This window comes from uncultured Shewanella sp. (assembly GCF_947495455.1).
GTDB lineage: Bacteria > Pseudomonadota > Gammaproteobacteria > Enterobacterales > Shewanellaceae > Shewanella.
Genome location: NZ_CANLZC010000025.1, coordinates 1 through 57,671, shown reverse-complemented (window position 1 = coordinate 57,671; position 57,671 = coordinate 1). Strand labels below are relative to the sequence as shown.

Sequence of the window (57,671 nt, the reverse complement as noted above, 5' to 3'; positions counted from 1 at the left end):
CCTTTGATGATGATAGCTTTGTCAGTGGTTTTATCTTCAATACCAGTGAAGGCAATAGCTATGATTTAGGCAAAACCAGTGGTGACGTCGCAGGCAGTGGCTTTACCATGTATGAATCCTACAGTGGTGAAGTTTACGGTTATGTTATCATGGGCTTTAAAGGCACCAGTGATGGTTCAGCGCTTAACAGTATTAGCTTAGTCTACGGCTATCCTTTGGAGCTGGAATACTCAGGCATTGAATTTGATGATAACGTTACCCTTGGCTCTGCAACCAATGCTTTTTTAGCAGACAGTGTCGGTATCAATGCCACTAGCGCTGAGCAATCAACCCAAGTTAGCGTGACCTATAGCAAAACAGACAGCTCAACTGATAGCTATTCATCAACAGCTGGGATCAGCGAAACCATGGGGATCTCTGTTAGTACAGAAGCAAAAACAGACGCTATTGTTTCTGTATCGGAAAAATGGGAATACTCCTATTCTATTGCTCTCGCCTACTCTGAAACTGTAGGTAGCAGTGAAACCGAATCCTCTTCAACATCTTATACTGACTCCGCAACCATGAATATTCCCGCAAAGAGTATTTATGCCATGAGAAGAGTCGTGTATTCCAGTACCGCTTCTTTTCCCTATACAATCACATACACTAACCCTTGGGATAATGCTGAATTTACCGTCAAAGGCAGTATAGAAAATGCCACTGCTGTGAGTAGCTACAATGAATGGTTAGAAATTGGCTATGTTAAAGACGATGGTACCTACTATTTAGACCCTAACTATACCGATGATTATGGCGACATAGTACCAAGCACAAGCTCCACCAGCGCATTACTCAGTAGTGATTCAAGCAGCACAAGTATTGATGATAGCGGAGCGACCACAGCAACCCTCAGTGAATTAAACATTAATATCACTAGCCTAGATGAAGAAAACTCAAATTGGATAATGTCAGATGATGAAATCCAGTTTCGTCAAGAAAATGGGATCACGGATTAATCTTATATCAATAAACAATACACAGTCAGCCAATCTTGGCTTTTAGCGGACTGTCTTTGCTTAATTTCAAACAAAAAAAAGTGTGAGCAAACTGCTCACACTTTTTTGTATTAATAAAAGCGGACTCACTCAATCAACCAATCAAGTTTTTAAAATCTGTTTCATCTCTAATAGCGCGTCTGACATAAAGCTTAGGCTACCGTAATGCAGCTCTCTTTCATCCGTCGCCAGCAATAACATGTTAGTTACTGAGCTCACTTGATTAAGCTTAGTGCGCACTTTCTCGTTTTCTTCTTGGTCTAATTCAGGCATTGACTCAGGCATAGCCGCATTGTCTTCACTATCGGGATTAAAGGCAGGCTGATCATCCCGCCCCAACATAAAGTTATCCTCTGTCCAGTCATGGTTTAAATAGCGCTTACGCATAAAGTCCATTAACTTAAACATGCTACTCACACGCGGCTCGCTCACACCCGCTTGCCACTGCTGCACCTCAGCTTCACTCACTTGCATCACCTCGGCCAATTGAGTCTCAGTCAAGTCAAAACTTGTGCGTATATCATCCAATTCTGTCACAGCCTTACTCCCTTAATTCTTTGTTTTTGGCTCATCCCCGCCTTTACTGCAAAATAACTGATCACGACTAATACCGCCATCTCAGCAATGTTCAATGGAATATAAATAAAGCCATATAAATCATAAAAAAACGCAGGCTTCAAATCAGCAAAAGCACTACCTAATGCCCCTTGGTAGATCAACTCTTCAATCCCAGTCATGAGGTTCGTCAATACAAACAAACCATATACACCTAACAATAAATACTCTTGAGCGAAACGCTGATAATGCACCTTTAGCCTTAATGCTTGAGCAATAGGGCCGCGATACCAAATCAAGGCCATCACTAATAGGTCATAACCAATATAGCTAAAATAATATGCCCATATAGGTACTTGAGTTAATAAGACATCATATAACCATAATACATCTATCAATTTCATCACAGTAGGTATTGCTAATAAGTAAGCCATATTTGGAAAACGCCGACACATCAATAAGCTCATCACCAATGCCACGCCTAAACCAATATTTCCCATCCACGCCCACTCTTTAAACAAACCCGCAATAAGGAACAACACACACAAACTACCTGCTGTCACAAAGGCCCCTAACCATAACAGCGGCTTGTGCTTAGCAAAGTAAATCACTCCCGAACTGATCAAGCCAAGGCCAATGAGTACCACAAACAACACATCCATGCTTAACCCCTAACTCAAAGTAACAGAAGACTGAATGTTCTCTTTTGGTCTTGTAGGGTTCCCACCACCACCACCACCCAAAGGTAACGGCGACAACCATCCTTCTTCACCATTCAATAAAGCAAGATTCACATTCTCATTAGGCCTAGTGGGTTGAGTCCCTCCCCCCATAGGCACTGGTAAACCCAGCTCAACGCCATCACCACTGCCTAATAAAGCAAAGTGACTATTTTCCTTACTCGGCTCTGTACCACTACCACTACCTAAAGGCTTAATTTCAAAGCCATTCCCGCCACCCAGTAAAGCAAGATTCACTTCACTACTTGGTGGCTCATTACCACTACCATTGCCTAATATCACTGGCGCTGGAATACTCACACTTAGGGGGCCGAGGGCGATGGCCTTTGACAAGGCTTGGCTGATACTTGATGTTGCTTGGGCACTGGCTTGAGCATTGGCTTGAGTATGGGCTTGCGCATTGTGCAGACTCACCAGTAAATCGGCGGGGCTGAGCGCTTGGGTTGAAAGGGTAATGCTGACCACTTCGCTGGGCTGAGGTAGAGCTTGAGTCAAATCAAGGTTTTCAATATGTTGAGGCATGTCCATTATCATTATTCTTATCCTTATGGCTTGTTTACCGCTAATATCATAGGGTTCATTATTAGCGTAATCATAGGTTTCATCATGGGCTTGCTAAGCATAGAGTCATCAGTCAGTATCATTTAGCACTTATCCCTGATAGCTAACCACTGATAAGCTAACAATTGATAAAGTAATAATTAACCGACGTTAGTGACAAATGATTAACAAATAAGTCTGATTTATTGGGTAAATAGTAGATAGTTAAATAGGCAAAATGTCAAATAATGAGCATCCCTACAAATACAAGCGAGTAATCGCAAGCCTTGCTGTGCCTGTAAGTCACAAAAAAAACACGCAAAAAATACTCAAAAGTTTGACTTTGTTTTGATAATTTTCAAAATAACCAACACAAAAATAACCAATACAAATAGAGACAAAATAATCCTTATTCCTATGATTATTTAAAAATCAAAACCAGCATGCATTTCAATCATTCATTTTCGTTAATCCCCCCTAGCATTAACCTAGAGCATCCACATGAATATTTTTAAACCAATTATGGCTTTCTCGCATACATGATCCGTATGTTTACCGAGTAAATAACTTATAACCTGCGCCTGACATAAACTCGCAATAAACACTCTATAAAAAAATACACTTAGGTATCGTCATAGTGAGAATTAACCTTTGTTAAATAAAGTGGCAAATAAGGATGATGAACTATTTAGTAAATGAATGTCAGTATACAATTAATTAAAAACTCCCTCTGCAAACACAAACGATATAGACAAAAGTCTAACCCTCGACACCCTTAATCAATTAATCAAACTGAATTCAAAATAAACAGATAAATAAAAAAATATTATTAAACATAAAGTTAAACTGAAACAGTATATTTTCAATTTAGAACAAAACCTTCTCTATAAAGATTTACTTAAACATACAAACCCAAAACTCAGCATTAAAAACCAGCACAAAACCAATAACACAAAATAAATAACCAAAACACTAGCAGATTATAGCATTAACCACCATTAACCGCATGGGAAATATTTCAGCAAATGTTAATAAAGCAGTCTTGATATATAAACATTCATATTTACTTCATCATTTTAATTGCGGCTTTGAATATTCATTGATAATTTCAATTCAAATTTACCAAACGTTAATGAGTATAAAGATTATTATAGAACCAAGTTAATTAATTAAGCCAAAATATTATTAATGGAAATAAACTAGGTAATTATTCCACCTTAACTCTTATTTATATTTTTTTATAAGAATAAAAAAGTCGAAATTCTATTCACTAAAAAAATATCATGAATGTTACACCTTGGAGAACGATGATATGAGAAAAATGACCACAATCGCACTGCTAACCAGTGCGCTTTTTATGCCTCACTATGCTAGCGCCGATAACGATTCAACTGTAGAAGATTATCTAGAGTCTGAAACCTCCAGTTGGAGTGTAGGCAATACCACAGGCACAGATTTTAATACTTATACCGAAGCCGCGAATGAAGTTGCAGGTGATCAAATTACCTCTATTACAGTTTATGATTCTCGTTTATTCTCTTCTTCGTCTACAGGTGAAATCATCGGCATGAAAGTCGATTATTTATATGGCGGCTCCAGCCAGATAGGCGGAGAGCTGACTAACTCCACCACTATCACATTAGATACCAATGAATATATCACTAGTGGTTCATTCACTTACTCAGGCAGTGACGACGATGACAGAATTGTCGCGATGACCTTTAATACCAGTGAAGGCAATACCTATACCTTTGGCGATACTTCCTCTGTATTATCCTCATCCACTACCACCAGCTGGTCATTATCAGAAGACACCAGTGATAACTGGGCACTGTTTGGCTTTTACGGTACCTATGACAATTATATCAATAGCTTAGGTATTATTTCAGGTAAAGGATTGAAATTAGAGTACCAAGGTATTGAATTTGACGATGATGTCACAGTAGGCTCGGCAGAACAAGCCTTTATCGCCACAAGTGTGGCTGCAAATGGAACGGAAATCGAGCAAAGTAAGACGCTAAGTACAAATTATACTAAAACCGAAAGCTCGACTGATAGTTATACTTATACAGCAGGTATGAGTTTAACCATGGGTGTGTCTGTCTCCTATGAAGTCAAATATGCGGGTATCGCATCTGTTTCAGCGAAATGGGATTACTCAGTTACTGATTCGTTTTCTGAAACCGTAGGCGAAACATCCACATCATCAACTTCCACCTCTTATACTGATACTGATACATTAGCAGTACCTGCTGGCTCCATTTATGCCATGAAAACCACGGTATATTCGAGCACTGCGTCTTTCCCATATACTATCACCTACATGAACGAATATGATGGCGCAACTTTTGAAGTGGAAGGTCAGGTAGATGATGCGACGGCAATCGATACCTTTACAGCATGGCTAAATATTGGTGTTGTCAACGATGATGGTACTTATACCATTTTTGATGACTACCAAGCTGATTGGGGAGATTACGATACCTCAAGTAGCAGTAGCATTTCCTCACTGTCTTCAAGTTTAACCAGTGTATCTGATGCCAGTGATGATACAGAAGTCAACATGAGTGACATAGGAGTGAACATCAATGCAATCGATGTCAACGATCCTAACTGGGTCATGTCTGATGAAGAAATCCAATTCCGTCAAGAGAATGGCATCACAGACTAATCCATTCTCACGAATGTAAGCCTAAATGAACAAGGATGTTCATTTTTACCTTCCCGATTCGGAATAAAAATGAATTAGTTGGGAAAACAAATATTGAATATGAAAGCAGAAAAAAGCACTGCTCCAGATGGATGACCGAAAGTGAGGTTATGACTATTATTATCACTTTCCATCAGTCACACCACCGCAATTCCAAACAAATTTTTATTCATTCCATTTTTGCATTGATGAATCTCCCTCTGCGTAGCCCCAATTATTCAAGTATTAGCCAACAAACCAAAACGGAAAATTGAAACACTGGACAGTCAATACGGCAACCACGATAAATCACTATCAGAAACGGTGAATATATCGGCATGAAGCGCTCACAAACGGAACATTATCACTGTGCAGTTAAATGTACAGCTGGATAAAGCTTATGCAAATGTCAAAGCGATCAACAACGCCCATTTCTTAAGCCAAACACAGATTAAATCAACTAAAGCCCATTAATACTCAAAAACGTTACAGACATGATATCAATGAAATTTGAGATAACTAATCCAATAACTGTATTGCTTTCTGGCATAAAAAATAGAGCAAATTATAATTAATTGATAGGTAGCAAAGAAAACCGAGGCTATAATGCCAAAAAAACTAAATGTGAATGACTGTGCTTCATATGCATTTTATGACATTCCAAGTACCAACTACAGTACAAACAAGCATGGCATCGTTGATCACAGAGATAACAACCGAGTACACGTTACCTATTATGGTAATGAAGCGTATTTAACCAGAGTAAACCGGAATTATGATAGAGCATTGAAGACGACACAGGCCAATTTTCCTCACGTGTTAGACTTTGGCAAATATAATTTTATATTATTAAAGCGTACAATTCGCGCCTTGAATAAGCAGCAATCTGCAACCGATGAATATTATGAATTAAGATTTTGGCAGATACAGCCAAATCAAAAATCGGTACCGAATCCCCACTGGCCAGATCAACACCAGACAATAAGGGTTGAAGCAAGCGCCTGTAGTTGCAGCATTAGCACATATTCAGATAAAGAGCCACTTGAAGTATGCGCGATTGGTCAATGTTGGTTTAAAAATTATCAAGATTATTATTATGGCACTCAAGAGGAACTCACCGATATTCTCTTTGCTAAGTATGTAAGGAAACGACTTGATGATGATTATAAGGATTATAAGAAGTATAACAATGCAAGACCGACACAGACCAGAGAAGCGTTTGTAAAAACACACCCGCTGTCCGATAACGACCTGAATTATTATCATCAATATGCCGAAGACAAAGCCACTCATAGGTTAAATCACCAAGACGAGGTTTTTGTATATCATTGTAAAAAGCCTAATGTACCTTATCCCTCATCTAAGGAGGCTACTATTGACCCTATTCATGTTCATCAATTTCAAGCTTATGTGCAAGTCACTGATTTATTTGAGGCTAATTTAGATACTAATGTGAACAACCTACTCATGCCTGATAAAGATGAAATCAAAGAAAATGACAATAATAACTATATTCGTAGCAGCAAGAGTAATGATGATGAAGTGGCGAATAAAAAATCATCAATGGAACAGCGGCGCTTTTATATGTATTTGATTCAAAATATATTGGGAAATAACAACTATTATGTGGATTTCAGCTGTATAAGCATGAACTGTTATTCAGTTAATCAATTCTCAAAAGCAGGAGCCTTAAAAGAAAGAGAGCCGAAAGTGGAAGCCTCACAAGGAAGAGTCACTATATTGTCAATCATAAACCCCTCAGGGGAAAATATTATCATCACACAAGATAGCGCTCTTGAGGCCAGTTTACCATTAAACCAACAAAATGACTCAGAACTCATGGTCACGACAAGCAATAACGCCAATAACCGAAGGGACAATGTTGATCATTCGATTCAAGATTCACCCAATGATTATGCATTGGATGACCGTAAGGAATTACAGCCATCGAATGAAGATGATAACATGAGCGCCATAGACAGAGGTTATGCTACCTTGAATACGGGCGGTTTAGGCATGCTAGATCGAAACGCTTTATTCTCACCGATTCAAAAACCTCTACCGGTAGCACGACCCAATTTTATGTCACCTGGCCCTGTGACGAGTAGCAATAATCGGGAAGCTCGGCCAGCTTTTATGTCACCTGGCCCAGCCCCTTTGGCTGGTAGCTATAATCAACAAGATAATGCTGACTATTCTATCAGTGTCACAGATGACCTTTGGGGAAAGTTAGAGACAAATCATGATGATCTCTGTAAATTACTCCATTCTCTTTGGACGTTTTTTTCTAAAATCAATCACACCTTTGACGCAAACTTTTTTTCATCGTCTTTAAGAACCAATCGAAAAGGAAAAATAGTATCAAAATACGTCGACTTCTTTGGAGCCTTATACGCACAAACTCAAGCAGCATGTGACGGCACAAAACGAAATTTTAACGTGTATCATCCACCTAGTAAACCAGCGACCCTTGAGATGCCGCTTATTAACGCCGCTCAACTGGATTTTATCTTACCTCGATTAATTAAAGATTTACTGTGTATTTTGTTTATCATTCGAGGTAGACAAAATAAGACATATGATCCACTCCAACATTTTTCGAGTTCTGCCAAGGCGCTGGTGTTACCCAACGGCTTCCATAAGATAGTAGCAGGAAGTTATAATGACCACACTCAGCGTTATTTTTTCGAACAATATCAGGGGTGTGATTTAAACTATATCAGACGAGCCAGAGACCAATTTTCAACTCAGAAAGCAATGAGCAAGCGAGCCCGTAACAGTCAAATTTATCATACTGTGAGAGGTCTCTTGTATCAGAATAAAACCATGTGTGCAGGTGCGTTACACAAAGAAGAGATAAAAAAAGTACTCTACCAGCAAGCATATGACAGTTTGCAGCATTTTAAAAGCTGCCACTGTCATCCTACTTATTTTAAATAACCTTATGATAAGATAACGCAAAGTGAAAATGAGTACCATAATTGGCCATCACAACATAGATCTTTTCAGTATCAGGATAATGTTCAGCTTTAATAGGTCTTGGCGGAGAAACATCTGAGTATTTCATAAAACATAATGCCTAATACATTCGATAATTAATGGCAAAATCTGACATCCTTAACAATACTTGAGCATAAGGAAGGTTGGCTAAATAGCATACCGCAGCCAATCAATCAGCCGTTATTGAGAGGGATGCTCATGCAGCAGAACAGTCTGAATACCCTGACACTCTTTGTCCTTATCATCAACCCTTTTTTCAGACACATTTATCGCCCCTTTTTATACGATTCATTCCATTACTATTCATCCCATGCACAGGGCTTAACGCTCTGTGCTTATTTAACCAAAACCTTAAAAACGATACTACTCCTTGCCTCACTCAGCATATCATCTTTTAGTCAAGCAAAAGAGTCCATCGATTTACTCGTTGTGGTTGAACCTGATGTTTTTGCTAAAAATAACCCTAACAGGCTGACGCGTGAAAGCCTACAAGCCGCCCTTACCCAACAAATCAATACCGCCAATTCACTATATCAACTCGCCAATATTCATTACCACTTAGTCGCGATCCTCGACTGGGAAGATAATGCCGTTTCCCAAAGATTAAGCCAAGGAGATCATTACCCACAAGCTCTAAATAGCTTAATGTCAGCCATCACAAATCAAGAGTTAAGCACACAATTTCACAGTGACAATAGAGCCAAAACCTATTTACAGCAATATTATGCTGATAAGCTGATTTTCATCACAAAAGAAAAAGATACCAGCCTTGAACCTTTTGGCCATGGATTTTATCAAGCAGGACTTAGCGTACATTCACAAGCATTAATGGCAATGCCCAGTGTACTGGCACATTTACTGGGCCACACCTTAGCCCTTGAACACCCTAGTGCCAGTGTATGCCAATCGATGACACTCTTGATGTGCAGCCCGTTTGAGGCAAACATTGCCCTTTCAATTACCGATCTAAGCTGGTTAGGGCAATTAACACAGGGGAAAAATATCCCCCACAAAACAGGTTTTGATAACAGTGCTTACTTAGGTGAATTTTCTCCAACTATGCCAAAGCTGGCCAATATCAAACTCTCCATTGATCAACGTGAGCTATCAAATGAGCAACGCGATACACAGATCACTCTGCAATTAGTCAATGACAATGGCGAACTTAAGCCCCTTAAACAAACTATTTCTGTTGAATTATTCACTCAATCAGGCACTGCTGTGGCGGCTTATCACTACCCTGAGTCTCTTTATCAACGTGTGGTATTTTTATCAGGAGAAACACAGAAACACATCAGCCTTGAGATCCAACCCAGTGCTCACTATGCTAATTTTAATGTGGGGACCCGTTATGGATTACTGGTCAATGACAGTAATATTGAAAAAGTCACTATCATAGGTGACATCAAAGACTCAGGCCCGACGGCGCCCACAGAGCCTCAAGCGCCAACGATAGAAATTAATCCCAGCCCCAACCCTTCAGCCCCAGTGATTGATAACGGTAGCGGCGATGATAACAACACAGGCAATACAGATGACACTCTGGATAGTTCAGGGGATAGTTCAGGCACAACTAGCCTATTACCTTTATTGATATTATTAAGTATCGCATTTAGACGAATGGCGGGCACAAAAAACCACTTAACTCATTAAGTGGTTTTTAACGAAAAGCCATTATTTCAATGGCTGATCTTTTGCAGCAAATTGATTTATGATGGCATTCACTGTCAATTGCGCGCCATGGGCAATTTTGTCTGACAATTTTTTCTTCAATTTATACTGTACTTTAAAGACACTGCGCTCATTAGCAAGCTTCATGATCACATCATCACTTGTGGCAATTTCATCAATCAATCCAAGTTCAATGGCTTGTTGTCCATACCAATGTTCACCAGTGGCCACTTTCTCTAAATCCAGATCTGGGCGATATTTAGCAATAAAGGTTTTAAACAACACATGGGTTTCTTGCAGCTCTTCTTTAAACTTCTCACGCGCTTCATCTGTATTTTCACCAAAAATCGTTAATGTTCGCTTAAAATCCCCAGCAGTATGCTGCTCATAATCAATTTTATGCTTTTTCAATAATCGGTTAAAGTTAGGTACTTGGGCTATCACACCAATGGATCCAACAATGGCAAACGGTGCAGCATACACTTTATTCGCCACACAGGCCATCATATACCCGCCACTGGCAGCCACTTTATCGATACAAATCGATAACGGAATATCAGCTTGTCGAATTCTATCCAGTTGACTGGCCGCTAAGCCATAACCGTGCACCATACCGCCACCACTTTCAACATTGACTAGCACTTCATCTTTATCGGTCGCAACCGCTAAGACAGCACTGATCTCTTCACGTAGCGCGCTCACTTCATGGGCATCGATACTGCCTTTAAAATTAATCACAAAGGTTTTAGGCTCAATCGCAGGCTCTTTTTCTGACTTTTCCGCCTTCTCCTTTTCTTTTTGTGTGTCTTTCAGCTGCTTTTCATAAGCTTTAAACTGCTTCTTAGACATCAAATCTTCATTTAAATAATGCTTAAGTTTTTTAAGCTCATCTGACATATTGGTCAAACTTAACTCGCCTTTACCACTTTTTTGCTTCACGGCGGTGCCTAAAATAACCAATACAACCGCCAAAATAGCGATCACTAAAGTGATTGTTTTAGCAAAAAACAACCCATACTCGTATAAAAATTCCACTATATGCTCCGAATTAACCTGCGAAAAAGCGATATACCTAAGTGAGCGAAAGACCAAATTGTCATATGACTTAAATATACCATTATGGTAATGATCTCAAGGCCACTATTGTAACAGCCTAAACCACAATAAAAAAACCCGACAATGCCGGGTTTTTCAATTATTTTATTGGAAACTAATTACACGCTTTCACCAAATCAGCATTCGTGACCACAATCGCTGCCTCCCCTTGGGCTGCACTGCTGGCAAAAGTGACCACTTCTGCTTGCATTTCAGCCGTTGCCGCTAGCGCATAACCGTCAGTAATGCCTGCTTTTTCAGAAGGATCCACCACTGAACTGTGATGCCCTTTAATAAAACGTACAACCCCTGAGCCGCTTTTAACACTATCAACACATTCTAGGCCTAGCGCACTGATCAAAGGCTCAGTACCGGATAATGGAAAATCTTCTACCTGATTTGGCAGTACTTGATCCGCTAGATTATTCGCGCCATCGCCCACCACTTCAAGCAGCTGAACAGGTAACTCAGTTGCCACTAATGTTTTAGCTAGGTTAATCGGATCGATACTGTCAACCGCAGTTTGTACAGCAAAGGCAAAAGTAGGAATAAAGGCTTCATACACAGCATTTACAACAGCAGTATATTCAGGCGTATCCTCAGTAAAACCATTGACATTCGCTTCTTCAACTAAGGCTAAAAAAGTCTCATTCGTTGTCACCGCTTTGTATAGCTCAGGTGCAAAGGTGGCGGAGCCGACAAAACTGCCCGCGAGTCCCCCTGATGGCGCAATGGCAGAGGCTGCATTTAATCCATAAGGATTTGTGATTGTTTGCCCCGTTGCCGGATCAACAATGCCTGAATTGGCATAAGCGGCCATATTGGTACCCACTATGCCACCAAGGCTTAATCCTTGCAGGCTAATGTTATTCGCATCAAAAAGTTGAGCTTGTTCATTGCTGGCAAGCTCCATCGCAAGGCCTGTTAAGCCCAAACGCAAGGCTAAGTGATCCACAATGGCTTGGCGGAAATTGTCACGGGCCGTTAAACTGCTGGCCACATTGACAAAGGCCAAAGGACTGCCATATTCAAACGCATTAGGTGTGCCTACAACAGCGCCATAACTTTTATCCGTCGCGGTGACATCATAAATACCATCACCATTGACATCAAATGAACGCTCACCATGCAATGGCATGTCAATGGCAACGGTTGCCAAACCGGCATAAGCATTGCTGCCCGCCATGGATAACATCATCTCTTTACCGCCACCTAAACCATGCATCATGATGCTGGTTGGCCAACCTGCGGCTGGCATAGTAAAGTCACCTTTGCCTTGCAAGGTATAAATCGCGGCCATTTTCTCAACATTTGGCAGAGTGATCTGCACATTCACCGTTTCATAGGCCGTAATGGCAGGCACAGGATTGTATTGAGTTAAATGCTTAACCGGATCCACAGGGCTTTTATCATCTAAAAACCACGCTTTCCCCACTAACAAAGCTGGGTTACTTAACGCCGCCATCCCATCGATACCATAGGCACTGGCCTGAGCAATAAAGTTACTTTGACTTAAGGTTCCCGCTTTAATGGCTGATAACACGGCGATCGGGCTATCTCCCAAGGCCGTCCAATACCCATTAACGACGGGGTTTAACTCACTGTCTAAACATTGAGCCGATGAACATTGGCTGTAAATAGGCAATTTCAGCGACATACTGTACACATCGGTTGCATCCGCTAACAGATAGGATTCCCCTGCCGCTTCAGTTAAGCCTAATGCTTGCGCGACGGTATAGCCCTTGGCTGTAAAATCAGATAGTTGTGGTTGATAAGGATTACCCTCTGTAGTGTCAACCATTAATAACTTTGTGGTTTCAATCACAGATGAAACCGATTGTGTAGTAAACAAAGCAGAATAAATGATGCTGTCTTTATCAACACTATGGCTTGCCGCCATGCCCTTTTCATAACTGTTAATAATGTATTGCATACCAAGCTGAGTCAGCGCCGGTAACGGCTCGACATCAATATCGACTTTTAACGTGCTGTAGGTCTTTGAGGGGGCCACCGCTTGCCCTGAAGAATCTTGAATTAAATTCGTCAATGCATAGATATAAGACTGTTTCTCATCAAAAGGTTTTAGCGGCACTATGATAATTTGATCGCCGGATACGCTGGTTGCAAAATCGACACCGTATTTCAACTCATCACCCACTTTACACGCCGATATACTCGGCAGTGAAGTACATTCTGCATCTTGTGATAACGGACCACCGACCTGTGCTTTAAACATACGCACTGCGCCTGCTTGTGCGATAGAAGAGGCAGATAAAGTGAGTGGATTACCGTCGGCATCATTTTCTAAATTCACCTTAATGGCAATAGGTGCCGTTGTTGACCAACCATCTAATGCCCCCAAAGCAATTGATGGGTCGGTATAGTCTCCCGTATCTTCATTTGGCATATTTAATGTGCCATCGGTTGTTCCACTGAAGACAAAATCACTCGGCACTGCGAAGTCTGCATTTGCGAGATCAAACACAATACTGGAGCTAGACTGGACGGTTTCTGTTTTTTCTGTCACTTCGTCCTTGCTGTCTTCTCCACAAGCCGTGAGTCCAAAGGTTGACGCAATCGCGACACTTAACATGAGTTTTTTCATTCTGAGTTCCCAAATCTTGTTGTAATAATTTTATTTTCCAAAGGAAATTAGCCACAAAATTCTGTAACATATGGCTATATTGCACCGAGTCAATCTTATACTCAGTAAAAGAGATGTAGAATTTAACGTAAAATCATTGAATTGGCTACATTTTTGTTACTGTCTTTTAGTATTAGATTGTGACAACCTTATTCAAACGTTTAAAACAGGTGTTTATTTAAGCGATGATGGCCGATATCATCCGCTTTCGATTGACTAGGAAAAATGGATCCATGTTGGAATATCAAGCAAAAAAAGATTTACTCAAAAATAAAACCATTCTTGTGACAGGTGCGGGTGACGGTATTGGCCGCACGGCAGCTATCACTTTTGCCGCTCATGGCGCAACCGTCATACTATTAGGGCGCACCGTAAAAAAACTTGAAGCCGTCTATGATGAAATAGAACAAGCGGGTTACCCAACACCTGCAATTATCCCTCTTGATTTAAAAGGTGCGACTGAGCAAAACTACAAAGATATGGCTGACACCATAGAAGAACAATTCGGTCATTTAGATGGGTTATTGCATAATGCAAGCATACTGGGTGTATTAGGCCCTTTTGAACAAATCTCTATGAGTTCCATCGAAGAAGTCATGCAGATCAATGTCTATGCCAAGATCATGATGACCAAAGCCTTACTGCCTGTAATGAAAAAAGCGCCTCGAGCCTCGATTTTATTGACATCAAGCAGTGTGGGGCGTAAAGGGCGCGCATTTTGGGGAGAATATTCAATATCCAAGTTTGCCACCGAAGGCTTAATGCAGTTACTGGCTCATGAATATGAAGACACCCAGATCCGCGTCAACACCATCAATCCTGGCGCGACTCGAACAGAAATGCGAGCAACCGCCTACCCCGCAGAAAATCCTGAAACCCTCAAGACACCAGAAGATATCATGCCCGCATATCTTTATTTAATGGGCGATGATTCAATTGCAGTGACAGGACAACAATTAAACGCGCAAGCGCCTTTGAAATAATCTTATACCAATCTAAGTAAGTAAACGAACCATTCAGAGCCACTCAGGCTTTTCAATTCAAGGCGCATTGATGCAGTAAGGGTCATTCCCTTTCAAATTAATGCAACACAGAAGTGAAATGCCTGAGTGACTCACTCTGTGCGGGTTTAAAAATACGTTATGCTGCGTTGTCTATTTTCGATATAGAATAACTATTAGCATCAAACAGACGCCTTACCTACCGCATTTCTAATTCCCGCTGAATGATCACTTATTTACTTAGATTGGTATTATATACCCGTGAAACTTCAATTTGCAGGATTCATCTTGAAGTATCACGGGTATAGGCTCCTTGAGATGGCTTCTCATTGCTCCCGCTAATGACTAAATAACCTGAACTCGGGATAATGAGTGTCAAAAATGTTAGGTAACCCACTTAATATCAAAAAATTGAATGAAATTGGGTCATTCTTTATTTTCGAACTTGGCTTAATACTGCAATTTTTGTCGATATCAAGGCGTGATTTCGTATCTAATAGCAGGCTATTAGTAGAAAGCACAACACAGATAGCGGCAGAAATAGTGCTATTAAGCGGCGCTGCTTATCCCGAATTCAGGTTAAATAGCAGACAATCTTTTCTCTATTTTCTTTTTCCATTCAGGTGCTAAAGCCCTCAAGCTTAAGGCTTCAGTCAAGACATCATCGGCGCCAACATAATGCCTGTCAAAATAAGCCTGAAAGAGATCCTTAATAGTCACACCATGACTCGACTTTTTTTCAATGAGTACCGAATGCCCCGTTTTGGCGATTCCAGGTTCCAGTACTCGAAAATAAATACCTGTACGGCAATTTTTTGTGAAGAGTTTAACCACATCCTTATTATCCAGCGCCAGACCCAGTTTATAGCAAGGCACTCTTGGTTGACTCACTTCAAGTAAAGCTGTGCCGATACGAAGCTGATCGCCAATATGGATATTCTCTTCAAAAAGGTTTGATATGGTAAAATTTTCACCAAAAGAGCCATTCGATAGCTGACGCTTGTTTAAAATAGGCTTCCAATAGTCATAGTGATGGAATGAAAACGCATAAACAGCTTTATCTTCACCACCATGATGAATACGATCCGCTTGTTCATCACCCATAATATTGAGCTTCTCAATGGCCACTTCGCCATCAATCGGTTGCTTAAATATCCCTGTTGTCACCTCTTTGCCGTTATATAAGACTGTTTTTATTTTTGAAATATTGGTTGATATGATTTTCATTTTAAAGCCTATTTAAGAAATAACTCACAATCATAACTGACGCCAACTTTGGCGTCAGTGACCGACACGCAGACTAAAGTAAAGTCACCTTTATTTTTGAAATCAAAGTGTCACGAAGAACAACTCAAATGGGACAATCCTCCCACCGAAAAATACTCAAGGGGTTTCAATCGGTAATATTTATCTTCTACCTCTTTTGAATGCTCTGCATAGGGCTGGCTCATCACCTCTTGCAGTTCTCGAACGAGGGCATAATTCCCCATAGCCGCTTGCTGATAAGCTGGCATAACAAACCACTCTCGCAGAATATATTTGGGGTTAATACGCTTCATCTGCTGCGAGACTGCTTCAGTAGAACGGGGGAAAGCCCCATGCATATCTCGATCACTATTGAGAAGCATTTTCCATTTTACCAGCCACTCATTCCAACCTTGCTCTCTCTCTTTGAGGCCACTCTTTTTGAGGCTACTCTCTTTGAGATCAGTATCTTGCCTTCTGTTATTGTATAACTCATCATAGAAGCTTTTTTTAAGTGGGCCAACATCCTTAGGGATTGATGATAGCTCGCGAAAGAAAATCGTATAATCCAAAGGTGTTTGCATCATAAGCCCCTTGAGTTCACTGAGTAAGGCGCTAAAAAGCGATTTGTTCGGCACTTGGCTGAAACCCAACTTAGCAGCCCACATTTTGTCCATTTCACTGGACATGACTTGAGAAAAACCCGCTTGTATTTCATCGAGGGCGAGCAAACTATCATGAGAGTCACCATAAATCGATAGGAGCAAAGGGCGCATAGCTGAGCAGAACATATCAAAATTTCGCTGCGCCGCTTGAGGTTGATTCATCAATGAGAAATGCTCACCCCCACCCGTCCAAGGCTGATAATAGGGATTAAACACATCACAAAAGCCAAAGGGACCATAATCCAGTGTAAATCCCCCCGCTGCGCAATTATCACTGTTAAAATTGCCTTGGCAAAAACCGACGCGGATCCAATTCGCCACCAGAGAAGTCAAGCGGTATTGGAACTCCCGTGCCAGTAATATGACTTTATCTGAAAGATCAAGTTGGCTATCGATAACATCAGCATACTCACGATCGATTAAGTGCAGGACAATCTTCTCAAGTTCTTCCATCGCATTTGAGTGTGCCTTGTGACGGGCGCGGCGGGAAAACAGTTCCAATTGGCCAACACGAATAAACGAGGGAGCCACACGAGTCGAGATAGCAACAGATTCCGAAATCATCATGTCGGGATCCTTAGAGTACGAACCTGCTGAATACCAAGGCCGCTTGACCTTCTCCGTTTTTGATACATACAAACTTAACGAACGTGAGGTGGGCACGCCCAATGCGTGCATATGCTCTTGAGCTAAAAACTCGCGAATACTTGAACGCAAGACAGCCCGGCCATCTGCACCGCGACAATATGGCGTGGGGCCGCCACCTTTTAATTGCATTTCCCAGCGTTGCCCCTTAATCACAGCCTCAAGCACAGAAATCGCACGGCCATCACCATAGCCGTTTCCAGTGCCAAAGGGACACTGCTGAATATACTCGGTGCCGTAAATGGACAGTGCATACCCCGTTGCCCAACCGACCTTACGCATCGGCGTAGGTACTTGAGAAAGATCTCCGGAAAACAGACGAATAAAATCGGCAGACTCTGCCATAGCGTCGTCAAAACCAAGCTCTGAAAAAAAGGTTTTACTATGGGTCACATACTCTGGATTTTGAATTGGCGTAGGCTTGATGGGAACATAATGCCCTGAGAAAACTTGCCTAGGGGCGAAGTCGACACCGTTTGTTGATGCATCAGGATCGCAATTAAGCGTATCCATAAGGGAGTAGTTTACCGAAATCGCAAGGGCGTCAAGGGTCGAAATCAATGGTACGGTTTTCAAAGGGTGTTTGTTTGTCATAGGTGTTTTAAGTCTTTATAGCTAAGCGCGTATTCAAACATCTTAATACTTTGCTTTCGCTCATGCGAGTTGTATCGATATTCAAGTTAGCAAAACTTTACATCGCTGAAGTAATGAATACACAAAATGGACTCCTCAATGTAAGATGAAAAGAAACCGAGCAATCATTTTTTATCTTTATTGAACAATCTATTCGTCACTTTGTACATCTACTTTTAAAAGAGTTGCAAGCTCTTATATGGCTTGATTTTTAAAGAATCAAGTCGATTATTAAGACAACCGACATGTATCTCTAGTTTATGCCCGTTTGGATCGAATATATAAAGTGAATCACCTTCACTGCTATTTTGCTTCCATTGTGCGACTCCTGCCGCCATTAATTGCGATTGTAATAGTGGGAAATTTGAACAAGAAACATCAAAAGCAATATGAGTGTAATCTTGGCTAGGGCTAACCTCGTCACAAGATAAACAAAACCAAAGTTCACCTAATGATAAATAGGCACCTTTATCCCATTTAGCATGAGGTTTCATGCCTAAAAGATCCACATAAAAAATAAAGGACTCGTCCAAATCCTTTACGGTAACAGTAATATGATTGAGTCCGTTTAACACCTGCGTCCCTCAGCAATATGATACCCTTTTTCTCAAGTCGAATGTCAGTTCTCTTATTAGGCGACGTGACGCACAGCGGGGACTTTATCAATAAAGTGCTCTTCAAATGCTTCAATTTCTCTATTCCAATCTTGTTTATATAAAGCAGGAGATGTTTCAGTTAAGTGATTCCATTTTCGGCATATTTTTTTAAGAAATTGATAAGGATCATCACTTGAGGTATTCGCTGAATGATGATACTTAGATATTTCGATAGACAAATCCCGTTTAAGAGACGAAAACTTTGCCGCAGCATAGTGATGCTCTTTCGATCTCACATTAAAGTTTAAAAAAGTCGTTAACGATGCGAAGACCGGTACGAACAAAGCTAATATCACCCTGATCCCGAAACCCCAACTGGTATCAAACCAATTCATATTTGATTCACTTTCAGACAAAGCTGTAATGGTCGTGGCTAAAGATGCACTAAAAATGGTAGCACCTCCCCAAATGTAATGCCATTTTCGAAATCGCACACAGGCTTTGAAATGGGCTTTTTCGACTGCTCGAGTTCTTGCTAACCAGCTATTCATCACTTCAATATGATTCAATTAACACTCTCCATCTGCCCCTTGATTTCCATTTTAATTCACACTTTCTGTTATATGTTCTTTGGCTGAAACCTAAAGCACAAGATGTCAGCCATCTTTCTATTGGCTTCTTTCAAATGAAATGCTTTCAAATAATGACTTGGTGCTTAGATTTTCAGGATAACCAACACTCTTATTAATAATCAATAGATTATCACGATAAAAAATCGTTAACCAATGATTTTATTCCCTGTTATCCTGTCTCCCCCTGTTACTTATCGCAGCAACGTCATTCTTACTCACAAACAAAAAACATAAAACTTGCTATTGAGGCTAAATAAAGTCAATTTCACTGCTCACACAATGCTAACAATCTACTCATTATTTGGGATTCAATAATTAAAATAAAGTAAGAAGACAAATAACGGCACAATATTGAATATCTGGCTGTATAAAATGACTCAAGCTGTATAAAGTAATATTCAACTATAAAATTTTAATCATAAATGCTAGTGACTTCAAAACTAGCATTCATTGTCAGTCATCCAATTCATTTATACCGTTATTCTAATATACAGTTAAGTATTAGAAGCGACCGTTCAGTATTAATTTTCCTGTTACTCCATCTTCGTTTGGATCAAGCTGTTTTTCAACTTCTATACGGGCCGAAAGCATATCAGTTAGACGCAAGAAATAAGCCGTGTTAATACTGAAAATATCGTCAGTGTCACTTTGATCTTCCAAGGTATAACTCGCTCCGAACGACCATGGGCGAGTAATATACCAGTCTGCGTATATATTATAGTCAGTAGTAGAAGTGACACCTGCCGTTGAATAATGATAGTTATTTAGCTCTGCTCCCATTAATATGCCTTCAGTGACTTTAACGGGTAAATAACCTTTAACACCTAATGTATAACGGTCAGTATCTTCCATACCTTGGCTTTGATCTGTGCGTCGATAAGTCAAATAAACCACTGAAGTGTCATTGAAGTAGTAACCCCCACCAATACCATATGTCGTCGCATTATTGGCACTTGAAGCATCAGGGTTATTATCAGATGCGTCTATCACACCATCAATATACCATTTTGAATCAAAAACGTATTGTCCTTGAATGCCATATGTACGGTAATCAGTGATATCATTATTGAATTTAAAATGCGCCCCTATACTTGAGCTTTGTGCTAAAAAACCACTCAGAGCATAAGGCACCTTGCTTTGATCAACGGGGGAAGCATAGTAACGGTAATTCAAATCCCAATCACCGTCCGAAAAGTTTTCACTTGAACTTTGGAATTCTAACTGAGCCTCATTGTGGTAGCTATTGTCATTAACCGAAAATGCTGATGCACTGGTTAAACTTAAAAATAAAGCTGCGGCGATCCTAGATTTTTTCATTTATTCATTGTCCCTTTAATTATCATGGCGCTAGGAACAAAAATAAGAAGTAATCAATTTTTACATTAAACTAAAGTCAATTTATCCGTAAATTATAGTGATATAAGCGCCATAGTTAATATCAACGCATACAGCTGTTCCTAGCAAGGTAAAACATACAGTAATTAATAAGGGAAAACAATAATGATTATAAGACCTAGATCTCAATAATAAACAGTACATATTTACCCACTCTTTTTTATTGCTAAGCTATTTAAAATATCTTTATAAATTTCCTATACGCTTCTTTCTCGCTCCATTTTCTCTATATGCCATTTTGGTTCAATCACAATATAATGACCTGTGAGTTTATCCATGTAAGCGGCCAAATTGACTTGACGCTTCGCCGCCTTAAACGCCCCTTGACAATACTTGTGATGGCACAGTTCATTTTGCCAAAAAGAAATCACTAAGAAACGATTTTTTTCTTTTTGAAAGCGCGCAACCGCGCCTCCTAACATGCCTTCACAAGCTTGCATTGCTGGGTTCCAAACATGAATTTGATCCTGAAAAAATGCGTGTTCAGCCCATTCATGCTCATCTGTTTTAAGCGTACAATCGGCAATACGAATAAAGCCAATATCATTGATATTTATAGCGTTAAAATCGATTATCGCCTGCTGTAAAGATTGTTGCAACGCAAGATCATTCAAAGAAAGCTCAAGACTCAAATAATGCACTAAACAAGCCTCATAGGTTTGCGCTTGCTGATTATTATGAGCAATGAGATCATGCTTGCTCACCATAAAGTCTTCTATTGCTGGCATATCATGCCAAAATGCCAACAACATCGCTCGCGAATGAGGATTTCCGCTTTCCCTTGCACTTTCATTGATGCTGGCAGCGGCGCTTCGTTGGGCTGTTGTCCAGCCTCCGAGTTGACCGCTAAACCCTGTACATTCATTGGTGGTCGCCCATGCTTCTTGAGCAATTGAAAAAGCCTGCTCTTGCCCTTTAATAGGCAGCACATCTATCCATTTTACAATCATGTTTCATCCCTTTATTCGCTCTTTTTTATTAGCCCTTGTTATTAATAACTATTATTAAGAGTGGTTATTAAAAGTGATTATTAAGACGTCTCTAATCTCTTACTTACTTCCATGGTCTATTGACCACGACATTTTTAAAGGGCCGATATTAAGTAATCTCCCTGAGCATTAATGTGAAGTGCGCTTATTGTTAAAATGGCCTCCCGATTTAGACCGCCGTATAAATGCGGATAAAGCTCTAAGGAGTCAAGCTTATTTAGACCCACTGCTAGTTCATCGACAACCTTAGCGGTTAATTTAGCAAAAGCGATTTCTACTAAGTAAAGTCCAACATTTTGTAACCCTTCCCCTTCACTGAGTAAACCCGATTTCAACAATGCAGGCACAAAAAATTGCTGAAGAATAAAAGGCAACTGCTCTTTATAGGCTAAATGAATAAAGCCATCAAGGACTAATGAGTCAGGCTCATACTCTTCACTCTCTTTCAGTCTATTAAGATCAGCTTGTTGAAGTAAATGATAAAGGTTTTTCATGAAATCATCGTCTTCTTAGTTGTTTAAAAGCCAATAAAAACGCATTTGCCAAAACATTACCCCATGAAAGCTTTTAGGTGCTGCTTACCCACATCGGCAATATGATCCCAAGGGGCTTTAGAATCAACCCAAATATGATGGGCAACACCTAATGACTCGGCGCCTTCTGTTAATAATCCCACGGGAATATACATGCGCTCATCATCATTCATTCCAGGTAAATTGGAGCCACAGGTTGGGCAGAATGATGTTTCCCAATCATGATCGGGTTTACGCCAAGTCTTAATGCTACTGGCCCCTTTTAACCAACAAAAATCGTGTTTATTTACCACAATCACCGCGATACCATTGGTCCCTGTGGCTCGACGACAAATAGAGCAATGGCAAATATAAATATCCGACGTTGATGTGGACACCTCAAACATCACTTCCCTGCAGTTACACGCACCTTTCATCACTCTGTTAAGTGCTTTCTCATCTGGTACCATCTGATTTTTCCTTATTATTTGGATGTGAAATACTGTGCTCTGTCGGCTGCGGCGTAATCGTCATGACTTTTACGCCTTTGGGGGATTCAAAGCGATGCCAAACACTCTGAGGAACCACCATCATGTGTCCGCAGGTCAACAAATGACGCTGCTCTATGCCATCGAGCAATAAGATTAAGTGGGTTTCCCCCTTCATCACCTGTACAAACTCATCCCCTTGTGAATGTTGCTCCCACTCACTGAAACCACAATAATGGGTTATATACACTCCACCATTGCGGTATGTTGATAACAATGCTGTAGCACCTTGGATTTCTCCATCTGTGGTTTCAGGGGTTCTGCCGTTAAAGCAGCGTACACTTTCAAAGGCATTCATGATACTGATAGGCTCAGGGCTATCATTATGCTCTTGTTTAAGATCTGGTTTTAACTCTAAGCTAACCTCAGGTATAGGATTAAACATTAAAAACGACTCCATTCGATGATTACTGATATTTAAACTTTAAGATTTAGGCTTTATGTTGATAATATCGTATCGCTCTTACTTTACTTAGTTTCCTCATCATAACGCTTAAGCATAAAGAAACGGGCAGGGCTTTTTGCAAATCCTGGAACAGTACCGACAATCTCAAAGCCCATCTTTTGATAAAAAGCTGGCGCTTGAAATGATAAGGTATCGAGCTGGGCCACTAAACAATCTCGCCCCTTAGCCTCATTTTCAGCCTGCATCATTAACTGACGCCCTAACCCTGAGCCTCGGTGGGCTTCATCCACCCAAACCACAGTGATAAGAAAATTTTGGTAAATCGTCACACCCGCAACACCACCAATCGTCTTGCCATCCCTATCACGCGCGACCACCATTAGAGGCTTGGTTTTTTCATCGCCCATGTGCTCAATATTGTATTGGCGCACACCACTGATAAGCTCATTCAGCACACTCTGATTGTCTTCATGGATAATATCGAACTGTACATTCCTTTCTACCGCTGCCCTTTCTACCACTGCAGTATCTACCAAAGCTTCTGGTTTTGAGCTATCGAGCGCTAAGCAAGGTGCTTCAAGACCATTTATTGCTTGCTTTTCCATTTTATTAACATCCATTTTTTACTCTTTAATGAGATACATGCCTTCACGATCGAGATAATCCATAATGGATTGCATGATCTGGCGACCAAAACCCCGACCTTGATAAGCAGGATCAACAGCAATATCAACGATATCGAAATTTAAGGCACCATCTCCCACTACTCTCCCCATGCCCACAATAAGATCGTTAATCACAATCTGCACGCCAAATAGACTATTAGGCAGCCCTTTTTCAACCGCCTCATACAGGCGTGGGCTTAACCCTGAAACCTGCCTTAAACGAATAAAATCATTCACTGAAATGACTTGCTCTACAACTTGTATCATACAACTTCCCTATACTTCATAATATACTTCAAAATATGCTAATGCGATTAAAGGATAATTTTGCCTTTCAATGTCGTGACGGCTTGACCCATTAAGGTCACTTGCTCATTAGCTAAGACTTCCATATCAACAAAGCCACCACGCTGAGATGCTTGATAGCCTTTTAAACAAGTTTTATTTAACTTTTTCTGCCAATAAACAGCAAGGGCACAATGGGCCGATCCCGTCACAGGATCTTCATTCACCCCCACCCAAGGGGCGAAATAACGTGAAATAAAATCAGCGCCTTTGTCAACACTATGGTGCGCTATTACAGCATCATTTTTCGCTGTCGTTCTTTTTGCTGTTACCACAACGCCTCGGCCAGGTAATTGTTTTAGCTGTTCAAAGTTCGGTGCCAATGCCAACACAATAGACTCATCAATGACTTCAATTAACCATTTACCATCAAAACCGCAATAACTGACCACTTGCTGAGGTTGAATACCTAAATACACAAATAAGACTTCATTGATATGGACTGAAAAATCCAAGCTAGGTGACGGAAACGCCATGGCGATGCGATTATGCTGAGCGATGACAGATAAGGTGCCCGATAAAGTGTTAAAACCCATTTCATCACCGACAGCGAGCCTCCCTGTCTCTTGTAAAATATGCGCCACAGATAAAGTACCATGGCCACACAAACTCACTTCCACTTGCGGCGTAAACCAACGTAGACTGAAATCACTCAAAGAGAGAAAAGCCGTTTCTGACACGGCCATTTCAGCCGCAATGGCCAGCATTAAACGCTCATCTAACCCTTTTTCGGTGATACATACACCAGCAGGATTACCTTTAAACCGTTCAAATGTAAAAGCATCTACTTGGTAAATATCTAACTCCATGTTAGCTCCTTGTGTTGACTTATCTTCCTTATACCAATTCCATTATATAGATGATCAATTCAGAGCTTCTCAGGCTTTTCAATTCAAGGCGCATTTATGCAGTAATGGTGATTCCCTTTCAAATGAATGCAACGCAGAAGTGGAATGTCTGAGAAGCTCACTTTGTGCGGGTTTCAACATACTTTATGCTACGTTAGCTGCTTTCGATATAGAATCACTATTAGCTTCAATCATCTGCCTTGCCTACAGCATGTTGAATTCCCGCTGAAAGATCACTTATATAATGGGATTGGTATTAATACCCACTAGTGTTCATTTTCCTTTGAAAATTATTGATAGCACAAAATAAACAGAATAAAAGGCAAACTTAACGCTTTCGATGATTCAATGCCCTTCTTCTCGCCCGTTTTTTCTGCGCCGATTTAGTATTTTTATAATCCACAGGTGTACTTTTAGTGAGATCCGGTTCAAACCCCGTCAACCATTGCTGGGGCAAGCGGGTATCTAATAGGGTTTCAATTTGTTCAAGCAGCAAGGCATCTTCTTCGTTATATAAAGTAATGGCTTTGCCACTGTTACCTGCACGCCCCGTCCTGCCAATTCTATGCACATAATCTTCCGCCTTAAATGGCAGTTCATAATTAATCACCGTGTTCAGCGTCTCTATATCTAAGCCACGTGCAGCAACATCGGTCGCCACTAGCACTTGCACGTCTGCTTGCTTAAATTGAGTCAATACCTGCTCTCGCACGCTCTGTGATAAATCACCATGGAGCGCTTGTGCTTCAATCCCTTGTGTCTGTAATGCCTGTACTAATTGATCCACACCTTGTCTTTTACGACAAAAAATCAACACTTGCGATTCAAGGCTAGAATGAACAGCCTCTATATGGCGTCTGTCTTTATTGATCAAATGACAAATCACCGCTGTTTTTTTATCGCTATCCACTTGATAAACAATTTGCTCAACTTGACTCGCTACCCTATTTTTTTCATCCATTTCTATCAATGTCGGCTTATTAAGCCATTTTTGACTCAAATTAAAGACAGATGGATTAAAGGTGGCTGAAAAAAATAAGGTTTGTCTCTTTTTATTGATACCAGAAGCCCTTTTAGGTAAGGCTTTAAGAATGCTATTAATGTCATCTTTAAAACCCAAATCCAACATGCGATCCGCTTCATCCAGCACCAAAAAGTCCAAAGTATTGAGCGATAAATTGCCTCTGCTCAGATGATCCAATAACCGACCCGGTGTCGCCACAATAATATCACAGCCTTGGGCTAGCACTGCTGCCTGCTTATCAATACTGACGCCACCATAAATGAGCGCACAGCAAAAGCCTGAGCCGCTTTGCTGCTCAGCTCCCCCCTCCACTCTTGATAACAATAAATCTTGAGCATAAGTATTAACACTCTTGTGGACTTGTATCGCCAATTCTCTTGTTGGCGTTAAGATTAATGCACCAACAGCCTGCTTCTTTTTTTGGCACTCGCCGTTAACACTGTGACTAACACTATTATTGGCACTATTATCAGAACTATTGTCAACACTCTTCTCAAAAGCTTGGCGGGCAGAGACTAAATGTTGCAAAATCGGCAAGGTAAACGCGGCGGTTTTCCCCGTGCCCGTTTGCGCTTTTCCCATCACATCCTGCCCTGCTAATATGGCAGGGACGGCCAATGATTGAATGGGTGTAGGATCCGTATAACCTAAAGTGGATAAACGGCTGACAAGTTCAGGCATTAATCCTATTGATGAAAAAGACATAAAAAGATAACCAATAAAAAAGCGCTAAAAAATAACGCTTATTCTACCATTAACAATGGGATAACGGCGTAAACTTTAAAATAATACTCATCTAAGTCAAAAATAACGATTAAAAGCTAGCACCATCGACAGTTTTAACCGCTAACCGTTGAACGACTTCATTGTCGAATAATCTAAAATTCACCCCCACTCGGTCCATTTCGGCTTTAGGACGACAAGTATAATGCGTCGTACACCCGCACTGGCTACAACGATGAAAGTCAATATACTCATCCCCCCAACAGTAAGTTTGCAAAGGTTCAGTTTTCACTGAGACTGAGACTTGAGCTTGTGGGTAATATCCCCATAACGCGGCCGTTCTTCGGCAGATAGAGCAGTTACAACTTGTTAGAGTATCGGGCAATGCATCAACTTTAACTTGAACGTTACCGCAATGGCAGTATGTTGTTGGCATGTTAATATCCTTATTTAGAGTCCATTTAATGCTTGTATTTAACACAAACATTATACTGTATAAATAAACAGCACTGTATAGATAAGCAGTTTTAAAGTCAAGCCAACACTTAATCTTGATCAGAAGCATAATTAACCTGAACTCGGGATAATGAGTGTCAACAATATTATGAAATTCATTTAATATCAGCAAATTAAATGAAATTAGGTTATCCTTTATTTTCGAAGTTGGCTTAATACTGCAATTTTTGTCGATATCAAGGCGAGATTTCGTATCTAATAGCAGGCTATTAGTAGAAAGCACAACACAGATAGGGGCAAAAATAGCGCTATTAAGCGGCGCTGCTTATCCCGAGTTCAGGTTAATTAACACTATCAACAAGCAGAACCTCAACTAACAACAGAGGCTTAGCCCCCTCTAAGCAAGCAATATTCAATCCTATTGTTTTTTATCACGCAGTTGGATCATGTGATTAAACACGTCGAAAAGTGCTTTTCCTTCAGACCAATCACCAATATTAGCATCAATGTTAATATGACCAAGCGCACCAACGGGGATCAATTCAGCCTGCCAATGCTTCGCCAAAAAATGAGCCTGCTGAAAGCGACAATAAGGATCATTACTACTGGCACACATTACACTGGAAAAAGGCAACGGCGCTAATGGTGGCGAATTATAACCTGTAATCACCTTTGGAAAATCATCTCGTTGTACATCTGGCACTGCCACCATAAAAGCCCCTTTTATCATTGCCGCTTTCTCTGGATAACGTTGGCACCAATGTGCAACTGTGTTTCCCCCTAAGCTGTGAGTAATAAAGATTGTTGGCCCTGAAACACTGTCAACTAAATTATTCAATGTCGACACCCACCTATTACAATCTGGATGGGCCCAATCTTCTTGTTCCACCCAATAGCTATCTATATCTTGTTCAAACCAATACCGCTGCCAGTGCCCTGCTAAAGAGTTTAGGTAACCGGGTACAAATAGTTTATTCATCATTTATCTTCCATCTTCCTAGATTTAACAGCACTTAATAACGTTGAACTGAACTTTTATCTGGCCTTATAAATTGAAGAGATTATGGTGTAACCTTTTCACAATAAGCATACGATAAATCGACCTGTCCATCGCCGCAGGGCCAAAACTGCATGACATAACAAAAGGCGCCTTAATACAGCATGCCCAAGCGAGAGAACAAAGTGAGTCAACACAAGCATAAAAATCCTTTTTATGCGCGCAACAAAACACCTTAGTGCTCTTGTCTAAAAATAAAGTGTAGTCAATGAGATATGAGAACGCTAAATTAACACCTAACGCTCAAACAGACAGAGCAAAGATTGTTAGCCGCTAAAGGAAATGATTTTAGATATAGAGTCGATTATAAAAAACGAATAATAGTATAGTACAGAGTACTAGGCTCTATTTCTTTTGCAGAATACTTCCACTTCGACACCGCTTTAATGGCTGCAAGGCCAAACCGTGTTTCTGAGGCATTGTAAATTTTGACATTTTGAGGCGTCAATAACTCACCTTTAGAATGAGGTTTTTTTGATAAGGTAAAGGTTACAGCGGCACAACCTTTAGTATGAGGAGGCAGAAAGGCCTTTTCAGAGCGCGGGGATTTTAAAGTCACTTCTGGGTAAATAGCGGGCACTTTTACCTTAGGATTATCTGCACGTAACGCATTAATATTGTCGATATTTCCACATATTGCTTCTCTGGCGGCAGCTTGTAAGCTCATAAAAAAAAGCAAAAAAATAAGAAAGTATTTCATCTAAACATACCCGCAACACCTTGACTGATAATCAAATGAGCTAAAAAACACTCAAAAGCGAATAGTAGGCCACTTTTTTATTTCCTTATATGCTTCGCTTGAACCCCTAATTTCTATGTGAAAGATATCAAGCCTGCTCCCTGTAAACAGCCCCTTATATTAATAAAAACAGATATTAACCCCCAATTAGTATGACCGATTAACCCTTAACATCAAATAAATTGATGCCCACAATCATACACTTATTTAACCTTCATCAGCAATAAAACTCAGCCTTTATAAAATTAATTTCATCTTATAAAGATATCGCTAATATCACTCGTTACTCCTCTATTTTAGTCAATAAACAAACTCATGATCTTATGATAGCCTCAACTTCACATGGACTATGCCATTATGTCCTCCACCAATGCAAGTAAAGCCGCATCATTATTCGGGGCCATTAACAAGGAAAACCCTGATGGTTTATTCACCTTAATATTCTTTTCACCAGAGGATCCTCTTATTGAAAAAGCAGGTACATGGCATTGTGGCGCCCCCCACAATCCCGCTATGGCCGTTAAGCCCAATAGTCTTTGACGAAGTCCTATTAAGGCTTCTTTTGACAAGCGAGCATCTTTCTTTAATGCTGTCGTAGCTGAAGTGGGTAGAAGTAATACAGTGTCATTACTGGGTAACCAAGCTGCCATCTGTTGACTCCAATCTTGCTGCTTTCGCCTCGCCCAAGCCACTTCCTCATCAGTAATGGACAAAGCCATGGCGACTCTAGCCGCAACATCATCAGACAATATGGGGCGATGGCGTTTAAGCCAATTTCCATGCTCTTTCGCGATCCCACGACCTTGTAAAATACGAAAAACATCGGCTAACTGAGACAAAATAAGGCTATCTGATAATGATACCCTCTCAACACTATCAAAGTGCCCTTGGAGTTTAGGCAGATATTCAGCCATTGCCTGCTGAATATTCACATCGGCCAGTTGATTGATTTCATCACAGATAACTAAACGCATTGACCTTTTTATCGGCAGACATGATGGGGGTAACAATACCTTTCCCACATCACCTAATAATGATGCCGTCTGAGCAAACCAACCCACAGTATCAAAACAAGGCGCTAAGCCAATCACGCCTTGCCTTGGAACTAATGAGTGGCTCGTTCTGATCCCAAACAAGCCGCAATAGCTGGCAGGCACCCTAACTGAACCTCCCGTATCCGTTCCTAAGGCAATGTCCGCTGCTCCTGAAGCAACAGCAGCGGCCGATCCCATTGAAGAGCCTCCACAAAAATAGCCTGGCAACTTAGGATTATCGGCTGCACCATAATGCATATTACTGCCTTGCATGCTGTAAGCCAATTCATCGAGATGAGTAAACCCAATAAACTCCGCGCCCGCCTTTAATAACTGGAACAAAGAAAAAGCAGTCTCTTTGGCCCCATCATGAGTGCGAAACCATTCTGGGCTGCCGGCGGTATTTTTCTCTCCTTTTAATTGAAAAACATCTTTTACTGCTAAACGTTTTCCGACTAATGTTCCAGTCTCAGACAGTATTAACCCACGTGGCCCATGATCGCAAAATATCGCCGGATCAAGGTGTGAAGTGCGACTTTTTGCATACTCATCATGATGTTTTTTCATCTCATTGATACCTTGTACAGGCAGTCACTTACGAGCCCTTCTTATTGTATTCTATCACTCAAACGTTATTCACGATATGCTAATATAAACTCAACAAGATAATGGGATCTTGTGATCACCAGACAGCCAGTATCCACTTCCTACTTCCTTTTACTACACTTCTATTTAAACAAAGCGCTCAAATTAACAATTTCAATCATCGTTATATATACAACTATGAAACACACACGAGTAAAAAAACACTATGTAAGCAGTATCCTCATCACTCTATCGACCATAATAACTTGGTCATCAGTTTATTACTTTATCGGCACAACAGAAAATACCGCTTTTGGTGATGCTTGGCTGTTTCCACTACTATGGTCATCTTGTATTATTTATCTCCATCATTATCAATATACTTATGTCGCCCTCAATAGCTATTTATTATTTCTCTTGATGATCATTGCCGACAAAATCAATTTCCACACTATTAGTATTCATACTCAACTAACATATTTACTGCTTGCTTTTGCCACTGCTTTTTTATTTATCGGAATAATACAATTGAGCCACTCAATAAAATGGCCAAAAATAAAAATCATTAATGTCATCTTTTCCTGTCTTTTACTCGTCCTTCCTACCTTTTATCTGGTTTATGTCCTCAATTTTGCTTCGTCTGTTTCAAAAGAAACGATTTACGCCATTATGCAAACCAATCTCAAAGAAGCCGTTGAATTTTTCACAGCCTTTGTCTCCCCCATGGGAGTCGTCTTCTTTGCTTTGTTGATCCTCGCAACCACTACCTTATTAATTAAGCAAAAGCATAATGACAGCCAAGGAATTGAAATAAAATCATTTTTATTTATATTGATTGTCTTTTTAACCTTATCTTATTTAGACAGAAAAAATAACCAGCTCTATGATTTCACCTTAAATGCAATGAAAACATATTGGCAAGAAATAGCCTTATTTAAGCAAACTCAAGCCCAGTTAAAAAATCACGATATTGCCTTTACTGCAAGCAAACACAATACAGGTGAAACCTACATCGTTATTATCGGTGAATCACTCAACAAACGCCATATGAGCTTATACGGTTACATGAGAGAAACCACACCAATATTAGATAAAATGGCTTTTGAGCATCAACTCATCATTTATGAAAATGCTTTTTCGGCTCACACACATACCATGCCTGTTCTCTCCAAAGCACTCACTGAAGCCACTCAGCAAAATCAAAAAGCCTATTTTCATTCCCTGTCGATTATTAATATTTTAAATAAAGCCAATATCGATACCTATTGGCTCACTAACCAACTTCTGTATGGCGCATGGGATAATCTCGTCTCCATTATTGCTCATCAAGCCTCTCACTTATTCCCTTTTAACCGCTCCATGGGAAAAAGCGTTAATACACAATCCTATGATGGCGCCATGTTAACAAAATTAAGTCAAATTCTAGCTAAAGCCACAACACGAAATCGCGTCTTATTCGTACATTTAATGGGAAACCACAGTAATTATTGCACACGTTATCCAGCGGCTTATCAATTCTATCATACAGAGTTACCTGTTACTCAATTTGGCCAGCTGGCAAACAAAAGCCCTTCACTCACGGCATCAATCAATTGCTACGATAACAGTGTGCGCTACAACGACTTTATTGTCAGTTCGATCATCAACCAACTAAAACAATCAAATGGAGTGAGAGGCCTGCTTTATTTCGCCGATCACAGTGAAGATATTATTAAACAATTAGGCCATAACCATGGCAACTTTACTTATGAAATGACACAAATTCCACTCATCTTCTGGCTATCCCCAGAATACAAAGCAAGGTACCCTAAAAAATACCGATTGCTTAAGCAACATGATCAGCAGCTTTTTAGCAATGATGATATCTATGACACCTTGATTGGATTTATGGACATCAATACCCATCGCTATGAGGCCAGCAATGATTTAACTTCGCCTGATTATCAATTACAGCCTGAAAATGCCGTCACACTCAATAGTAAAAAATGGTATGCAGGCCCAGATAATCACCTCTATCAACAAGCGCAAAATGGATTATTGATTAATCAAAGTCAATTAGGTTCACGTATTCTTGCTCATAGAGTCAATACCATAGGTAAGTTATCCAATATTTGGACTGATCATTTTCGCTCATTTGAAGTCGATGTGCTATTTGATGAAAACTCAAACCAATTTCTTGTCGGCCATGATCGTCATACCTTAAGTGGTATCACATTAACACAATTAATATCAGCCATCCCCGCTGCTGAAATAAAGACAATCTGGTTAGATTTTAAAAATTTAAATGAAAAAAATAGCAAAAAAGCACTGAGTCGATTAAATACCTTAGCCACTCAAATACCATTAAAAAATAAACTAATCATCGAGTCTGATACCACAGATCCGACTTTTGCTATGTTTAACAATGCGGGATGGTATACCAGCTACTATTTACCCACAACAGCCATTTTACCTGCATTAGAAAGCAACAAAGTCGATGAATTAACAAAATTAGCACAAAAGATCACACTCCAATCTAAAGCGCAAAGGTTATCTGCCGTGTCATTTGATCACCGTGTGTATCCTTTTGTTAAACAATACCTAGAACCTTTATTAGACAAACAAGTCGATTATCTCACTTGGGATTTATCTATCTCACTCTTTGATGCGGAACTTGAATCTAAACTCAATAAAAAAAGCTATTATCATGATAGGCGAGTCAAAACTATCTTATTGTATTATCAATCTCCTTTTAATTTATGATACCAAATCATACTCACGAAATGCGTACTCTCACTATAAATTATATGCAATGGAAACTATGGAAGCAGCCGATCTTTCATACCCCTATGACTTTCATGTCATGCATCAAAGAAAGATGTAGCCTTCGGTCGCCTAACTGTATATCCCGTGGGGGTATCATTTTAATGAAGATTATACAAAACCTTATTACACCTGCATCAATGAGATGCCGCCTCATCCCTGGTGCTCTGCTTAAATCGCGAGCCTAATGATGCTGTTCGATAATTCATAACACAACATAAAAGCGGTTACTCTGTTTCCATCAATAACCGCTTACCTAGTCTATGACGATTCAGCTCTTGCCATTATAAAAAATAACCTGCACCATACCACCAACACTACTGCCTTGGGTACTATAAGTGCTGTCTTGCTCACACCAATCCGTTGCGGCACTACTACTTGCATCACTCAAGTAACTTCTCGCCATACTTCCACCACCACCGCCGCCGGATGAATAAGCGCCACCAGCGCCACCACCGGCACCAGCACCACCATTACCCGCATAAGCACTGTATTCTGCATAACCAAAACTGCCACTACCAGAATGTGGATAAGACTGTGCAGCCGTTGCATCACCATTTTCATCTTCAAGTGCATAAGTGGCGTCAAAATTATCATAGTAACTACCAGACAGTTCACTGTCATTAATCCAATCAGTATAAGACTCAGTGTCTGCAGTGGTAGCATAAGGCGAATAATTGATTAATCCCCCTAAACCACTTGAACCATCATTACGACCATTAGTGAGGCCATGATTAGTAACAAGATATTCAGCATGAACAAAATCGGTTTTTCCTCCTACCGCATAATCACTGTTGACTGTATCTTCATCGCTACAATCCACCAATGTTGCATAATCACTGCCCCCTCCTGAGCCGCCAGATTCAAATGGATATCCCGTGCCATAAATATAATCAAAATCAGCCTGAACGTAACTATGTACCCCATCTTCTCCCGCAGCAAAGGCACAAAAATCATAATCCGTGCTATCAGGATCATCAGTGTAATAAGCATATGAATAAACAGAGACCACACCACCTTGACCACCATCACCACCATCATAATTGGTAATGCTTTTACTCGATGTATATAGACCATCCCCACCACTGCCGCCACCGCCACCGATTAACGCAATATCAGCATAGGTCCAACTGGTCGCATCGGTAAAATCCGCGGTAAACACCATACTGCTGGCACCTTCTTCACCCACCAATAAATAAAGATAATGATTATCATCCACCTCATCACTGGCCGCTAAAAGCTCACTGTAAGTCATAACCGTTTGAGCCATTCCTCCATAACCAAAATCCCCCCCCTCACGGCTATTCCCATCATAATCATAGCCACTTCCTGAGGTTCCTGGCGCACCGATGGCTCTTAAGCAAACCAATAAATCATCATCTTCCACACCATCAGTATCAAAGCCTGTATCTTTTGCCGTTGTTAATAAATTTTCTATGTTGAGCGCCGTTGAACTGCATTCATTCTCCGTAAAATCGGTATAACAAAAGGTTTTATTCACATCATCAGAGTCATTATCTAAGTGATTGGCACAATACACCTGACAATTTGGATCGGCATCGATTTCTAAAATAGCATAACCATCATCTTCATTGACCACAATGATCTCGCTAGCTATAAGTGTCTCTGTCGTGCTCGATTCTATTCGTTCACTATTTGCGCTTTCAAGCACTGCAGCACCAAAATCTACTGTTAATCTAATCTCATACTCACCCGGAGAAAGTGCCACAAGATGATGCTCAGTGTGAGGTACTCCCTCTATGTGATGAAAAGGTGTCATGGATGCCGTATTTTCTGTAAGCTCGGCGACCGTATAACTTGTACTGAGTATCGATTGCCCTTGCCCCGCCTGCGTATCGGATGCATGAAGTTTAACAAATGCATTACTTCCAAAGGCCTCAACCGACAAAATCGCACGATTATCTTCATTCTCGCCTTCCTTACTACACCCTGTTAATAATACTCCAACGCATACGACTAAGATACATAATAGTAACTTTCTCCAATCACGCCGCCGTATAAGTGAAAAGCTCCCCATAAGATCTATCCCTGTAGTAGTTCATAAAAATGAGCATAAAGTATGCTTACTGTATGCTCACGAATACCAAGACTATAGTTCAAAATTTGACTATGTGTTGTGCTTGCTCAGATGACTCGCTTTTTTCCGTGCGATTTATACCAATCTAAGTAAATAAATGAACAATTCAGATCGTTACAGGGTGAACATATAGTGCTCGAGCTATGGATGCGTTTGAATATTCTTCTACCAGTAAGTCAGGAAGTTGATATCATTTACCTTCAGTCAATTGTTGATCCCTCATGGTAAATCATACTCACGAAATACGTACTCTCACATAGACACAGCTTAAGGTTCACAGCCAATCAGTTAATGTCTTTTGATTTAAAGTCGATAACAAACAGATCTATGCCGATGACAAAGGAAGTCAACGCACTCCCGCGCTAATGTGCTCATTGTTAAGAATGTGCTTTTAAACCTAAGCCTAAAAATAGGAAACGGTCAATTATCAGCACACATTCCACATTTCTATACCATTTATCACATAGAGGATGGCCTAATGGCAGAGCAACGAGGAAAAACCAAGATCAGTGAACTCAAGCAAGGAGAAGCAATACTTGCTGTACTCAAAGAATATAAATTATACGCATTGGAAACCATGGATGCGGCCGATCTTCCTTACACCTATGACTTTCATGTCATGCATTCATCAAAGAAAGATCAAAGTGCAATTATTTTAATCGCAGAAGCACATGACTCAACCCATGAAGGCATGTACCCTTTAGCTAAAGCGTGTGCAGAAACACTCCTTAAAATTTCAGGAGTAAAAGTCGCAGTAGAAGAGCCCATGATAGATAAAGCTTCCGGTCGCCTATTTGCTAACGCAGGTACCACCGCAGAAAAAATAGCCGACTGTATTAAATCTGGCGTTTCAATCTTCAATGAAGATAAAGGTATTCCCACCAATGCGGCCAGTATCATACATCAATTATTTGATCTTATGCCTAATGACGATGCTCGCTTTCCCGCAGAGCCTCTTGCGAATACACTCCTTAATCGCAAAGATGACAAAATTAACAAGGATATGGCAAAAACATTAGCGGACAATACCTCGGATACCGACATCACTGTGTATCCCGTGGGGCGTTATCATTTTAGTGAAGCTTATGCAAAACCCACGTTATTGCAACGTATAATGGAGTTAGGTTATCAAGAATTAACCTAAGTTAGATGCGTTTTTCTTAAAGCCCCTCACTACGTAATAGGGGCTCTCATATTCGGTCAACACTATTCGTTCAATACAATAGTAATCTAAAATGGGCATTAACAGCTAAGCAATGCCTTAGTCATAGGGACACATTCAAGCTTTACCCCTGAAGGGTGTTGCCAGAAGTGGGAAGCTTGCTCAATAAAACCAAGACGCTTATAAAAGGGAACCGCATTTAATGACGCCGATAAGGATAAGCGAGTGATCCCCGCATTAATCGCCTGTTGTTGTAGCGCAAGTGCCAACGCTTTTCCTATGCCTTTGCCGTGATGAGAAGGGTCAACAAACACAGACTCAAGAGATTGTTTATCACTATCGATAAAGCCAAACCCTAAAACCTGGCCTTTTTCTTCGTATACAATGGCCTTGAGTGTCACCAAAATATCAGCAAAATCTGTTGGCATAGGCGAATCCGCCCAAACGGCGACCTTCTGCGCGGCATAAAACTCAGCACAGCTAGTCAAAATAGCTTGGGTTCGAATAGCCCAAATCCTATCCACATCCTGATGTGTTGCCAGGCGAATAAAATCTGTATCAAGCTCCATGAAAAACTCCTTATGCCTTAGCCTTAGCCTTATATTGGCGATAAAAATCCATATACTTCAATGAGAAACCAAATTTTATCTTAAAACACAGCCGCAAGCTATCATGAATGCTATAAGTATTCTTTCAAGCCGCTAAACAAAGTATTTAATCAAATTGACATGATGTCTTTAAATACGGTTCTAAAAGCGTTTGCCCAACTAATTCATCAGACAACTCACAGCGCAATTGCAGTACTTTTCCTTTTAACTCCGAGTTTTCCACAGGATCTCTTTTAGCATACACCCACACTTTATAAGACCGACCTTGATATTCAACGGTTATTTTTTGAGCCGACAAAAATTCCACTGGCAAAACCTGAGTCAAGGAATATGACACTTTTGCCGGAAGATAGACCATACCGACTTCGTCGGCAATAAAGGTATCAAGCCACTCTTTTCTCCATTGTATCGAACGCGTAATAATGGCTCCCGAAGCCGCCTGTCCATTCAAGGTTACAACTTAACGGATCTTACCGCTATCATGGTTTGCATATATTGCTCAATAAGAAAACGAGGACTCGGATGATCATCCTCATAAAATCCTGATACCACAAATCCAGCCTCTATCTGTTGACCAATCTGTTGTGTCAATGTATGACCAAAAACCAATGCTTCTCCATTTAACCGTTTCTCGTTATAGTCCTTTTCATCCAAGCTACTGACATCAGAATAAGGCAACACATATTTAGGCTTGAGTAACCCTTGTTCAATTGTTGGTGTATCTTTATCAAATATAAAAAGAACCGGATTATAAAAACTGGTCAGCAATACACCATTTTGTTTCAACACACGATAACACTCTCGCCAAAGTGGCGCCAAATCGGGAATATATAAATTTGAAATAGGTGAAAGAATAAAATCAAAGGTGTTATCACTAAAAACGGAGAGATCGCGCATATCACCTTGAATGGTTTTCAGCGTCAATTCATCCCGTTGAGCAATAAAATCATCTTTATCCAACTGGCCTTTGGAAATATCGTACACAGTAACCTCTGCACCCGCAGCAGATAGAACCGGTGCCTGCTGACCACCAGCAGACGCAAGACAAAGGATTTTCTTTCCGCTTATATCCTTTGGTAACCAAGTATCATCTAAGGCTTTCTTGGTGATATGCACTTTCCAATGCCCTTGTTTCGCTTGCTCAATAATGTCCTGTGATACAGGCTTAGACCAAGCCCCATTGGCTTGTGCATAACCATCCCAAACAACACCGTTATGCTCAACGACATATTTATCTTTATCTACATTATTTTCAGTCATAATACATTTCCAAAATAACGACCATCACTGCGTGCTCAATAATAAACTTATTAATTATACACTTATTATAAACTCGCTTATGATGACAGTAGGTTTTAACCCTCAATGCCTAAAACATGCCCTGATTAAAATAGAGTCAAAACAGGGGCAAAATAGGGTAAAAATAGATATCACAGATAATGTTCACAGTGAAATATGATGAAGCTGCTAAGCACGGCTCTACTTCGATAATAGGCCCAGTTCGATAATAGAACGAATAGAAACAATAGCAGTGAGAAAAATATTCTTATGAACATATTTGCAACAACAAAATACACTTAAATTTTATAAAAAATAATAGTGTCATTGTAGTTACTTGTTCATATCGGTATTCTCTCTTTTTGAAGGGTGATAACAATTAAGACGGTCGATAATACCTCCCCAGCCCTCAAGATTCAACCACAATCCCAATAATCACATGCCCGTCTTTGCATTATGATTGGGTTATCGACTCCTAGCTCCTCGACATAACCGACACACTGCTTTGGCTTTGCTTTTCTCTTGATTGTTAAAGTCAGTGTAAGTACAACTATTATTGTTCAATGATAATCGTTGACTAAATCAGGGTAATTGCTTAAAAGTTTACTCTGACCCGATTTTTTACGGATGACCCCCACTCAATGATAAAAGGACATAAAATGGATGCGGATAAATTCAAACAATTGGTACTCGCCATGCCTCTAGGGAAAAAACTCCCTGATGCCCATTATGTCCATAAAATTGCTTTTGATTCGCTAAAACCAGAATTGACCCAATTTATTATTGCTGTTGGCAAAGCCCTAAACATTGATGCAGAACAATGGCATGTAGCCAAACTCAGTAAAAATAATTTCAAATTATCTTTATTATCTTACCCTGATTTTTTTGATGAATCATACCCAGCACTCACTCAAAGTGTCACTATCGATCTCAATAAATTGTCTCATCGTATAACTCAATACCAAGCCTTTGAAAATCCGCCCATATTACACCGTAAAGAAACCATGATCCCAAGCTCTCATCCAAGCTATCTTCATTTTAAAACGCTCACACAAGAAGGTGAAGAAGCAGGGTTATATGAAAATACTCGCATAATTGGTTTCAAACAATCTTGGGAGAAGATCATCAATAAAAAAGGTTACCAACTCATTGAAGGTCGACTCTTCAAACGCTCAAATGAGGCCAGTGATATCACTAGTGCTGAGTTCAAAACCAGTATCGATAGACATAAAACCGCCATAGTTAGACATGAACTCAGTGCCCCTATGAAACAATTAGCCAAACAAGGGTTCTTAAACGGTGACTTCAGTTTGTTTGATTATGGTTGCGGGCAAGGAGGCGATCTCACCGAATTACAAGCACATGGTCTCGATGCATTAGGCTGGGATCCTAATTTTCAACCCGATGCAGAAAAAGTCAGTTCCGATCTAGTTAATCTCGGTTTTATTATTAACGTTATTGAAGATCAAACTGAACGCAGTGAAGCATTACTGGAAGCATGGGCGCTCACTCAAAAACTCTTAGTCGTCTCAGCCATGCTCGCTAATGAGACTTATATTAATCAATTTAAGCCCTATAAAGACGGTGTTATCACCTCACGTAATACCTTTCAAAAATACTATGCCCAAGCAGAGCTAAAAGGCTATATTGAACGTGTTTTAGATGAAAATGCTATCGCGATAGCACCCGGTATTTATTATATATTTCGCGACAAAATTGAAGAGCAGCGTTTTTTAGCCAGTCGCCATAAACGTCATCACCAATGGCAACAAATTACCCACCCTACTCCCACCAGCAACATACAAGCACAGCTACTATTCACTCAATATAAACCTCTGCTCAATGCTTTTTGGGAACGGTGTCTAGCACTCGGAAGACTGCCTATTAATGAAGAGTTCGCTGATATGGAGGCACTCAAAGTTGTATGCGATAACGCCAAGAAAGCCTTTGCTTTATTACTTCAAGTACAAGATGAGCAAGCCAAAATAAACTTCAATTGCGCCGCCTCATTTCGCCGCGAAGATTTACTCGTCTATTTTGCGCTAAGCCAATTTGAGCAACACAAAGGCTATCAACGTTTACCTGATGAGCAAAAACGCGATATCAAAGTCTTTTTTGGTACTTATAAAGTAGCCATTACTGAAGCAAAACACTTATTATTTTCCATCGCCGATACAGAGCTCATCAAACAAGCCTGCCTTCAAGCACATAAGGATTTACCTGCCAGTAAAATGAATCCAGATCACTCACTGGAGCTTCACAAACACTTTATTGATAAGTTACCCGCATTATTAAGAGTCTATGTCGGGGCAGCCATTCAACTTTATGGCGAACTTGATGAGATTGATTTAGTCAAAATTCACATCACGTCAGGTAAAGTGAGTTTTATGGGGTACGATAACTTTAATACCAGTCCCCTACCCGTTTTACGTGAACGTATAAAAGTGAAAATGTGGCAACTGGATATTGATTTTTTCGACTACATCGACACTGATCACAGACCACCGCTGATTTACAAAAGCCAGTATCTTAACGAGATATTTGATGATTATAAAAAGCAAAAAAGCTTCGATAAGCGACTGTATAAAGAAGGTATTTTTGAGCAGCAAGAAAAGCCAAATACACTCAACCAAGTCAAAGCGAGTTTAAAAAACAGAGGACTGGAAGTCCGAGGGTATCGATTTTATCGGTTGGAGTAGCACTAATATAAAAGAAATAATCCATTAACCTTAATGCATTACATTTTATTATCATTTAGAATATTATTCCTACTTGACCATATTTTTCACGTTCAAAACCAGTAATAACGTGAAAAATTAACGTTAGTACGTTATAATTAGTACTACAGTTCACGTTTAGATTTTTCCCATGAAAAATGCACAAGATGGTTATTGTTTTTCATTCCCCGCCGTTCGAGGTATTCAAGCAGGGAAGCCCTTCTATATCGCAACTTGTCCTTTAAGCACTATTCCTAAAATTTTTGTGTTTGATGAAGAGGAAGTGCCACCTGAATTACGAGCGCAACGGCAACTCAATAAATCACGCATACCTGAAATGGTGCGTTATTTAGTCGAAAATCCCAACGACTATGTTTTTTCTGCGCTCACAGTCTCTGTCGCCTCAAGTGTTTTATTTGAAGAAAGTGAACACATGGAAACGCCAAACTTAGGCACGTTAAAAGTGCCCATGGACGCACAGATCCTGATTAACGATGGTCAACACAGACGAGCAGCCATTGAAGCAGCACTTAAAGAACGACCTGAACTCGCTTATGATAATATTCCCGTGCTCTTTTTTGTCGATGAAGGGCTTACTCGCAGTCAACAAATGTTTGCCGATCTCAATAAATATGCCGTTAAACCTAGCCCCTCTTTAGCCGCACTTTATGATAATAGAGACGAAAGCTCAGAGCTCGCACGTTATCTTGCACTCAGCATTAAGCCCTTTGAAGGCTATACCGAAATGGAAAAATCCAGTATCAGCTCTAAAAGCGGTAAACTCTTTACCTTAAGTAGCTTAAAACAAGCTAATAGAGCACTACTGGGTAAAGGAATGAAAGACGGCTTTACCGAAGAAGAAAAGCAATTAGCGACTCAATACTGGCAAGCAGTCTACCAAGCAACGCCAGAATGGCAAATGGTCATTAATAAAGAGTTAGCGCCTTCGCAATTTAGACAAGAATACGTGCATGCACATGGTGTGGGTCTACACGCTTTAGGTGCATTAGGATGCTCATTGCTTACCGCTCAGCCTAATGAATGGCAAGAAACGATCAAGCAGTTAAAAAAGATCGATTGGCGAAAGACCAATCCAACATGGGCACATCGCAGTATGCAGCACGGTAAATTAAGTAAAGCCGCTACCAATATTATGCTAACCACCAATGCACTGAAACACACCTTATCACTTTCGTTAACGCCTGAAGAGCGTGCCCTCGAAAATCAATATATTTCCAGCAGTAGTGAGGCATCTAATGGCTGAGTTATTCCAAGCCGGTGCGCTAGACGATGAGCAAAATGAATACATACAAAATGAATTCTTTGCTGGTTTCAAGCGATACAAAAATAGTGAAAAACTTCCACTTGAATTGAATAAATACGATCAACTCGATGATACATTAAAGCATCCCGTCAGTATTAACTTATGTCGCGATCTTTTACGAGAAGAAAAAGATCATCAAGGGTTTCAACTCAAACATTTTATCGATGATGTACAAAACGTCTATTGCGCCGATAATCGACCTTGGGTCATAGGCTATAGTGGAGGGAAAGACTCCTCCGCAGTCGTGTCTCTTATTTATTTAGCCATGTTATCGTTAGATGAAAGCAAGCGAGTTAAGCCTATTTATGTTGTTGCATCCGACACCTTAGTTGAAACGCCTCTTGTTGTCGATCATGTTAATCGCTCACTTGAAAGCATTGGCAATCAAGCGAAGCGCGATGGCCTGCCCATTACGACACATAAAGTTCTGCCAAAACCCGACCAAAGTTTTTGGGCATGCCTGTTAGGTAAAGGCTACCCCGCTCCAACTCAAAGTTTTCGTTGGTGTACAGAGCGAATGAAAATCGATCCTGTCAGTGATTTTATCAAAGATAAGGTGTCCCAACATGATGAAGTCATTGTTATTTTAGGCTCAAGAAGCCAAGAAAGTGCTTCTCGTGCTCAAGTCATTGCCAAGCACAAAATTGAAAATACTCGACTGGCACGTCATACCACTCTTTCTAATGCTTTTATTTATACCCCAATTGACACTTGGAGTATGGATGATGTCTGGAAGCTCATACGCTTATGTAGCTTAGAAGTGACTATTTCACCTATGGGGATCGGGAAGAAATGGGCTGATGAGTATGATTTAGAATGGCAAAACCCTTGGGGAACGAAAAATCTTACCTTGTGGAACCTTTATAAAGATTCTTCAGATCAAGGCGAGTGCCCAATGGTTATTGATGACAGTACCCCTTCATGCGGTAATTCACGCTTCGGCTGTTGGACATGTACTGTGGTCACAAAAGATCGCGCAATGGAAAGTCTTATTAAAAATGGCGAAGAGTGGATGCAGCCCTTACTGACTTTTAGAAATAAACTGGCAGAAACTAACATCCCCGCAAATAAAGACATATTTAGAAACTATAAACGTCGCCAAGGACGAGTCAATTATCAACGTGTAAAAGAAGGACAAGAGCTAACTGCCGAGCGAGCACATGTTCCCGGCCCATATTGGCTCAAATATCGAAAAGAATGGTTAACAGAATTATTGGTTCAACAGAAAATGTTTAATCAAGATGGCTATTCCGTCACCTTAATAACTGAGCCAGAGCTACATGCTATACGACAAGAATGGTTAAACGATCCTAACGAACCCGATTGGGCTGATTCACTACCTCAAATATATCGTGACATATTCGGCCATGATCTTAACTGGGTTGTTAATGATAATAACCATTTCGGAGCAGTCGAAGCACAAATTTTACAAGAACTCAGTGAACAGCACGATGTGGCACCTGAAATGGTTCAAAAGTTACTCGATCTTGAATTATCCCTTGAAGGCCTAAGTCGACGTACAGGCGTATTCGACAAACTCGGCACACTGTTGAGACAAGATTGGGGCAGCCTTGAAGATATAAAAGCCAAACACAGTGAACTTCAAAGTAAATCAGCATTCGATATCCATAAAGATCAAATCGCTAAATACGAAACCGAAATCCTGACACTGGATAAACAAGCCAAGGTAGAATACTAAAATGATAATTAAGAGCTTGGTCATCAATAATTTTCGTGTATTTCGCGGCGTTCATGAAATCGATTTAGAACCGAGAGTACAAAATCAATTCCGATCAGCTGCCGCCCCCATCGTGCTGTTTGGCGGCTTAAACGGTGCAGGTAAAACCTCTATTTTATCCGCTGTGCGCGTCGCACTTTATGGCCGCACCGCATTTGGCCGTGCAATGAATGCTACCGAATACCAAGCACAACTTGATGCCCTCATTCATAAAGGTATTGAGCCTTGTGCAAACAATACCTCGATTCAACTTATCTTCACACATAGTCACAATGGTATTGAAAACGAATATTGTGTCACTCGAGGTTGGAAACGTGGTCAAAAAGACAAATTGATCCTTGAGCAAGACAACGTCGAAATGACAAGCATGAGTTACGATCAATGTCAGAGCTTCCTTAATGAATTAATCCCACCGGGGATCGCTGATTTATTCTTCTTTGACGGCGAAAAAATTGCCGAGCTTGCCGAAGATGATTCTGGTGAAGTACTGCAAACTGCCGTCAGACGCTTGTTGGGGATTGATGTTGCTGAACGCCTAAGGAGCGATCTGGCCATTTACCTAAAACGTCACGACGCTGCCGCTATGCCAGATAACATCAAGAGTCAAATAGATAAACTAGAGAAGCAACGAGTCGATGCTGAGCATGCTGCACTCACTTTCAGTAATCAGGCTTCCCTTTGCCGTGCAAAAATCGAATTACTGGGTAAGGATATCGAGAAAAAAGAACTCGATCTTTCATCCCGTGGTGGTGCGTGGGCCCAAAGTCGTGAACAAGAAAAAGTGCACCAACTTGCTTTAGAAGCTGAGCGAAAAGAGTTAGAAAAAACATTACGCACCGAAATTGAAGGAAACCTCCCCTTCAGCTTAGCCCCTAAAGCCATACAAGGCTTACTGGATCAACTCGATACAGAGAAAAAAGCCAAACAAGCAGCTCACTTCAATCATGAACTTAACGGCTTTATGTCTGAGCTTGCACAACAACTCTCATTGAACTTAACCGACTCATTTGTCGCTATCGAGACGATTAAAACGTGTTTACGTGAACGAGAAACAAAGCAAGCTAAAACAGATATCCTATTGGATTTGTCCGATAGAGAATATGATCTCATCAAATCGCAAAGCCAAAGTCTCGCAACGACCTCTTACTCACGCTTTGAAGAAGCACGTCAACGCCTACAACAAGTTGAAGAACAAATCGATGCAATTTCCATCAATATAGCCAGAGCCCCAGAGCAAGAACAACTTGAAACTCATCTTGAACAAATAAAGACATTAAACAGCCAACGGACTGCTGCCATTTTAGAGCATAGGACTACCACTGAAGAAGCCAAGCGCCGATACAGAGAAGCCATTGACTATGCAAGAAAAGTACAAAAACTGCATGATAAGCATAAAGTCGCCTCTACCGCAGAAGCTTCAATCATTCATGCTCAAAATACCCATGCACTATTAGCCGATTTCAGTGAACGCTTAACCGCAGTACGAGTTAAACAACTTGAAAGCGAGTTTATCAAAAGCTACCAAAAATTAGCTCGAAAAGAAGATTTACAGTTATCCGCGCAGATTAATCCCCACAGTTTTGATGTAGAGCTTATCGACAACAATAAGCAAATTATCAGTCGTAAAAGCCTATCTGCAGGAGAAAAACAAATTTATGCCATATCCATTCTTGAAGCCTTAGGCAAAACTTCAGGTAAAAAACTACCCATCATTATTGATACGCCACTAGGACGCTTAGACTCCAAGCACAGAGACAAGCTTATCGAGCACTACTTTCCTGAAGCCAGTCATCAAGTCATTATTCTGTCGACCGACACTGAAATTGACGAGTCTTATTTTAGCAGTGAATTCTTAAGGGATGATATTTCTCACGCCTTTGAGATAAGTTTTGACAGTAAGAGCCGATCCTCAGATTTGCGTGAAGGCTACTTCTGGGAACAAAAAATGCAGGAGGCCATATAAATGCTACCAAATCGACTCAACCTGAATAAACAAACCGAAGAGCATTTGAAAAAGCTAAAGCAATACACAGGCATTGCGCCCAATGTCTCATCACGGATCGCTTTTTTTCGCTCCATTGAATCAGGCTTTAGCTACCAAGCGGCCGAACTTGCTGAAAATGATAAAAAACTCGATGGCTCACTCGTCTTAGATAAAATCACTTGGATGGGAGACACGCAGCTTGTCACAGAGCAGTTATTGAAACTCAAATACCCCACATTAACAGGCCGCGCCCTGATGTCGGCATGGGCCGCCCATGTGGAAGATGGAATAGCGGGGCTCAGGAATTATAAGAGTATTGTTTCTTTAGCGGATGCGCTTTAAAAAATGTTGAAGAAAGCACTTGTTAAAGTGCTTTCTATCTATCAAATAATATAATTTTAACTTCAACCCTTGATTATCAATCACTCTTGAAGTTCATATGTACAAAATGGATAATTTTTTTAATTTTTATTCAACTTATTTGATAAATCTTTAAATATTTGACTACTCGATTTTGATACTGCATCCAAATTTTCAAAATACGACTCATCAATTTCTAATGACGATAGTATTTCTTCGAAATACATAGGTTTGAATTTCAACTCTAGCGTAACAATATCATTATTTAAGGCATCTTTAACTATATATCCTAATAATCTAAACAACGCAATTAAACCTACTGTTTTGTTGAGTACGGAAGCCACATTTAACTTATCCCATGATTTTGGCCAAACTGACTCTACTGCTATAAAAAAATCAAAAATTACTTTTAAAATAAATTTATCTTCATTGCCAAAAAATAATTTCCTAAACGGGTATTTGATTAGACTTTCATCATCAAAAAACTTAAATTTCTTATTATTAAATGAAAAAAAAGCTTTATCTTTACCCAATATACAATTTCTATCTTCTTGAGGAATAGGAGAAATAAGTTTAACTAGATTATCTACAAATGCAGCCTGAGTTAAGGGCTCAACTTCATCTTTTTTAGACTTCACTCCTAATCTTTTAATTCTATGATAAAATGGTGACCCATGTTTAGAGTTCAAATACACAGCTATTAAATGGCTAGTCTTCCATGGACTACGGGATTTAGAAAGTGATTCCAGATCATAAACCAAGCTCTTATTTACTTTAGTTTGGTTTTGATTTACCATAGAAAAAACTTTAGCTTGAACTGACATATTTGCATTTACAAATATAGTTACCAATAATTCAAAATCTTTCTTTTCTCCTTTAAAATCTTCAAAAGTAAAATTATCTGCATCAAAACCAGCAAGGCGATGTTGTCCATCCAATATGTTCGCAATTTTAGATTGTTCATTTGAATCAAATTCAATTATTAGCTTATTATCTTCCCAGGAAATATTAACGCTTCCTTCTTCATTTATGGCAATAATGATTGAATTTGGAAATGTTGCATCTAATGTAGAAATATAATTTTTTATTTCATTAACTCGATTATTCTTCAGCGGCCTTTGAATTCCCAAATAGTTCTCCACATCACGTTCTTCGCTTTCACTTTCAAGTCGTCTAACATCTGCTTCTGATATTTTAAAAAGTAATTCTGCATTAATTTTTCCATAATAAAAGTCCCCAACAGGTTGACTTATTTTTATTGCATCAATGACTATTTTCATTTTTTGATAACCTCATCAAAACTTACAAAATTTTTCTTCTCATCACGTTGGTAACTATCTGAAGTATTTTGATGAAAATAACTTTCTTTATACATACAGTAATACCAAATTATGAGAGTAATTATCATAATAGAGATATCAGCTATTGTTGGATATATATTATTTGATGCTGATTCACCAAGTGAAAAAAGGTTTCTTGATACAACTCCTGAATACATTAATGCTCCAAAAATAACCACATAAAAGCTCCCAAGTAAAGCTATTGGATATAATATAAAATCTTTCATCCTTTCTTTATACATAACTTTTATGCTCAAAATAATAAAAGGAGCAATAAAAGATGAACAGTATAAAAACATAGCATCAGCAAAAATTATTTTTAAAAATGCATCCTTTAAATTTATATTATTTTCAGTTGCATGTATAGCAGAGCTAATCATCACAGGAAGAAATGAAAAGATCAAAGTAACCCCCAAAATTAATATAACTAATAGATGCGTTTTGATAGAAAGGTAATAGCTTCTTCCTGAAAAAAAATCTTTAATTATATTACTCATCCAATCAACTCCCAGAAAGCTTTATCTTTGATCTTGCTTATTTTTTTATCCCCATCGACATACAAACTGTAATGTTTTTCTAGCTCACGTATGCTTTGCATTAAACTTTCTTGATCTTGTTTGTCATCCTTATTAAAAATCGATTTGATATCTTGGTTTTTAATTTGAGACACACGGTGAACCACCCAGCTTAGAATATAGGCCGAATAATCATTCTCGCTGGTTTTAAAATGGGTAATATCTTGAGTCGATAGTATGACGCCAACCCCGTACTCTCGCCCCTCTTTAAGGACTTTTCGTAAGCTTGGGAAATTTTGCGACATGAAATTATCGGCTTCATCCACCAATAACAGCTTAGTCACTTGTCTAAAGTCCCCTTGGACTTCTGGCTTACCTTGTTTTTGCATCTGTGAGTAGAACAGATCCATAGTCAAGGCCACCACCAAATTTTGTATTTCAGACGGGTAACCCGCTAATTCAATGACAGTAATACCATCGACTAGTTCATACAAACTCGTGCATTGAGTATGATCATCTTCAAAAATTTCCAGCTCATATAGGCTTTCAAGAGCGGCATAGAGTGAATCTTCTGCAGGCTCAGTCTCTTCAAATAAAGCCCAAATATCAGCCATGGTCGGTGCTGGTCTATTCCAAGTGTTTTTATCTGACTTATTGATCCCCGCTAATTCATAAGCTTCACCAATCAGTTTTCTCAATTTTAATTGCTGCTTTTGCCCTAAGCCAAACGCCTTCCCCATGGTTTCAGCAAAACCACGTGCAGTATGCACTGGTAACATGGGAGTATCACCAAACAAGCTTAACGGGTTATAAGGTAATTTGTGTAAATTATACTTTTTTCCCTTTGTGGCTAATAGAAACTTATCGTCAACATAATCGGATTTATAATCAAAAATAAGAACACCGATAGCTTTTCCATCGAGATTCAAATGTTGATTTTGATGTAACTGGGTCACTACTGACTTGGTACATTGAGTTTTTCCTGTGCCCATGGTGCCAATAATACCTGAATTGGTATTCATAAATTTTGCAGTGTTCGTAGGCTCCCAGTATACCGCTTCGTTATCTCGCACATCATAACCCACAAGAATGGTTAAATTTTCATTCGTTTTATGAACCGAGCTCAAACTTTCCAATATAGGCTCACTAGCAGAATGCTTGCTTAAATCTTGGTGTATTACAGACGGTTCATTAGTTATTGATGTATCGAGTCCATTAGCTAACATATCCCCTTTGATTTCAATTTGTGCATTAAAGGTTTCATTTTGGCTTGAAGGGGCTGCAGTAGTACTTTTTTGGCCTGCTTTCAATAAATATTTTTCGGGGATATGGCATAATTGCTCAGGCCTTACATCCTGCATTAATTCGGCTAAAGGTGTACTGACTAAGCTTTTAAGATAACTAATAGGCAATTGTATTTTGAGAATACCTTCAACTTCAGTAAAATCTGCTTCAAAAAAAGTATCATTCTCGACATGAGACAACATGAATCCATCAGGATAATTGACTAAATCAGCAATACCATAATCACCTTGCAACCAATATTCTCGCTGCGCTAAAAAGGCATCAAAATAATCTTTAGCGTAAAGGTTATAAAGTTGATATTTATCAACTTGCATCAAGACTTGGCGAATGAATAAACCACGATAGAGTTTCCCGGCAAAATCTTTACGCCCAAGAATATCCTCACTCAGGTAACGCTTAAGCTCTTTCGCTTGCTGTACCCCTTTATTATGGGTTTGCTTAATACCCGTTTTCACTTCCAATGGCAATAAATACATTTGCTGATCTTTAAAACCAACAAATAAAACATCATCAGATATCAACCCTGATTTATACCCTTGTACATTACGTGAAAAGTCACTATCGGACATTTTAAGGCCAATGTTACCTGTCACTCTTATCATCTCTGCAACTGACAAAGGTACCCAAGTAATGTCTGACCGTGACAACAAACAATTGACAAACTTATAAGCACCAATAATACCTTTTTTCTCTTTCCGCTCATTGGCATTAGCGGTAATGAGTTTAAGCAACCATTCACCATTAAATGCATTAAATTCTGCTGTTATTCCTCCTTCATCTTGCTCTAACACTTTTTTATACAATTCCGTTTCACGCGTTACTGTAATCGCATCATAATTTGCCGAATTGGTATAACTATCAGAATAATGAATGAGCACCATGTCTTTCGCATTATCAAAAAAATCTAAAGTCACTTTGGGATCGATGATGGTGGTCCAAATAGAATTTTCATAAGAGCGCTCTAATAAGGCTTTAAAGTTATCACTAACAACTAATGCCATAGACTTAGCGTTTCCAGTCGGCTCACTGGATGAGCGAGCTGGTTTAATCAACCCACCCAATTTTTGTGCCATGACTAAATGGGGTAAGCCACTTATCTCAACATTTTTAAGCCCAAATGCAGTAAAATAACTATCTTGCTTGTTCGCTGCAGCTTCACCTGCCATCAATCCATGACAAACCACGCCACTAAGCTGCTTGTCCACATTCACATCACGTGGCTCAACTTTAGTGTTATTTCTAAAAAAGCTCAGATGTGAATAAGCTTGCTTGCCCTCAATTTTACTGTTTTCAAACTTGCTATAAGTCAGCTGAGTGCGAAGTAAATCAATGATGGTATCGGCTTGCTCTCTGTATGTGCCTTTATCAAGGCCATAAAGCACCTTGAGTTCATCGTAACTGGCCATCTCGGCAAATCGGTCAAACTCAGTATAAGTCAATTTATCATCGTATAAGTTGACATGGATCTGACAGGCTTTCCCTTTTTGCGCCTTAACAAAATCAACCACCCCCATGAACAGTTGATGATTTGTTCGGTTATTGACTGAATTAATAATTAATGTTGCTTTACTTCCTGCATTAAACAGCGCCGAAAACGCTTTTTTAAACTCAGTAACCTTATCCTTAACCAGTTTGCGCACATAAGCAAAGCTGGTTTCTTGTTGTGGTACTAGCTCCATCCAAAAGCAATTTTCTTTTTCTAATTGACTAAAAGAAAAACCATGAAGAGGGTGATAAATGAAAGGCAATAACCCTCGAGGATTAAGCCGACTTAAGGTCACTTTAGGCAAAGTTTTAAAGCTATGCCCATGTGTTGTATCAAGAGTCAATTGATCTTTTTCTTGAATAATAGCTTCTGTTAAAGCCAAATAGTAAGCGATGACTAAAGGATGAAATGGCGTAATGTACTCTTGACCATTAAAGGTAGCAAAGCCGATATTAACGAGTTGTTTTTGAGACTCAGATAACAATATGTCATCTTCAATTTTAGCGATGGCTAAATTGTATTGCTCGACAACAACTTGGGCTAAAGCACGAAATTCAGTGCCCCAACTGCAGAGACTAGGTAAGCTCTGGCGTTTAATGTAATAATCAAATAAACCTTGATAAGCAAGATACAAATTTAAATAGTTTTCTTCGAGGTGATTAAGGTAAAAAGAAGACTCACCATCATCTCGCCGAGTTAATATTTCATTATCGAGTAACTCAGCTTCTCGCTGCAATAATGTTAGACGCTTACCTTTCGGGGATATTTCTTTATTATCTAACAAGACCTTATTCTTGGTTCGATTAAAACTACCAAAATAATCATCTTGATATAAACAAGAAAATCTATCTTGGTCAAGTACTAATGGTAACGACAATGAATCAGTTGCAATAGCCCCTTCAACATTAAACACAAGCGATGTATTCTCACTTTTAACCCCAAAATGAAGCTCATCGCTTTCATTGGCTATTTGACCAAAATCGATTTCATTCGTCATTGTATTATCAAATACTTGACCAATTTCATTCAAAACTGCTTGGCATCCTTCCTCACTAATTTTAAAGGAATTATCTTCTGTTTGCAGTATCACTCTTGATGGTTTTTTGGGAGAAAAAGAGGGATCTATAAGAAAATTATTTCTGAACGCCTCAACATAAAAGTCTCCAGCACGTAATACCAGCACTTTAAACTTGTGCCGCTCTGCAGTTTTTTCTCTTTTCAATGTAAAAATAAAAAAAGTAGCTTGACCCGAATATTCACCTTTAACACTGACACGACTTCTGACACCGCCAGCGTTAACAGGGTTAGTGACCTCTATTAAATCTGTTTTATTATGCTTCACACTGCATTGGTTGCGATCAATTTTACCGCCAATAAAAGTCATCTCAATATCAAATGTTTGTTGATCTTCTTCCAATAATAATATTAGATGGCGCTCACGTCGGCCCGCTTTGGTATCAGCTTTACTTTTTGTAATTAACTCACCTTGAATGCTTTTTTCATTTTCAAGCTCAAGCAAGTTTTGACGATTACTCTCTTGCTCTTGCTTACACGCACTAAATTCAAGTTCGTTTTTCCAAGCCTCTGTATCTTCTTTACCAAAATACTTAGCAACAAATTTAGCACCAAAATCTTTTTCGGCTAGCTTTTCTTCAAGTTCTTGAGGGAAGTGATGCGTAATCCGTTCGAATTCTTCATAAAGCTTCTTATTCTCTTCCAATCGTTTAGTGATCTGTTCAGGCTTATCACTCCAAGTTAATATGGCAGGATCATTTAACAAACCCAGCTCACTAAATTTTAACTCTCCATCGAGTAATGCATTGTACAAATCTTCAAAGCCAAACATAGTGGCCTCATCATCAACAATTTGATTAAATCGATGTTCTAATAAACATTCCGAGACCTTTTTTGTCCCATTATAATCATTAATCAAACCATACATGGCTTGTTTTATTTGCTCAGGATGCCACACACTCGTCGGTTGTGCTAAATCATCGGCAGAATTAATTAAGGTATCCAACATACTGTTATGAATAACTAACAATGAACAGCCTTTAAGTTGCCCTACTTGCCCAGCAACTTCATCCCTTAAATGCGAAATAAAGTTCTCAGTAAACCCTAACTGATGAGATAAGTCTTCACAGTGTAATACAGGTAAAAGGTCTATTTTTCCGCAAGCAATAACAGGAAGTGAAGTCCCTTTAATATCAATACTCCCCTTTGAATAATGAATCAGTGCCTCAAATAATTTAAGACTATTCTCATTATCAGGTGATTGAAATTGATATCTAAAACCTTTTTTTAACTTATCTTCTCCCCAATTTAAAAATCGTTCAGATAAAAAGTGACTAAATTGTTTTAATGACATATACCGCATCTCCACTGTCGCTCATGCGCTCAACATTACCGATGCGCTCAAAAAATTCGATCAAAGCTTTTTGACTCTGTTTATCAAAAAACACACCTCTGGCTTCAAAAGCCAAAATTAACTCGTGAAATCTTAATTTATCTCTCTCGCCTATGGCTAAATTTGTCAGTAAAATAAGATAGTCTTGATTAAAGACCATGACACGCCCAGCTCGACCACGACTTTGTATAAAAGACTCACATAATTCTGAACTTACTGATTTCACATAAAGAGAATTAATTTCATGACGAGACTCTCCTCGAGAAAATTGAGCCAATGCCAGCTTGAAGAGATTATCAAGTTGATCGAGTGGGTCATTAGAGTCTGTAAGCACTGTATTGAGTTGGCGGTTTTCTTTAAATGCTTCTGCGTAGACTTTTAATGCTTCTGTGCAGCCTGGATTTTCAGAGCAATTTTTGGCCAAAACCCAAATAGGATTCATTTGTGCTTTAGTTGACTGTAAGCTTTCGTTCATTGCTAAGTACGGGAAAATATTCCAAAGCGCTCCTTTCAGTTGCTTATAACCATGATCCTTAACAAGAATGCGTTCATCACTGGCCTTTTCATTATCTAAAATAAAATAATGATATTTAGGTTTAGGTTCACCAGAACGCCAATCTTTCAAATTCAAAGCAAGTTGAGCAGTATAAAGGTGTGCATAAAGCCTTAGAAAATCTTTAAATACGGTTAATAAATACTTGGGTCTTTGGCTTAAAAAATTAAGATCATTTTGAAACATTGACGTCATAAAAGGTAAATATGGCGTTTCTTTCTCACTCCATCGAGACTCATTTTTTTGCTCACAAAGATATGCATTGAGCACATCATACAGCTGCTGCTCAAGAAAATTAAGTTTGATTATTGGTTTTTCTTTAAAAACAAAATCTTGTAATAAGCTTGAAAACATATTCCCCAAGCGACTATTCGTCGTATTACCGACAGTTCTATTCGTTTTAAAAAGTAAAAATTCAGGCGCTATTTTATACAGCCCGTCACCTTGAAAATACATTGAATCGATAATGAACCAAAATTTAGCTACATCTAATTTTCTAAGAAAAGATTCTTGACTCTTTTCTTTGAAGTCACTTAACTCAAATAATTTATTTTTTTTATTTAACGGATCATTTGGGTCCTTAAAGGGGATAAAATCTCTACCATAGGATTGCTTAACAACATGTCCTAATACACTATCCCAGTTAAAAATATCTTGCCGATCTTTTGTTCTGATAGGAAAGTAACGACTTAATACGTTATTTTTAACTTCTTCTTTTGTGCAAGGTAATTCTGGTTTTAATAGCAACATATTATAATCCACTCACTTCGAACTCTTCATAATCATCATTGGTAATTTTGTATCGACTTCCTTTATGTAAAATATGCAATGTTTGAGTGGAATTTGCTATATCTGCAATTTTATCAATGACTTCATCAAGCAAAACAATCGTGCTTTTATCATATTTATTCGGTCGATACCCTTCAACAATCCGGATCATTAAGCTAAATAGATTAATATTGGTTGATAATTTAATCACTTTTTTACCCACTTTAAAATAGGAATTAAAATGAGAAGTTTTTCTTTCAATATTTTTCTCTATTTCAGCAATATGTTCCTTAAACTCAAGCTCAGCCGCTACTTGAAACCCATTGTGTTCTGAGATAAAAAATTCTTTCTTCTCTAAAGTTGACGCATTTCGATTGTTGTATTTATGAATAGCGGCAACCGCAATATGTCTATAATAATGACGCAATGCTTTTTTGTGCTCATCAGAGCCATCAAAATGAAAATGCAAGTACCAAACCCTTGCAAATTCTACAATCGATTTCTGCTGAAAATCATCCTTAAAAGAATGATGGTAATTGTTACCTAACTCGGTATTCTTCAACAAATAAAACAGTCTTAAATAAGATTCGGGACGTAATGTAGACTCAATTCCTTTAAGTGAAAGTGTTTCCACCATCACATTAAAGGCACTGTCCTGTAAACCCAAACTTCGTGATAAGATAAATTTATCGATATGTTGAGAACGTATGTTAGCAGGATCAAACTCAACAATTTTACTTGCTATTTCGTTGTCATTACCTGTAAAAATATTATCGAATAAATAGCTTGGGCCAGCTAATAAATGAAATACAAAATCGAGTAAAGCACGAGCCGTCAAAAACTGATCTTTAACCAATCTCGCCTTAAACAGAAGCTCAATAACAATATCTTGGACATTCTCATCACTAAACAACTCATAATTTACGCACAAAACTTTATCTCTTGCATGCAGTGTTTTTTCGTGTTCAAAATGATCTCGAATAATATTATTTGAGGGGGCGGTCAACTTTTGCATAAATGCTTTAATAAATGCTGCACTGTGGCCAGCCTTATCTAATACGAACTTAGGGAACTGTTCAAAGTCGAGAAAAACATGATTATCACTCCCTTCTTTTCCTTCAAGAAAATCACTTATCGATTGCTTAATAGAAAAATGTGCTTCCGCGCCTTCTTGGGCATAATTGCCCAACATACCAATATTAATCCCAATCACCAACACACTATTGTCATTATAATGTTTAGCAAAAAGCGTATCTAAAGTTTGGATAGCATTAGTCGTAGGAGAAAAACTATGAGTCGCGTCTAAGTGAAAAGTACATTTCTCTTTAAACGCAGGCATCTTACAATATCGAGTCAATATTTCAGACTTACCATCACCACTGCTGCCACATAAAAAAATAATATCACCAAATTTAGCTGCATCTAGGGCTTTCCTAAAGGCCTTTTCAATATCAGTGGTAATAAATAGGTACTCTTTTATCTGATCCTCAACAGATTGAGCATTCTGACCCAGCGTACTCACCGCATAGGGTGAGCTTTTAGACAAAATAGACAGTGCAGATTTAAACCTTAACATAGCGCTCCAGCCAAATATTTTCTCATTTTTGATCATTATTCGCGGTTTTAATGAGCCACTATCCGCCCACTTACTTCAAAGGCTCACTCACACTTAGCCACCTTTTCATTCCACCACTTGAGTCCTTGATTTGCCCCTCGACTTACCTCTTGTTCAAAAAATAAGTCACACTCATTCAAAGGCATGATCAACACTTAAAAAACAAATGTATCACACGAAAACCGTTAAAATCCACATAAAAGCTGTTGTTATCTGATCTCATTAACCTTTTTGCTTGAAATATATTCGTGTCAAAGCGAATTAATCGATACAGACGCATTCAACATCCTTCACACTCCCAACCATTCCCTCACTATTGGCTAAACTCTCTGTTTTTGCTTTTTGCTTTTAAATCGGTGTAAATACAACTGCTAGTTTCGGTTTCAGGGCGAAGCCATAAAATGGCTGCTATGAGCGACAAATAGGGTGAATATGGCAACGCCATAAGCTAATGAACGGGAAACAAGGATGATATTGAAGGTCATTATTATGACCTCTATGAGCGAGAAACATCGACGACGTTGAATTAGCTATTAAAAAAATAGAATGTAGGTAGCTATATTATATTTAATCAGATACCACTCACTAAAATTAAAGAAAGGAACCTATTTTTGCTTTTTGCTTTTTGCTTTTTGCTTTTTGCTTTTTGCTTTTTGCTTTTTGCTTTTTGCTTTTTGCTTTTAAATCAGTGTAAATACAAAAATAACCATCGAAAACAAGGATGTTTTCGTTTGAGCCTATAGGGACATATTCACGGCGAGTTATTTTTAGATTTGCACAACAGCCTGCGGCAGGGTGAGGTTTTACTTTGTAAAACGCTTCGAACGAGATGTATGGACTCCCTTCCCTCGAAGGAGTACGGTCTGAATTTGACCAATTAGCCAATGGAGCCCACAC

The 57,671-nt window shown here is 39.4% G+C and carries 45 protein-coding genes (1 of these 45 running past the window's edge); 12 read left to right on the top strand and 33 right to left on the bottom strand.

Translation table 11 applies throughout. The features are described 5' to 3' along the window. On the top strand, positions 1-998 hold the 3' portion of the coding sequence (locus tag Q0791_RS09215) for a hypothetical protein (RefSeq protein ID WP_299005166.1). 343 nt of this gene lie to the left of the window's left edge; the window shows 998 of its 1,341 coding nt (coding positions 344-1,341); the start codon falls outside the window, past its left edge; its stop codon occupies positions 996-998. A 141-nt stretch (positions 999-1,139) separates the two neighbouring features. Here Q0791_RS09215 and Q0791_RS09210 read toward each other — a convergent pair whose 3' ends face one another. From Q0791_RS09210 to Q0791_RS09200, 3 genes are read right to left on the bottom strand one after another with little or no spacing between them, the layout of a single operon-like run. Beyond that, positions 1,140-1,574: a hypothetical protein gene (locus tag Q0791_RS09210; RefSeq protein WP_299005165.1), complete on the bottom strand. Its 435-nt coding sequence runs from the start codon at positions 1,572-1,574 to the stop codon at positions 1,140-1,142. Further along, complete coding sequence (locus tag Q0791_RS09205) at positions 1,571-2,254, bottom strand: hypothetical protein (RefSeq protein WP_299005163.1); 684 nt, start codon at positions 2,252-2,254, stop codon at positions 1,571-1,573. Before Q0791_RS09205 ends, Q0791_RS09210 begins: the two co-directional genes overlap by 4 nt. A gap of 9 nt (positions 2,255-2,263) precedes the next feature. Continuing rightward, positions 2,264-2,866 (bottom strand): hypothetical protein, encoded by a 603-nt coding sequence (locus Q0791_RS09200; protein WP_299005161.1) that lies wholly within the window; start codon positions 2,864-2,866, stop codon positions 2,264-2,266. A 1,318-nt stretch (positions 2,867-4,184) separates the two neighbouring features. Between Q0791_RS09200 and Q0791_RS09195 the strand changes: the two genes are divergently transcribed. Both Q0791_RS09195 and Q0791_RS09190 read left to right on the top strand, forming a co-directional pair. Beyond that, positions 4,185-5,543 carry a jacalin-like lectin gene (locus Q0791_RS09195; protein WP_299005159.1) on the top strand — a complete coding sequence of 453 codons (1,359 nt, stop codon included), beginning with the start codon at positions 4,185-4,187 and terminating at the stop codon, positions 5,541-5,543. Positions 5,544-6,167: 624 nt separating this feature from the next. Continuing rightward, positions 6,168-8,501 carry a hypothetical protein gene (locus Q0791_RS09190; protein ID WP_299005157.1) on the top strand — a complete coding sequence of 778 codons (2,334 nt, stop codon included), beginning with the start codon at positions 6,168-6,170 and terminating at the stop codon, positions 8,499-8,501. On the opposite strand, the gene Q0791_RS09185 is transcribed toward Q0791_RS09190, so the two are convergent. Beyond that, positions 8,494-8,628, bottom strand: a complete 135-nt coding sequence (locus tag Q0791_RS09185) for a hypothetical protein (RefSeq protein WP_299005153.1) — start codon at positions 8,626-8,628, stop codon at positions 8,494-8,496. The genes Q0791_RS09190 and Q0791_RS09185 overlap by 8 nt on opposite strands. Positions 8,629-8,759: 131 nt before the next feature. Between Q0791_RS09185 and Q0791_RS09180 the strand changes: the two genes are divergently transcribed. After that, the gene (locus tag Q0791_RS09180; protein ID WP_299005150.1) at positions 8,760-10,214 is read left to right on the top strand and encodes an SVAGG family GlyGly-CTERM protein; all 1,455 of its coding nucleotides are present in this window, start codon (positions 8,760-8,762) and stop codon (positions 10,212-10,214) included. A 21-nt stretch (positions 10,215-10,235) separates the two neighbouring features. On the opposite strand, the gene sohB is transcribed toward Q0791_RS09180, so the two are convergent. Then, positions 10,236-11,267, bottom strand: coding sequence for a protease SohB (gene sohB / locus Q0791_RS09175; protein ID WP_299005148.1), 1,032 nt, complete (start codon positions 11,265-11,267; stop codon positions 10,236-10,238). Positions 11,268-11,442: 175 nt separating this feature from the next. Further along, positions 11,443-13,932, bottom strand: coding sequence for a VolA/Pla-1 family phospholipase (locus Q0791_RS09170; protein ID WP_299005146.1), 2,490 nt, complete (start codon positions 13,930-13,932; stop codon positions 11,443-11,445). A 272-nt stretch (positions 13,933-14,204) separates the two neighbouring features. Between Q0791_RS09170 and Q0791_RS09165 the strand changes: the two genes are divergently transcribed. Beyond that, positions 14,205-14,954: a YciK family oxidoreductase gene (locus tag Q0791_RS09165; RefSeq protein WP_299005143.1), complete on the top strand. Its 750-nt coding sequence runs from the start codon at positions 14,205-14,207 to the stop codon at positions 14,952-14,954. Positions 14,955-15,551: 597 nt separating this feature from the next. Here the strand turns inward: Q0791_RS09165 and Q0791_RS09160 are convergent. The 17 genes from Q0791_RS09160 to Q0791_RS09080 all read right to left on the bottom strand — a co-directional run bounded on the left by Q0791_RS09160 (position 15,552) and on the right by Q0791_RS09080 (position 30,696). Then, complete coding sequence (locus Q0791_RS09160; RefSeq protein ID WP_299005141.1) at positions 15,552-16,199, bottom strand: MOSC domain-containing protein; 648 nt, start codon at positions 16,197-16,199, stop codon at positions 15,552-15,554. 110 nt (positions 16,200-16,309) lie between these two features. Next, on the bottom strand, positions 16,310-18,121 hold the full coding sequence (locus Q0791_RS09155; RefSeq protein WP_299005139.1) for a protein adenylyltransferase SelO family protein: 1,812 nt from the start codon (positions 18,119-18,121) through the stop codon (positions 16,310-16,312). Positions 18,122-18,336: 215 nt separating this feature from the next. Beyond that, entirely contained in the window at positions 18,337-18,735 is a 399-nt protein-coding gene (fos, locus tag Q0791_RS09150; RefSeq protein ID WP_299005137.1) for a fosfomycin resistance glutathione transferase, read from the bottom strand. Positions 18,736-18,791: 56 nt separating this feature from the next. Further along, positions 18,792-19,325, bottom strand: coding sequence for an SLATT domain-containing protein (locus tag Q0791_RS09145; protein ID WP_299005135.1), 534 nt, complete (start codon positions 19,323-19,325; stop codon positions 18,792-18,794). 564 nt (positions 19,326-19,889) lie between these two features. Next, positions 19,890-20,705 (bottom strand): putative porin, encoded by an 816-nt coding sequence (locus Q0791_RS09140; protein WP_299005132.1) that lies wholly within the window; start codon positions 20,703-20,705, stop codon positions 19,890-19,892. A 275-nt stretch (positions 20,706-20,980) separates the two neighbouring features. After that, positions 20,981-21,733 carry a DUF4937 domain-containing protein gene (locus Q0791_RS09135; RefSeq protein ID WP_299005130.1) on the bottom strand — a complete coding sequence of 251 codons (753 nt, stop codon included), beginning with the start codon at positions 21,731-21,733 and terminating at the stop codon, positions 20,981-20,983. Between the two features lie 134 nt (positions 21,734-21,867). After that, the gene (locus Q0791_RS09130) at positions 21,868-22,266 is read right to left on the bottom strand and encodes a DUF952 domain-containing protein (protein WP_299005128.1); all 399 of its coding nucleotides are present in this window, start codon (positions 22,264-22,266) and stop codon (positions 21,868-21,870) included. A gap of 56 nt (positions 22,267-22,322) precedes the next feature. Further along, positions 22,323-22,754, bottom strand: a complete 432-nt coding sequence (locus tag Q0791_RS09125) for a GFA family protein (RefSeq protein WP_299005125.1) — start codon at positions 22,752-22,754, stop codon at positions 22,323-22,325. Then, positions 22,741-23,217, bottom strand: coding sequence for a cupin domain-containing protein (locus Q0791_RS09120; RefSeq protein ID WP_299005121.1), 477 nt, complete (start codon positions 23,215-23,217; stop codon positions 22,741-22,743). Before Q0791_RS09120 ends, Q0791_RS09125 begins: the two co-directional genes overlap by 14 nt. An 83-nt stretch (positions 23,218-23,300) precedes the next feature. Then, a complete protein-coding gene (locus Q0791_RS09115; RefSeq protein WP_299005168.1) occupies positions 23,301-23,759 on the bottom strand; it encodes an N-acetyltransferase in 459 nt (152 codons plus the stop codon). A 102-nt stretch (positions 23,760-23,861) separates the two neighbouring features. Continuing rightward, positions 23,862-24,170: a GNAT family N-acetyltransferase gene (locus Q0791_RS09110; protein WP_299005118.1), complete on the bottom strand. Its 309-nt coding sequence runs from the start codon at positions 24,168-24,170 to the stop codon at positions 23,862-23,864. Between the two features lie 47 nt (positions 24,171-24,217). Beyond that, entirely contained in the window at positions 24,218-25,057 is an 840-nt protein-coding gene (locus Q0791_RS09105; RefSeq protein WP_299005115.1) for a PhzF family phenazine biosynthesis protein, read from the bottom strand. A gap of 367 nt (positions 25,058-25,424) precedes the next feature. Then, positions 25,425-26,825, bottom strand: a complete 1,401-nt coding sequence (locus Q0791_RS09100; protein ID WP_299005112.1) for a DEAD/DEAH box helicase — start codon at positions 26,823-26,825, stop codon at positions 25,425-25,427. 109 nt (positions 26,826-26,934) lie between these two features. Continuing rightward, positions 26,935-27,279 (bottom strand): aldehyde-activating protein, encoded by a 345-nt coding sequence (locus tag Q0791_RS09095; protein ID WP_299005109.1) that lies wholly within the window; start codon positions 27,277-27,279, stop codon positions 26,935-26,937. Positions 27,280-27,717: 438 nt separating this feature from the next. Continuing rightward, on the bottom strand, positions 27,718-28,281 hold the full coding sequence (locus Q0791_RS09090) for an alpha/beta hydrolase (RefSeq protein WP_299005107.1): 564 nt from the start codon (positions 28,279-28,281) through the stop codon (positions 27,718-27,720). Positions 28,282-28,660: 379 nt separating this feature from the next. Then, positions 28,661-29,056 carry a hypothetical protein gene (locus tag Q0791_RS09085; RefSeq protein WP_299005105.1) on the bottom strand — a complete coding sequence of 132 codons (396 nt, stop codon included), beginning with the start codon at positions 29,054-29,056 and terminating at the stop codon, positions 28,661-28,663. A 386-nt stretch (positions 29,057-29,442) separates the two neighbouring features. Further along, positions 29,443-30,696: an amidase family protein gene (locus Q0791_RS09080; RefSeq protein ID WP_299005103.1), complete on the bottom strand. Its 1,254-nt coding sequence runs from the start codon at positions 30,694-30,696 to the stop codon at positions 29,443-29,445. 216 nt (positions 30,697-30,912) lie between these two features. Between Q0791_RS09080 and Q0791_RS09075 the strand changes: the two genes are divergently transcribed. Beyond that, positions 30,913-33,456, top strand: coding sequence for a phosphoethanolamine transferase (locus Q0791_RS09075; RefSeq protein ID WP_299005100.1), 2,544 nt, complete (start codon positions 30,913-30,915; stop codon positions 33,454-33,456). A gap of 331 nt (positions 33,457-33,787) precedes the next feature. Here the strand turns inward: Q0791_RS09075 and Q0791_RS09070 are convergent, their stop codons facing one another. Beyond that, the gene (locus Q0791_RS09070; protein ID WP_299005097.1) at positions 33,788-35,554 is read right to left on the bottom strand and encodes a hypothetical protein; all 1,767 of its coding nucleotides are present in this window, start codon (positions 35,552-35,554) and stop codon (positions 33,788-33,790) included. Between the two features lie 538 nt (positions 35,555-36,092). Between Q0791_RS09070 and Q0791_RS09065 the strand changes: the two genes are divergently transcribed. Further along, positions 36,093-36,758 (top strand): hypothetical protein, encoded by a 666-nt coding sequence (locus tag Q0791_RS09065; protein ID WP_299005095.1) that lies wholly within the window; start codon positions 36,093-36,095, stop codon positions 36,756-36,758. A gap of 98 nt (positions 36,759-36,856) precedes the next feature. Here Q0791_RS09065 and Q0791_RS09060 read toward each other — a convergent pair whose 3' ends face one another. From Q0791_RS09060 to Q0791_RS09050, 3 genes are all read right to left on the bottom strand, one after another. After that, entirely contained in the window at positions 36,857-37,345 is a 489-nt protein-coding gene (locus tag Q0791_RS09060; RefSeq protein WP_299005093.1) for a GNAT family N-acetyltransferase, read from the bottom strand. Positions 37,346-37,490: 145 nt separating this feature from the next. Further along, entirely contained in the window at positions 37,491-37,835 is a 345-nt protein-coding gene (locus Q0791_RS09055; RefSeq protein ID WP_299005090.1) for a DUF6795 domain-containing protein, read from the bottom strand. A 2-nt stretch (positions 37,836-37,837) separates the two neighbouring features. Then, on the bottom strand, positions 37,838-38,644 hold the full coding sequence (locus Q0791_RS09050) for a class I SAM-dependent methyltransferase (protein ID WP_299005087.1): 807 nt from the start codon (positions 38,642-38,644) through the stop codon (positions 37,838-37,840). Positions 38,645-39,321: 677 nt separating this feature from the next. On the opposite strand from Q0791_RS09050, the gene Q0791_RS09045 reads away from it, so the two are divergent. The 5 genes from Q0791_RS09045 (at position 39,322) to dndE (ending at position 46,767) form a co-directional block, all read left to right on the top strand. Next, positions 39,322-41,361 (top strand): DNA phosphorothioation-associated putative methyltransferase, encoded by a 2,040-nt coding sequence (locus Q0791_RS09045; RefSeq protein ID WP_299005084.1) that lies wholly within the window; start codon positions 39,322-39,324, stop codon positions 41,359-41,361. Between the two features lie 169 nt (positions 41,362-41,530). Beyond that, positions 41,531-42,643, top strand: a complete 1,113-nt coding sequence (gene dndB / locus Q0791_RS09040) for a DNA sulfur modification protein DndB (RefSeq protein ID WP_299005082.1) — start codon at positions 41,531-41,533, stop codon at positions 42,641-42,643. After that, positions 42,636-44,402, top strand: a complete 1,767-nt coding sequence (dndC, locus tag Q0791_RS09035; protein WP_299005080.1) for a DNA phosphorothioation system sulfurtransferase DndC — start codon at positions 42,636-42,638, stop codon at positions 44,400-44,402. The genes dndB and dndC overlap by 8 nt, the downstream gene beginning before the upstream one ends. Before the next feature lies 1 nt (position 44,403). Beyond that, positions 44,404-46,404 carry a DNA sulfur modification protein DndD gene (gene dndD / locus Q0791_RS09030; protein WP_299005078.1) on the top strand — a complete coding sequence of 667 codons (2,001 nt, stop codon included), beginning with the start codon at positions 44,404-44,406 and terminating at the stop codon, positions 46,402-46,404. After that, positions 46,405-46,767 (top strand): DNA sulfur modification protein DndE, encoded by a 363-nt coding sequence (gene dndE, locus Q0791_RS09025; protein ID WP_299005077.1) that lies wholly within the window; start codon positions 46,405-46,407, stop codon positions 46,765-46,767. A gap of 119 nt (positions 46,768-46,886) precedes the next feature. Here the strand turns inward: dndE and Q0791_RS09020 are convergent, their stop codons facing one another. The 6 genes from Q0791_RS09020 to Q0791_RS08995 form a co-directional block, all read right to left on the bottom strand. Then, complete coding sequence (locus Q0791_RS09020) at positions 46,887-48,065, bottom strand: DGQHR domain-containing protein (RefSeq protein WP_299005075.1); 1,179 nt, start codon at positions 48,063-48,065, stop codon at positions 46,887-46,889. Beyond that, entirely contained in the window at positions 48,062-48,622 is a 561-nt protein-coding gene (locus tag Q0791_RS09015) for a hypothetical protein (RefSeq protein WP_299005073.1), read from the bottom strand. Before Q0791_RS09015 ends, Q0791_RS09020 begins: the two co-directional genes overlap by 4 nt. After that, positions 48,619-53,799: a DNA phosphorothioation-dependent restriction protein DptH gene (gene dptH / locus Q0791_RS09010; RefSeq protein WP_299005071.1), complete on the bottom strand. Its 5,181-nt coding sequence runs from the start codon at positions 53,797-53,799 to the stop codon at positions 48,619-48,621. Before dptH ends, Q0791_RS09015 begins: the two co-directional genes overlap by 4 nt. Further along, the gene (gene dptG / locus Q0791_RS09005; RefSeq protein WP_299005069.1) at positions 53,780-55,141 is read right to left on the bottom strand and encodes a DNA phosphorothioation-dependent restriction protein DptG; all 1,362 of its coding nucleotides are present in this window, start codon (positions 55,139-55,141) and stop codon (positions 53,780-53,782) included. Before dptG ends, dptH begins: the two co-directional genes overlap by 20 nt. A 1-nt stretch (position 55,142) precedes the next feature. Beyond that, positions 55,143-56,735 (bottom strand): DNA phosphorothioation-dependent restriction protein DptF, encoded by a 1,593-nt coding sequence (gene dptF / locus Q0791_RS09000; protein ID WP_299005067.1) that lies wholly within the window; start codon positions 56,733-56,735, stop codon positions 55,143-55,145. Between the two features lie 630 nt (positions 56,736-57,365). Further along, a partial coding sequence (locus Q0791_RS08995; protein ID WP_299005065.1) for a hypothetical protein occupies positions 57,366-57,671 on the bottom strand: 306 nt, incomplete at its 5' end.

Coding starts and splice junctions, on each gene's coding strand:
- Q0791_RS09110 (WP_299005118.1), bottom strand. CDS start 24,170: ATGATACAAGTTGTAGAGCAAGTCATTTCAGTGAATGATTTTATTCGT.
- dndB (WP_299005082.1), top strand. CDS start 41,531: ATGAAAAATGCACAAGATGGTTATTGTTTTTCATTCCCCGCCGTTCGA.
- dptF (WP_299005067.1), bottom strand. CDS start 56,735: ATGTTAAGGTTTAAATCTGCACTGTCTATTTTGTCTAAAAGCTCACCC.
- Q0791_RS09160 (WP_299005141.1), bottom strand. CDS start 16,199: ATGAAAATCATATCAACCAATATTTCAAAAATAAAAACAGTCTTATAT.
- Q0791_RS09060 (WP_299005093.1), bottom strand. CDS start 37,345: ATGGAGCTTGATACAGATTTTATTCGCCTGGCAACACATCAGGATGTG.
- Q0791_RS09120 (WP_299005121.1), bottom strand. CDS start 23,217: ATGTTTAATCCTATACCTGAGGTTAGCTTAGAGTTAAAACCAGATCTT.
- dndC (WP_299005080.1), top strand. CDS start 42,636: ATGGCTGAGTTATTCCAAGCCGGTGCGCTAGACGATGAGCAAAATGAA.
- Q0791_RS09190 (WP_299005157.1), top strand. CDS start 6,168: ATGCCAAAAAAACTAAATGTGAATGACTGTGCTTCATATGCATTTTAT.
- Q0791_RS09050 (WP_299005087.1), bottom strand. CDS start 38,644: ATGACTGAAAATAATGTAGATAAAGATAAATATGTCGTTGAGCATAAC.
- Q0791_RS09070 (WP_299005097.1), bottom strand. CDS start 35,554: ATGGGGAGCTTTTCACTTATACGGCGGCGTGATTGGAGAAAGTTACTA.
- Q0791_RS09065 (WP_299005095.1), top strand. CDS start 36,093: ATGGCAGAGCAACGAGGAAAAACCAAGATCAGTGAACTCAAGCAAGGA.
- Q0791_RS09095 (WP_299005109.1), bottom strand. CDS start 27,279: ATGCCAACAACATACTGCCATTGCGGTAACGTTCAAGTTAAAGTTGAT.
- Q0791_RS09080 (WP_299005103.1), bottom strand. CDS start 30,696: ATGAAAAAACATCATGATGAGTATGCAAAAAGTCGCACTTCACACCTT.
- dndE (WP_299005077.1), top strand. CDS start 46,405: ATGCTACCAAATCGACTCAACCTGAATAAACAAACCGAAGAGCATTTG.
- Q0791_RS09045 (WP_299005084.1), top strand. CDS start 39,322: ATGGATGCGGATAAATTCAAACAATTGGTACTCGCCATGCCTCTAGGG.
- Q0791_RS09085 (WP_299005105.1), bottom strand. CDS start 29,056: ATGAAATACTTTCTTATTTTTTTGCTTTTTTTTATGAGCTTACAAGCT.
- dptG (WP_299005069.1), bottom strand. CDS start 55,141: ATGTTGCTATTAAAACCAGAATTACCTTGCACAAAAGAAGAAGTTAAA.
- Q0791_RS09090 (WP_299005107.1), bottom strand. CDS start 28,281: ATGATGAATAAACTATTTGTACCCGGTTACCTAAACTCTTTAGCAGGG.
- Q0791_RS09165 (WP_299005143.1), top strand. CDS start 14,205: ATGTTGGAATATCAAGCAAAAAAAGATTTACTCAAAAATAAAACCATT.
- Q0791_RS09020 (WP_299005075.1), bottom strand. CDS start 48,065: ATGAAAATAGTCATTGATGCAATAAAAATAAGTCAACCTGTTGGGGAC.
- Q0791_RS09130 (WP_299005128.1), bottom strand. CDS start 22,266: ATGAAAAACCTTTATCATTTACTTCAACAAGCTGATCTTAATAGACTG.
- Q0791_RS09155 (WP_299005139.1), bottom strand. CDS start 18,121: ATGACAAACAAACACCCTTTGAAAACCGTACCATTGATTTCGACCCTT.
- Q0791_RS09205 (WP_299005163.1), bottom strand. CDS start 2,254: ATGGATGTGTTGTTTGTGGTACTCATTGGCCTTGGCTTGATCAGTTCG.
- Q0791_RS09140 (WP_299005132.1), bottom strand. CDS start 20,705: ATGAAAAAATCTAGGATCGCCGCAGCTTTATTTTTAAGTTTAACCAGT.
- dndD (WP_299005078.1), top strand. CDS start 44,404: ATGATAATTAAGAGCTTGGTCATCAATAATTTTCGTGTATTTCGCGGC.
- Q0791_RS09200 (WP_299005161.1), bottom strand. CDS start 2,866: ATGATAATGGACATGCCTCAACATATTGAAAACCTTGATTTGACTCAA.
- Q0791_RS09075 (WP_299005100.1), top strand. CDS start 30,913: ATGAAACACACACGAGTAAAAAAACACTATGTAAGCAGTATCCTCATC.
- Q0791_RS09170 (WP_299005146.1), bottom strand. CDS start 13,932: ATGAAAAAACTCATGTTAAGTGTCGCGATTGCGTCAACCTTTGGACTC.
- Q0791_RS09180 (WP_299005150.1), top strand. CDS start 8,760: ATGCAGCAGAACAGTCTGAATACCCTGACACTCTTTGTCCTTATCATC.
- dptH (WP_299005071.1), bottom strand. CDS start 53,799: ATGTCATTAAAACAATTTAGTCACTTTTTATCTGAACGATTTTTAAAT.
- Q0791_RS09195 (WP_299005159.1), top strand. CDS start 4,185: ATGAGAAAAATGACCACAATCGCACTGCTAACCAGTGCGCTTTTTATG.
- Q0791_RS09015 (WP_299005073.1), bottom strand. CDS start 48,622: ATGAGTAATATAATTAAAGATTTTTTTTCAGGAAGAAGCTATTACCTT.
- Q0791_RS09105 (WP_299005115.1), bottom strand. CDS start 25,057: ATGGAGTTAGATATTTACCAAGTAGATGCTTTTACATTTGAACGGTTT.
- Q0791_RS09125 (WP_299005125.1), bottom strand. CDS start 22,754: ATGGTACCAGATGAGAAAGCACTTAACAGAGTGATGAAAGGTGCGTGT.
- Q0791_RS09100 (WP_299005112.1), bottom strand. CDS start 26,825: ATGTCTTTTTCATCAATAGGATTAATGCCTGAACTTGTCAGCCGTTTA.
- Q0791_RS09185 (WP_299005153.1), bottom strand. CDS start 8,628: ATGAAATACTCAGATGTTTCTCCGCCAAGACCTATTAAAGCTGAACAT.
- Q0791_RS09135 (WP_299005130.1), bottom strand. CDS start 21,733: ATGATTGTAAAATGGATAGATGTGCTGCCTATTAAAGGGCAAGAGCAG.